Origin of the sequence: Phytoactinopolyspora mesophila (genome assembly GCF_010122465.1) — a bacterium.
Lineage (GTDB): Bacteria > Actinomycetota > Actinomycetes > Jiangellales > Jiangellaceae > Phytoactinopolyspora > Phytoactinopolyspora mesophila.
Genome location: NZ_WLZY01000007.1, coordinates 273,948 through 330,259 on the forward strand (window position 1 = coordinate 273,948; position 56,312 = coordinate 330,259).

Sequence of the window (56,312 nt, forward strand, 5' to 3'; positions counted from 1 at the left end):
TCCTCGCGCTCCTACTCGGCCCGGAGATCCTGGGACGCATCGCCGGGGCATTCGGTTATGACGGCTGGGGCGACGGTGGGATGTTCGGCAGCCAGATCCTGGAGGTCTGGAGCACGCTGCCGGGTCTGCTGATCAGCGTCGTTTTCGCCACACTGTTCCTCGGCGAGCGGATCCCCAACCCGAAGGACGCGGCCAAGCTCGTCGGCCCCCAGATGTCCTTCGGCGTCGCGCTGGGCGCCGGTCAATACGTCATCGGCCTACTGCTCGCTATTCTGCTGCTTGCTCCGTTGTTCGACATCGACCCGATGGCCGGGGCGCTGATCGAGATCTCGTTCGAGGGCGGGCACGGGACCGCAGCGGGCATGCGCGACGCCATGGCCGCCAACGGTTTCCCCGAGGGCGCCGACCTCGCCCTCGGGCTGGCTACCGTAGGTGTCGTATCCGGCATCGTCATCGGTGTCGGCGTGATCAACTGGGCCGTCCGTCGCGGCCATACCGTCTTCTTGAAGGGCGATGCGCAGACCTCCGTCGAGGAGCAACGCGGGCTCTACCTCAAAGACGAGCAGCACCCGGCCGCCACCATGACCGTACGTCCGTCCTCGGTCGAGCCGCTGGCGATCCACTTCTCGATCGTCGCCGTCGCCATCCTGATCGGCCACGTCATGCTCAGCGCGTTGCGCGGTATCGAAGAAGCGCTCTGGAAAGACGACGTCGAGCTCTTCGCCCACGTGCCGTTGTTTCCGCTGGCGATGCTGGGCGGGGTCGTCGTCCAGCTCGCCATCGACCGGCTCGACCGTACCGGCATCGTCGACCGGCTGATGATGTTGCGCATCCAGGGACTCGCGCTGGATCTACTCATCATCAGCGCCCTCGCGACGCTGTCCATTCAGGCGATCGCGGACCAGCTCGGGCCGTTCCTCCTGCTGGCGGGTGTGGGGATCGCGTGGAACGTCCTGGCGCTGGTGTACATCGCCCGCCGGATCATCCCGCGCTACTGGTTCGAGCGCGGCATAGGAGACTTCGGCCAGTCGATGGGCGTGACCGCCACCGGCCTGATCCTGATGCGAGTAGCCGACCCCGAGGCGAAGAGTCCCGCCTTCGAAGCCTTCGGATACAAACAACTCCTGTTCGAGCCGTTCTTCGGCGGGGGTTTGATCACCGCCGCATCCATCCCGCTGATCTCGCAGTTCGGGCCCGAACCGTTCCTCCTGGCGATGGCGGCGTTGCTGGTCTTCGCGCTGGCCACTGGGCTGCTGTACTTCGGCAAACAACGTGCCGAACCAAGTGGGAAGCCCTAGCAACGAAGCCGCTGAAAACTCACTCGACGCGGACTTCGCGGGCAGCCCACAGCACCTGCCGGCAGTTCACGACAGGGCGCAAAAGCAATAGGTCTGGCAGCCAGGCTGCCAGACCTATGTCATGTCAGAGCGGGTTCGCGGACCGACGACTCGTCGAGGACCAAGCTCTCGTGCTCGAGGGCCGCTTGGGCGAGATCGTCGTTCACCGCCTGGAGCCGGCCGACCTCGGCTTCGAGGTCATCGACCCGGCGACGGAGCCTCTGTACCTCGGTGATGAGCCGCGGATCCGGGCCCCCCACATGTCCGAACAGCGCCTTTGCCATCGCTGGTGCCCTCCACAGGCTAAATGCTCAAGAATGATGGATACGGTCACAGGGCCGGCCCGCACGCTCCGAATCACTTCACGGCAGGCACATGGCTCCGCAACAACATATACAAGCATCTCATCCTGTCCGGCACTGGTCAAGCCAGCACTAGACACTAGGGGACTCAACTTTGCAGCAAAACAGCCTAAACGGGGGCATCTTGCGCCGTGTGATTGGGGACACGGAGCTCACCAATGAGCTCGCCGGGGCCGGGGCTGACACCGCGGGCAGGTGTAGGAGGAGCGATTCATGAAAGGATCACGACGGATCGGTGTGCCGCAACGCCGGCACGGACGGTCAGCCCTGCCGTACGCCTGCAATGATCGGTCGAAGAAACCACTCTCACCGTTGACGTTGACGTATAGCTGGTCGAATGAGGTTCCGCCTTCCGCCAACGCAGCGGCCATCACCTCGCGCACAGCTTCAATCAGCCGCGACGTCTCCGGCGCGCGCAACGTCTCTGTCGGCCGGGCATAATGCAGCCGAGCCCGCCACAAGGCCTCGTCGGCGTAGATGTTCCCAACGCCGGAGATCAACGACTGGTCGAGCAGCGCGCGCTTCACACCGGTGCGCCGCCGGCGCAGCGCGGCGGCGAACGCGGGCACATCGAACTCCGGATCCATCGGATCACGGGCGATATGCGCGATCTCGACCGGCAGTCCACTCCGATCCACCGGCTGAACCGCCAGGCCACCGAAAGTACGCTGGTCGACGAAGCGTAGTTGCGGCCCGGCATCGTCGAAGACGAACCTGACCCGCAGATGGGCGCCGTCAGGCACCGACTCCTGCTGCAAGATGAGCTGCCCACTCATGCCGAGATGACCGAGGATCGCGCGGTCGGCAGGGTCGTCGTCCAACGGCAGCCACAAGTATTTCCCACGCCGCCGCACCGCCATGATCCGAGTGCCGGCCAGCACCGACTCGAAGTCGGACGCGCCGGCCGGATGGCGGCGCACCGCCCGCGGATGAAGAACCTCGACACGCTGGATGCGCCGTCCCGCGACGTGGCGTTCCAGACCTCGGCGGACTACCTCGACCTCGGGAAGCTCCGGCACGGTCGGCCTTCAGGAAACGTCGGATTCGGCCTCGAGCACGGATCCGGAATGCGCGGCGGCGTTGTCATCCGCGGCTTCATCCCCGGAGCGCGAATTCAGCGCACTCCACGCCAGCTCCGCGGCGTTGGCCTCGGCTTCCTTCTTGCTTCGGCCCTGACCGCTGCCATGGACCACGCCGCCGAGAAGAACCTCGGCGGTGAACGTCTTCTGGTGGTCGGGGCCTTCCTCGCTCACGTGATACTCGGGCACCCCGAGCGAATGCCGTGACGTGTACTCCTGCAACGACGTCTTCCAGTCGAGCCCGGCACCCAAGGTGGCCGAGACGTCGATGAGATCGTCGACCAGGCGATGAACCAGCGCCGTAGCGTCAGCCATTCCCCGATCGACGTAGACCGCCCCGATGAGCGCCTCGACGGTGTCGGCGAGGATGGAGGCTTTGTCCCGCCCACCGGTGGTCTCCTCACCACGGCCCAGCCGGAGGAAATCGCCGAGGCGTAGGGCACGGCCGACGCCAGCCAACGCGCGCATGTTGACTACAGCCGCGCGTAGCTTCGCCAGCTGCCCTTCCGACAGATCAGGGTGCCGGTGATACAGCGAATCGGTCACCACCAGGCCAAGAACTGCATCGCCGAGAAACTCGAGCCGTTCGTTGGTGGGCAACCCGCCGTGCTCGTACGCATACGAACGATGCGTCAATGCCTGTTCGAGGAGCTTCGCATCAACGGAAAGTCCAAGCAGTGCCTCGAGCTCAGCGTTCACCTTCGGCTCGGCCGTCATCGCGGGATCCGATCAGGCGTCGCCAACCTGCCGCCCGTTGTACTCCTTGTACAGCGCAGTGCCCTGCGAGTCTTCAACGACGTGCGCACGGTGCGACACCACCCAGGTGGTGCGTCCGTTGACGGTACGACGCTGGATCTGCGGCAGCTTGGCCTTCCACTGCGAACGGCGGTGGCGGGTGTTGCTCCTGGACATCTTGCGCTTGGGGACGGCCACGGCTACTTCTCCTCAGTCGGGCCGGCCCCGCTGGAGCCGGACTCGTTCGTGTCATCAGTGAGCAGCTCGGCCAGAGCCGCCCACCGTGGATCGGTTTTCTCGTGCGTGTGGGACGGATCATCCGCAAGCCGCGCCCCGCACTCGGAGCACAAACCCGGGCAATCCTCCCGGCAGACCGGCGCCGACGGCAGCGCTAAGACAATCGCGTCGCGTACCGGCTGCTCGAGGTCGATCTTGTCCTCGACAACGAACAGATCGTCCTCTCCGGCCTCCTGGCCAGGCTCATTCTCGGGGTAAGCGTACAGCTCCTGAATGTCGACGACCACTTCACCACCGACGGCATCCAGGCACCGTACACACTCACCACTGAACGACGTACGTGCCGTTCCCGAAGCGAGCACGCCCTCCATGACCGCCTCGAGCCGTACCTTCAGCTCGACGTCGGTCCCTTCGGGTGCCTCGACCACACCGCCGAGTCCGAGGTCTGCCGGCGCCGGCACATCACGCGAGACCCTACGCATTGAACCGGGGCGTCGCCCCAGCTCATGGATGTCGAGCACGAAGGGTGCTCGAGAATCGAGGGCGCTCAGGACAGTCAACTCTCGTGCGATGCGGGCAGGCGAACCATGGCCTCGGCGAGAGGCCTCATCTAGATTACAAGACCAGCGAGGATGCGCAAAACCAGTTCTGGCCCAGGACGGCAGGTCCGGCTGGAACAACCCGCCGAGGAGCTGCTCAGGGATCGCTGCGGCCGCGTTCGATCTCATCCTCGTCCGAGGTGCCTTCCGGCGGCGCGGTATCACCCGGGGCGCTATGCGCGTCGTCCGCCGAGCCACCGTCCGGGCCAGCACCGTCCTCGATCCATGTGCTGTCCGCCGCGCCGGCGCCGGCGCCTGCCACCGAATCGTCGTCGGACCAGATGCCCGTCTCCGCCTCGGCTGCGCTGGCAGCCCAGGGGTTTGCCTCAGCACCGCTCGCGGCCCAGGTGTCTGCCGCCGTGGGGTCCCCGGCCCCGGCCGGCGCGCCGCTTCCGTAGCCGGCCCGGGCCTCACCCAGCGCGTCCGTCGCACCGCCATCTGCTTGGGCTCCGGCTTCGACGGGCCGTCCACCCGGAGTCCCGCTCGGCGCATCCGGCAGCGGGTCCACGGCGTCACGTAGCAGTTCGGAGGCTCCGACGGACGCGCCCAGCGGCGAGCCGTCCTCGGTGGCCAGTTCATCGAACGGCCCGCTGCGGCGCAGCTGATCCCTGCCGTCGCGGACAGTGGCCACGATGCGCTCGGCGACGAGTTCGACATGCGCGAGCTTCGCATCGACGTGGTCGTCCAGCGCGACGCGCATCGCCTCGATCTCCTGCCGCGTCTGCTCCAGCGTCCGGCCCCGCTCACGGCGAGCCTCGACCAGCACCGTGTGGTCGCCGACCAGCCGTGCCTGCTCGGCCCGGGCATCAGTGATCATCCTTGATGCGTTGTTCCGGGCCTCCTCGAGAAGTTCTTCACGCTGTTCGATAACCGTGTCGGCGGCCGAGAGACTGTTGGGCAGCATGTCGCGTACCTGCTTGACCAGCGAGAGCACCTCGGTCTTGTTGAGAATGGCCGACGACGACATCGGCATCGTCCGGGCCGACTCGACCAATTCGATCAGCTCATCGAGCTTCTTGTGAATCTCCACAGCTTTCTTCCCCTGTTGTTGCCGTCAGCGCCGTCCCGAGGTCCGGGACCACACTCACCACAAATCACGCGCCTCGCGACGATTCCCCACCGAAACGCTCACGCAGCCGGTCGAGTACCACCTTGGGCACCAGCCCGCTGACGTCTCCCCCATACGAGGCAACTTCTTTGACCAGGCTCGACGACAGATACGAGTACTCAGGATTGGTGGCGACGAAGAACGTCTCCAGCCCCGTGAGCCGATGGTTCATCTGTGCCATCGACAGCTCGTAGTCGAAGTCGGTCATGGCCCGTAGGCCCTTGAGCACCACCGGGATGCCGTTCTGCTGAGCGAAGTCCACCAGAAGACCCTGGAAGCCCAGGATCCGCACGTTGCCCATATGAGCGCAGACCTCCCCCAGGATGCGGAGCCGCTCTTCATGCTCGAACAGGCCCTTTTTCGAGGCATTGACCAGGACAGCCACGACTACCTCGTCGAAGAGCCCGGCCGCCCGTTCGATGACGTCCAAGTGCCCGTTGGTCACGGGGTCGAACGATCCCGGGCAGACGCATCGGCGCAACTTGCCTCCTAGAGGTTCCACCCGCGTCACGGCGCGGTTGACTCCGTCTCAGCCCGGTACGTCCGTACCAGCTGAGCGACCGTACCAAAGCACAGTCTCTCCATATGCCCGATCCCGCAACCCATTCACCCCATCCGGCCAGCGGATCGGCCCGCTCTTGCGGTCACGTTCGACGACCAGGACGGCGCCGGCCTCCAGCCAGACGTCGGCCAGCAACGTCAGCGCGTCATGCAGGTCGTCCGTAGCCAGGGCGTACGGCGGATCGGCCAGCACGACGTCATACCGAGAACCTGGGGTCGCCGGTTGTTTCTCCAGCTCAACAGGGTCAGGCGTCCGAACCGGGCGGGCGCCCGGGTCCTCCGGCTCAGGTCCCTCCGGCAGTTCGCCCGCCGGACCCGGAAGGTCCCGCACCCGGCTCGACAAGAACCTCTCGACGCGGTCGCGAACCACCGTCGCTCCGGGGATACCGACGGCTGCCAGGTTCGCCTCAATGGTCCGGACCGCCCTCGCCTCGGACTCGACCAGCGTGACGCACGTCGCACCCCGCGAGAGCGCTTCCAGCCCGAGCGCGCCGCTGCCGGCATACAGATCGAGCACCCGCAGGCCGTGGAAACCACCCAGCATCGACTCCAGCGCCGAGAACATCGCCTCGCGCACCCGGTCGGACGTGGGCCGGGTCATTTCTCCGGACGGAACACGTAGCCGCCGCCCGCGGGCCGCACCCGCGACTATCCTCGTCACCCGCCCCTCCTCCTTCCCATGATCATGAGCTGTTCGCCGGGTGGTCGCCCGGCGAACAGCTCATGATCATGGCCTTGGCAACTCATGCCTTGTCGATGTAGTCCTCGTCCTGCGCGGCGAGCACCGTGTCGATCGCGGCGGCCAGCTCCGGGTGCTCCCGCAGCTCAGGGTCGGCCGAGATCACCCCGACGGCGGCGTCGCGGGCGTCGCGGATGACATCCTCGTCGCGGATCACCTTCAGGAACTTCAAACTGGACCGGCGCCCGGACTGGGCAGCGCCGAGCACATCGCCCTCTCGCCGCTGCTCCAGATCCACCCGGGCCAGCTCGAATCCGTTACGGGTCCCGGCCACCGCTTCGAGCCGTTCGCGAGCTGGCGTCTCCGGCAGCGCGTCGGTCACGAGCAGGCAGACACCGGGTATACCGCCTCGCCCGATCCGGCCTCGTAGCTGGTGCAGCTGAGAGACGCCGAACCGGTCCGCGTCCATGATCACCATCATCGACGCGTTCGACACGTCCACGCCGACCTCGACGACGGTGGTGGCGAGCAGCACCGGCGCTTTGCCCGTGGCGAAGCGCCGCATCGCGGCGTCCTTGGCCTCCGGGGGCATCCGGCCATGCAAGATCTCGGTCTCGACGTCGGCCAGCGGCCCGGAACGCAATGTCTCGGCCAGCTCCAGCACCGCGACCGGCCGGCGCCGGTCCGGCTCCACACCGTCGAGGTCGCCGCTGGAGAGGTCCGCACCATCGCTGTCGGCGACGGCCATCATGACGGCGTCGTCGTGCTCGTCACCGATCCTCGGGCAAACGATATATACGCCGTGACCGGCGGCCGCCTCCTCGCGGGCGCGCTGCCACGCCCGGTCCAGGAAGTGCGGCTTCTCCTGCATCGGCACCACGTGCGTCGTGACCTCGGCCCGCCCGGCCGGCACCTCTGACAGGGTGGAGATCTCCAGATCACCGAAGACGGTCATCGCCACCGTGCGCGGGATGGGGGTCGCGGTCATAACGAGCACGTGTGGTCGGGTGCCGTTGCGGCTCTTCGCCGCAAGCGCTGCCCGTTGTTCCACGCCGAAACGGTGCTGCTCGTCGACGACCACGAGGCCAAGGTCGAAGAATTGGACCTGTTCCTCGAGCAGAGCATGGGTGCCGACGACGATGCCGGCGTCGCCGACCCCGATGTCCAGTAGTGCTTCCTTGCGCGCTTTGGTCCCCATGGAACCGGTGACCAGAGCGACCCTGGTGCCGATGTCGAGGCCGCCGAGCATCCCGCGCTGGGCGAGCGGCCCGAGCAGTTCCATCAACGACCGGTGATGCTGCTGGGCCAGCACTTCGGTCGGCGCCAGCAAGGCCGCCTGGCCGCCCGCATCCACGACCGACAGCATGGCGCGCAGCGCGACGACGGTCTTACCCGCGCCGACCTCTCCCTGGAGCAAGCGGTGCATCGGGTGGTCTTCGGCAAGGTCCGCCGCGATCGCCTCGCCGATCTGCCGCTGGCCGTCGGTGAGGTCGAACGGCAACTGCGCGTCGAGTGCTTCGAGAACGCCGCCCGGTGTGGCACGTCGCGGCTGCGCCGGCAGCGCCGCCGTGGACGCGCGTCTCCTGGCCAGCTCGGCCTGGAGCACGAAAGCCTCCTCGAACCGCAGCCTCGCCCGGGCCTGCCGGACCTGCTGCATGTCCGCGGGACGGTGGACCGCGCGTAGAGCCTCGGCCAGGCCGGGCAGACCGCGCTTCTCCCGGACGGCTGCCGGCAGCGGATCGGGCACGTCGTCGAGCTGGTCGACGACGATGCGCAAACACTGTTCGATCCGCCACGAGGCCATCCGCCTCGTGGACGGGTAGACGGGGATGATCTCGTCGGCGAACTCCTGGGCGGCCTCACGCAGATCACCCGCGCCCTCGGGAGCCATCTGATAGTCCGGATGGGCGAACTGCCGCTGTCCGCGGAAGGTCCCCACCTTGCCGGCGAACATGCCCACCCGGCCGGGACGGAGGTCCTTCAGCCTCCAGTCCTGGTTGAAGAAGACGAGCTGCACGTCGCTGGTGCCATCGGTGACGACGACCTCCAGGCGTTTGCTGGGCCGCCGCTGCCCTTGGCCACGTTGCCGGAACTCGCGTACCTGCGCGGTCTTGACCATGGCCAGCACCGTGACGTGGTCGTCCTCACGCAGGGACGCGAGCTCGGTGAGTTCGCCCCGCTCGATGTAGCGGCGCGGATAGTGGCGAAGCAAATCGCCGACGGTGCGCAGTTCGAGCTCTTTCGACAGCACAGCCGCTGTCTTGTCGCCCAGCGTGGCCCGCAGATCCTCGTCGAGGTCAGTCATCACTGCGCTCCGCTCCCCAGAGGTCACCGGCCGCGGCGCGCGTGCCCGCCCGGAGACCCGATGTCAGCCACACCTATTCCACCCCCAGCAGCAGTGGATAACGCGGTTGGCCACCTTCGTAGACGACCGTATCGACTTCCGGATGACTGTGCCGGACCGACACCTCGACGCCGGCCGCCAGTGACACATCGGCACCAGCCCCAGTCACGACCGTCACCAGCTCCCCTCCAGCCGACAGCATGCGCCTGACCACCTCTTGGGCCACCTCCAGCAAGTCGGACCCGATCACCGCGAAATCGCCTTCGACGACGCCGAGTACGTCGCCGGGCCGGCAGATCCCCGCCATTGTCACGGCCTCGCGCGAGGCAACCGTCACGGCGCCGTGACGGGCGTGACCCGCGGCTGTGGTCATCGCGACGACATCGGCGTCGAACGAACGCCCGGGCTCGTGTACGGCCACCGCGGCAAGCCCTTGGACCTGGGCGATCGTTGGTATGACCGCCACCCGCCGGTGCTGCGCGCGCAGTTCGGCGGCCGCAGCTTCGGCCACTGGTACCGCATCGCGCTCGTTCGGCAGGATGATCACCTCGCCGGCGGAGTCGTCACCAACCGCTGCCAGCATCTCCGTGGTCGACGGACGATGCCCGGCCGGTGTCGAGGCGACAACCGCGCCGGCCGAAGCGAACAGCTCGGCCAGCCCCGGTCCCGCCGCGAACGCGACGACGACCCTGCCGTCGCCGGGCGCGGGGGTGGCCGCGACGGTCCGGCCCTGCGCCGCGAGATGAGTGACGCTGATGCGATGCGGACGTCCGGCCTGGAGGCCCGCCTCGATCACCGCTCCGGCGTCGTCGGCATGCACATGGACGTTCCACTCGTCCCCGCCTCCGACCACCACGAGGGAGTCGCCGAGTTCGGACAACGTCTGCCGCAGCCCCGGAATGGCCTCGCTGGGCGCCCGCAGCAGGAACATCACCTCGTACGCCGGGGCCGCGGCGCCGGCCGGTGTGGCAGCGGCGGCAGAGTCCGGGCAAGGTCGAGACGCCGGCCCGGCCGGAATCGGGACGTGATGGTCGCCGACGCGCCGGGGCGCCGGAAGCGGCCGGCGTCCCGTCAGCACGGTGTCGAAGGCGTCAAGTAGCACGGTCAAACCACGGCCCCCGGCGTCGACCACACCGGCGTCGCGCAACACGTCGAGTTGCCGCGGTGTGGCGGCCAGCGCACGGCGAGCCGCCCGGGCCGCCGCCAGAGCCACCTCAGCGAGCCCGTACGGCTGTTCGGCCAGCCGGGCCTGGGCGGCTGCTCCGGCGGCCCGGGCCACCGTCAGGATGGTGCCCTCGACCGGCTTGTAGACGGCGGCGTAGGCGGCCGACGCAGCATGGTCGAGCGCCGCAGCCAGCCCCGACCCGTCGGCGAGCGTCGCGCCTTCACGGCCGAGCACGTCGGCCACACCACGCAGCATCTGCGCCAAGATGATCCCCGAGTTCCCTCTGGCGCCCAGCAGAGCGCCCCGGGCCATCGCGTCGGCGACCTCGTGAACCGCCGCCTCGGATGGGCAACGCTCCACCGCCGCGGCGGCGGCTTCCATCGTCAGATACAGATTGGTGCCGGTATCGCTGTCCGGCACCGGATAGACGTTCAACGCGTCGATCTCTTCACGGGCCTCGGCAAGGCCGTCCAAACCCGCACGGCACCAGCGGCGGACGATGTCAGCGTCCGGGATCTGCTGCACCTCACACCTCCCATCCGCCATCACGAACCCTTGTCGGTGGAGCGTATCGCTGACCGGACGCACCCACGGCCGGCACCGGCTTGGCTTAGAGGCCGCCTCTAAGGTGTTGTGCGCCGCCTCCGGGCCGGTTTGGGTCTTGGGCGCTCAACCGGTACTCTAGAGCGGTTGCCTCGGTCGCGGCGGTTACGCCGGAACGCAGGCACATCATTGGACCAGACAATTCATTCTCCGGAGGAGTTACCCGTGGCTGCCAACTGCGACGTCTGCGGCAAAGGCCCGGGCTTCGGCAACAAGATCTCGCACTCGCACCGCCGGACCCCGCGTCGTTGGAACCCCAATATCCAATCCGTGCGGACCGTCGTAGGCGGCACTCCGAAGCGGATCAACGCCTGCACCTCGTGCATCAAGGCCGGCAAGGTCGTCCGCTCGGCCTGATTCTTCACGCTGTGGCCGGGTAGCTCATGCTGCCCGGCCATTTCGGCGTTGCAGGCGTCTCGAGAGAGCCCTCTAAGCGTTCCAGCAGATGGAGTCTCTCCTCGCCCGCGGACTCGCTCGTGCCTCGCTCGCCAGCCGATGGTCGCGCTCGCCGGCTCCCTCGTGCCTCGTCCGACGGCTCGCCGCTCAACATGCCCGCCACACCATGGAGAGACTCCATCTGCTGGAACGCTTAGAGGGCGAGTTTGAAACCGGTGTGCGACGCCTCGAACCCCAGCCTCTCGTAGAAGCGGTGCGCGTCGGACCGGCTGGCGTCCGAAGTCAACTGGACCAGCGCGGCACCACGCCGGCGAGCTTCGTCGATCGCCCAGCTGATCAGCTGGCGGCCGAGACCCGAACCACGGGCGGACGAATGCACCCGCACCGCTTCCAGCTGTGCCCGGGTGGCCCCTTGGCGTGACAACCCGGAAATGAAGGTCAGCTGGAAGGTACCGACGACCTCGCCGTCTCGTTCGGCAACCGCCAGGAACTGATGCGGATCGGCGTCGATCGTCTCGAACGCCGCCACATACCGCTCGAGCTCTTCCGGAGCCTCCCGGGCCGCGCCGAGGGGATCGTCGGCGAGCATCGCCACTATCTTCGCGACGTCGTCTCCACGAGCCGCCCGGACCCTCAAGGCACCGACGCCGGTATCCACATTCGTCACCAGACGACCCTATCCCGCCCACCTGGTCATGGCCCGGCCGGACGGCCGCGATCCGGCGTCGTGTGACAATGCTCGGGTGCCCTCAAGCTCGCCCGAAGCCCAGGAGACCAGAGCGCTCATGCGCAACATCGCCGTCTTCAGCGGAAGTGCCCATCCGGAGCTCGCCGAGGAGATCTGCACCCATCTCGACGCGCCGTTGCATCCGGTCAGCATCCAGCGCTTCGCCAACGACTGCCTGCAGGTACAGCTTCAGGCCAACTGCCGTGAGCACGACGTCTTCCTGATCCAGCCCATCGTTCCGCCCGTGCAAGAAAACCTGGTGGAGCTGTTCCTCATGCTCGACGCCGCCCGTGGCGCGTCGGCGGCCCGGATCACCGTCGTGATGCCGCACTACGCCTACGCACGTTCGGACAAGAAGGACGCGCCGCGCATCTCGATCGGTGGCCGCCTGATGGCCGATCTGATGGCCACCGCCGGGGCCAGCCGGGTGCTGGCCATGACGCTGCACTCGCCCCAGGTCCACGGCTTCTTCAGCACGCCCGTGGACCAGTTGCACGCGCTGCGCGAGCTGGCCGGGCACTTCCGTGCCAACAACGACCTCTCCAACTCCGTGGTCGTCTCACCGGATCTCGGCAACGCCAAACCCGCCTCGGCTTTCGCCCAGATCCTCGGCGTACCGGTGGCGGCCGGCGCCAAGCAGCGTTTCGCCGACGACCACGTCAGCATCAGCGCGATCATCGGTGACGTCGCCGGCCGCGACATCATCGTCCTGGACGACGAGATAGCCAAAGGCAGCACGGTCATCGAGCTGATCCAGCGGCTGCGCGAGCACGGTGTGCAGTCCATCCGGATCGCATGCACTCACGGGCTGTTCACCGGCAAGGCGCTCGAACGAATCGGCGAGTTCGACGACGTCCGGGAGATCGTCTGCACCAATACCGTTCCGATACCCGAGGCCGAGCGGCACCCGAAGCTGAAGGTGCTATCGGTGGCGCCACAGCTGGCCGAGGCGATCAGACGTATCCACAAGGGTGAATCGGTGAGTGTCCTCTTCCACGACATCTAGGCTCGCCCCACCCCTGTCCACCCTTCTCACCCTTCCACCACCTCACGACCGGGCGGGTCAGGAGAAATGGACATGGCCGGCATCGCCCTCATACGGCGCTCCATCGACCCGCACACCTTCACCGTCATACACCCGGCCGATCACCCGCCACCGTTCCGGAAGCGGCACCTGGGCCGGGAACGTGGCCAGCATCGCGTTGTCGTCGCCGCCGGTGAGCACCCACGTCATCGGGTCTGCCCCCAGTGCGCTGCCGACCTCGCGCATCGCCTCGGTGATCTCCAGCCGCTCGCGCTCGATGTCGATGCGCACATGGCTCGATTCGGCGAGGTGCCCCGCGTCGGCCAGCAAGCCATCGCTGACGTCACACATGGCGGTAGCACCGAGCGTCGCGGCTTCGGGCCCCGCGTCGTACGGCACCTCTGGACAGCGATGAGCGTCGACCAGCGCGCGTGGTGACCGGAATCCCCGGCTGAGTACCCGCAAGCCGGCCTCGGCCCAGCCCAGCCGCCCGCACACCGCGAGTACATCGCCGGCACGAGCGCCAGAACGCAACACCGGCTCCAGGCCGTCGAGCTCGCCGAGGGCGGTGATCGCGAGCACCACCGTCTCCGAGCTCACCATGTCGCCACCGATCACCGAGGCTCCTACCCGGGCACATTCGTCCCGCATTCCATCCGCCAACTCCAAGGTCCACGCCACGTCGAGGTCGCCCGGAGCGCCTAGGCCGACCGTGATGGCCGTAGCGCGCGCCCCCATGGCCGCGATGTCGGACAGATTCTGGGCGGCCGCCTTGCGGCCGATGTCTCGCGCGGACGACCAGTCGCGCCGGAAATGTCGGCCCTCGACCAACATGTCAGTTGTCACGACGACGCGTCCGCTGCCCACTGCGATGATCGCCGCGTCGTCACCCGGACCGACGACAACCCCGTCTCCCTGCGGAAACCGGGCTGTCACCGCGTCGATCAGACCGAATTCGCCCACATCGGAAACGCTGTCGGGCACACTGACTCCTCATTGGTCGCGGACAGGCGGTAGGTTGGCGCTCGGACCATCTTTCCCTAGAGCTGGAGGCCAACCCGTGGTGGTACAGGCATACATCCTGATACAGACCGAGGTCGGCAAGGCGGCCGACGTCGCCCGGCAGATCGCCGAGATCGACGGCGTCACCCTCGCCGAAGACGTCACCGGGCCCTACGACGTCATCGTGCGCGCCGAAGCCGACAACGTCGACGACCTCGGAAAGCTGGTTGTCGCCCGCGTTCAGGCCATCGACGGCATCACCCGAACCCTGACGTGCCCCGTCGTACATCTCTGATTCTCGCCCTGCTCGCTCTCACCGTGTCGGGGTGCGGATTCGGCGCGGTCTCCATCGAGCCGCACACCGCAGAAGCTGGCAGCGAAGAGACCTGCACGGCGTTGCTGAAGGACCTACCTGAGGTTGTCAGTGACGCTGTTCGCCGTGACGTCGCCCCCGAGGCAGCTCTGGCCACCGCGTGGGGTCAGCCGCCGATAGTGCTGCGTTGCGGCGTCTCCATGCCTTCTGCTTACCGGCCGGACACACAGCTCATAGACGTCGGAGGGGTCGGCTGGTTCGCCGAAGAAGGCGACGGCGGGGTCTTTTTCACCGCCACCGACCGGGAAGTCTTGGTTGAAGTAGCCGTGCCGGACGACTACGCGCCGGCAGGGTTCGTCCTGGACGACATCTCCCCCACCGTCGCGTCCCACATCCCCGAGCGCGGCCTGCGCTGAACGGGAGCGGGCCGGCTCAGCGTAGGCCCAGCGGCCGTTTGAGCGCGGTGGTGATCATCCGGTCCACCAACGCGCCGTAGTCCAGTCCCGACTTCTCCCACAGCATCGGGAACATCGATGTAGGCGTGAAGCCGGGCATCGTGTTGACCTCATTGACGACGACGCTCCCATCCGGGCGCAAGAAGAAGTCGACCCGGGCCAGGCTCTCACACGACAACGCCTTGAACGCCGCCACAGCCATCCGGCGCATCCGCTCGGAGACCCCGGCCGGGACGTCTGCGGGGATGTCGAGCTGGACGTCGTCCTCGGGCAGGTACTTCGCCTGGAAGTCGTAGAACTCATGCGAGTCGTCGAACCTGATCTCGCCCAGCACACTCGCGTCGGGCTCGGCGCCGGAGACGCCCTCGAGTACGCCGCATTCGATCTCGCGGCCGACGATCGCCTCCTCGATGATCACCTTCGGGTCGTGCTCACGGGCTGCCAGCACGGCGGCGTCCAGATCACCCGGCTCGGCCACTTTGGCCACACCCATGCTGGAGCCAGCGCGGGCGGGTTTGACGAAGACCGGCCAGCCGAGCTCGTTGACCTCGGCACTCACTCGCTCCCGTTGCGGCTCCCAGTCCCCCGGCTCGACCAGCACATGCCTGGCTACCGGCAGCCCGGCGCCGCGCAGCAGGATCTTCATGACGTGTTTGTCCATGCCGGCGGCCGAGGCAAGAACTCCGGATCCGACATAGCGCACGCCCGCCATCTCGAGCATGCCCTGGATGGTGCCGTCCTCGCCGTAAGGCCCATGCAGGAGCGGAAAGACGAGGTCGACGGCGCCCAGCTCACGAGGCACCTCTCCGGGCGACTGCTCGATCAGGCCGGAGCCCGCCGGCAGCAGCACGGTGCCGCCTTCGTCGCTGACCTCCGGCAGCCGGCCGTCGGTGATGGCCAGCTGGTCAGGTTTACCGCTGGACAGCACCCAACGGCCTTCGAGCGTAATGCCGACGGGCACGACGTCGTAGCGCTCCGGATCCATCACGGAGAGCACGCCGCCCGCGGTGACGCAGGAGATCGTGTGCTCCGAGCTGCGGCCTCCGAAGACAACAGCGACCCGGATGCGGGGTAGCGGTGTGGGGTTCATCGTCGCACGACCCTATCTCAGTACTCGGTGTGACGTTTTCACGGCCATTGTGCCGGTGTCACGGCTGCGCCCGCGTGGATAGCGCCGTCAGTGTCCATGACGTTCAGGCTTGGCCGAACGGGACAGCAGCGAGCGCAACATGTCCTGCGGCGTGATCTCGCCTTGGACCATTCTGGTGACGTGCTCGACGATCGGCATGTCGACCCCTGACCGGCCGGCGAGATCCAGGATCGATTCACACGACTTGACCCCTTCGGCCACCTGGCGCGACTGTGCGGCCGCTTCGTCCACGCTCATTCCCTCCCCCAGCCGCTCGCCGAAGGTGCGGTTACGCGACAGTGGTGAGGTGCACGTCGCCACCAGGTCACCCAGACCGGCCAGGCCGGAGAACGTGTACGGGTCGGCGCCCAGAGCTTGCCCCAGCCGGGCGGTCTCGGCCAGCCCCCGGGTGATGACGCTGGCCCGGGCGTTGTCACCGAATCCCAGTCCGACGGCGATCCCGACGGCCAGCGCGATCACGTTCTTCACCGCGCCGCCCAGCTCCGTCCCTACGACGTCGGTGTTCGTGTAGGGCCGGAAATGCGTGGTGTGGCACATACTCTGGACCCGGCGGGCCAGCTCATCGGTGTTCGCTGCGACAACGCTGGCGGCCGGTTGCCGCTGCGCGATCTCGCGGGCAAGATTCGGCCCGGAGACAACGGCGATCCGGTCCACGCCCGCGCCGGTGACCTCGGCGATCACCTCGCTCATCCGGTCGGCGGTGCCGATCTCGATGCCTTTCATCAAGCTGACCAGAATCGCATCCGCCGGCAGCGTCGACGTCCACTGCGTCAGGTTGGCCCGTAGGCTCTGAGACGGCACGGCCAGCACCACGAGGTCCGCCCCGGCCGCCGCCTCGCCCGGGTCGGTGGTCGCCCGTAGCGTGGGCGGCAGCTCGATCCCGTCGAGATAGTCGGCGTTCACGTGGTCCCGGGTGATCGCCTCACACAACTCTGGGCGCCGGGCCCACAACACCACGTCGGCGCCCGCATCGGCCAGCACCATCGCAAACGCCGTACCCCACGATCCCGCGCCGAAGACCGCCGCTCTGGGATGACCGCTGGCCGAGGTCATCGATCCTCCTTCTCGCCCGGCGCCTCGTCACTCGCTTCGTCAGGCGTGGTGGCCGCGGATTCCGGCGCCTCATCGCTCTTGCTCACCTCAGCCGCGCCGGAGCCGCCATTGACCGTCTCCGCGCGTTCGGGCTGCATCTCAAAGCGCTTCTCCGGGGCGGTCTCGCCACGAACGATCTCCAGCTCGGCGACGACGGCAGCCATGATCCGGTCCGTGGCTTCACGCATCACCGCCGTGGTGACCGGCACGCCGCGCAAGTCGGCCAGGTCCACCGGCGCGCCGGCGCGAATGTTGATCACCTTGCGCGGAAAGAGCCGCACACGTTTCTTGTACGGCGGCAGCATCTCGTGCGCACCCCATTGGGCAACCGGGATCACATCACAGCCGGTCTCCAGAGCTACCCGCGCAGCGCCGGTCTTACCGCCCATGGGCCACATCTGCGGATCACGCGTGATGGTGCCCTCCGGATAGATGACGATGCACTCCCCCGTTTTGACCGCCTGGACGGCATCGCGGTACGCGACCGCGGCGTCTCCAGTGCGCCGGTAGACCGGAATCTGGCCGCACCGGGCGATGATCTTCCCGGCCACCGGGATACGGAACAGGCTCTCCTTGGCGAGGAACCGGGTGGCACGCCCGTTGTCCCAGAGGAAGTGGGCAAACGTGAGAGGGTCCGCGTGTGAGATGTGATTGGCCGCGATCACCACACCTGTTCCCACCGGTGGGATATGTTCGCCGCCGGACCAGCGCTGACGCGTGATGGCAAGTAGCGTCGGCTTGACGATGCCCGCCACGACACGATAGGCCACCCCCAATCGTTGCTTTGGTCCGCCCACAAGCTCCTCCTTCTCGAATCTGCCGTCACTCGTCGAGTGTGAACCCGCGGGGGACAGTCTGGTGCCCAATGATGTGCGCGTCGAGTCCGGAATGGGAGCATAGTCTGGCGTGTTGTGGAAACGTCGCCTGGCTCATCCGGCCCGCTCGTCGTCATCCAGGTGGTTGGGAAGGATATCGGTGCACGAACCATCGAACGGCGGCCTGCCTCGAGCCGGCGAAGACACCGCACAGGACCCCGCGGTCACACCCGTCATGTGGTCCATCGTCATCCCCGTCAAACGGCCAGAGTTCGCGAAGACCCGCCTCACCGACGCCGTGGGAGAACTGCGCCCATACGTGGCTCGCGCATTCGCCACCGACACCGTTGCCGCTGCTCTGATCTGTCGCTCGGTCGCTGAGGTGGTCGTGGTCACCGATGACGACGAAATCCGTGCCGAGGTGGAGCTACTCGGCGCCGACGTCGTCACCGACGCACCCGGCTCCGGACTCAACCCAGCGTTGCGGCATGGCGCCGAGACCGTCCGCGCCCGCCGGCCACGAGCCGCTGTCGCCTCGTTGTCCGCGGACCTGCCGGCTCTGCGGCCGGGCGAGCTTGAACGTGTGTTGACCGAAGCGGCGAAACACCGGTCGTCGTTCCTCGCCGATGCGGGCGGGATCGGCACGACACTGTACGCCTGCGCCGGTGACGTCCCGTTCGAGCCCAGGTTCGGCGGCCGGTCACGCGCCGCGCACCGCGCTTCAGGCGCGGTAGAACTCGACGTCGGCGACGTGCCGTCTGTGCGGCGCGACATCGACACCGCCGTGGACCTATGTGACGCCATGCGTATCGGGCTGGGACCGCGCACCGAGTCGGTAATACTGCAGCTGGACTCCGTCATCTGACGCGGCCGCAGCCCATCCTGCAGGACGCTGCGTTACGTCCTGCGGCGCGAGCGTCAGGCACCACACCCCGCAGGACACAGCACTACGTCCTGCGGCGCGAGCGTCAGGCACCACACCCCGCAGGACACAGCACTACGTCCTGCGGATCACGTCCGCTCGTCACCAGGACTTGCGGAGGCTTGGCCCTGCGCTGGCGAAGCAGGCGGCGTCTCCGCCGGGGTGGTCTTCTTGGCAGCGCTCTTCTTGGCGGGCGACTTCTTGGCCGGTGCTTTCTTCGCGGCGCTCTTCTTCGCCGTGGTCTTCTTGGCCGGCGACGTCTTCGCAGCGCTCTTCTTTGCCGGAGCCGCGGCCTCGGACGCCGAATCGGCAGCCGGGGTCTTCTTAGCCGCACTCTTCTTCGCGGGTGACTTCTTGGCCGTACTCTTCTTCGCCGGCGGCTTCTCGGCGGCAGCCTTCTTGGCCGGCGACTTCTTCGCGGGCGACTTCTTCGCCGTGCTCTTCTTCGCCGTGCTCTTCTTCGCAGGAGGTGGTGCGTCCGACGCCGACTCGGTAGGCGCTACCTCGTCCTCGCCCCGAACCACGCCTGCGGCCGCTCTGGCCGCCGACGACGCCGCGCGCGAGGCTACCTCCGCTGCGTGGGCCGCCTGTGCTGGCACCTGAGCCAGCGACTCAAGTGCCCGGTTTCGCGCCTTCTTCACGCCGGCGACGACGTCCCTGAGCTCCTTGTTCGGGTCGAATTGCAGAACAGACCTCTTGGCCTTCTCGCCCTTTTCTTCGGTCTGCTCTTTGGACTGCCTGAACACGCCGAAACCTTTGATGGCGACCTTCTCACCGGCTTCCAGCGACCGCGTGATCCCGTCGACCACGGAGTCGAGGGCATGCTGGGCGGCTTCGCGATTGCCCTCGAAACTCTCGGCAATTCGATCGATCAGCTTCTTCTTCCCCACCGTGGCTCCTCACTCGTGACAACACGCGCGCGGTTTTAGTTCACGCTCGCCCCTCACCCAAGACCATACGCATTTCGCGACGAATAAACATCAACATCTACGTACATGTCTTGTCATCTGTGCCGTCAGGCTCCAGATGCAGCAGGAACCGCCGAGTCAGGCGAGGGTGCGGGGCTTGTGCGACGGCCGGCTGGCTTCGAAGTCGTCGATGGCGTCGGTGTGCCGCAGTGTCAGCGCGATGTCGTCGAGGCCTTCCATCAGGCGCCAGCGCGTGTAGTCGTCGACCTCCATGGGCGCGACGATCCCGTCACAGGTCACCTGCCGCTGCTCGAGGTCGACGGTCACCTCAGCGCCCGGGTTGTTCTCCAGGACCTTCCAGATCTGCTCGATGTCGTCCTGCGACAGCTCACCGGTCACCAGGCCCTGTTTGCCGGAGTTGCCGCGGAAGATGTCGGCGAACCTCGACGACAGGACGGCTTTGATGCCGTAGTCCTTCAGCGCCCACACGGCGTGCTCACGTGAGGAGCCGGTACCGAAGTCGGCGCCGGCCACCAGGACGGAGCCGGAGCGGTAGGCGGGCTGATTGAGAACGAAGGACTCGTCGCCACGCCAGGCGGCGAAAAGCGCGTCCTCGAACCCGGTCCGGGTGACCCGCTTGAGGTACACAGCCGGGATGATCTGGTCGGTGTCGACGTTGCTGTAACGCAGCGGTATTCCGACGCCGGTGTGCCGGATGAACTTCTCCATGAATCCTCTATTCGTCAGATCTCCCCATGATCATGAACACTAGGCGACCACATCGGTCGAGAAGTGTTCATGATCATGGGATCAAGGCGGGGTCAGAGATCGGCAGGGGACGACAACGTGCCGCGCACGCTGGTCGCCGCTGCCACCAGCGGGCTGACGAGGTGAGTACGTCCGCCCTTGCCTTGGCGGCCCTCGAAGTTCCGGTTCGACGTGGACGCGCTGCGTTCACCGGGTGCTAGCTGATCCGGGTTCATCCCCAGGCACATCGAGCAACCGGCGTGGCGCCACTCGGCACCGAACTCCGAGAACACTTTGTCCAGGCCCTCGGTTTCGGCCTGCATCCGCACCCGGTGCGAACCGGGCACGACGAGCACCCGCACGCCGTCGGCCTTCCGGCGACCCTTCACGACGGCGGCCGCCGCCCGCAGGTCCTCGATGCGACCGTTGGTGCACGAACCGATGAAGACGGTGTCGACCGCGATGTCGCGCAACGGCGTGCCCGGCCGCAGGTCCATGTACTCGAGTGCCCGCTGCGCCGCGGCGCGAGCCGATTCGTCGGCGAAGTCGTCCGGGTTCGGAACCGATCCGGACAACGGCAGCCCCTGCCCAGGGTTCGTGCCCCACGTCACGAACGGCTCCAGCTCGCTCGCGTCGATGGTGACCTCGGCGTCGAACACGGCGTCGTCGTCGGTCCGCAGGCTCTTCCAGTATTCGAGCGCGGCGTCCCATTCCTTGCCGGCGGGCGCGTTGGGTCGGCCCTTGATGTACTCGAACGTCGTCTCGTCCGGAGCGATCATGCCGGCCCGGGCGCCCGCCTCGATGGACATGTTGCAGATGGTCATCCGCGACTCCATCGACAGCGACCGGATCGCCTCGCCCCGGTATTCCAGCACGTACCCCTGACCCCCACCGGTCCCGATCTTGGCGATGACCGCCAGGATGATGTCCTTCGCGGTAGTGCCCGTCCGCAGCTCACCCTCGACGTTGATAGCCATGGTCTTGAACGGCCGCAGCGGCAGGGTCTGGGTGGCCAGCACGTGCTCAACTTCCGAGGTGCCGATGCCGAAGGCCAGCGCACCGAAGGCGCCGTGCGTGGAGGTATGAGAGTCGCCGCAGACGACGGTCAGGCCTGGCTGAGTGAGGCCGAGCTGCGGGCCGACGACGTGGACGATTCCCTGCTCGGTATCGCCCAGCGGGTGCAGCCGTACCCCGAACTCTTCACAGTTGCGGCGCAATGTCTCGATCTGGGTCCGGCTGGTGAGGTCCGCGATGGGCTTGTCGATGTCGATCGTCGGGGTGTTGTGGTCCTCCGTAGCGATCGTGAGGTCGGGCCGTCTGACCGGCCGGCCGGCGAGCCGCAGACCTTCGAAGGCTTGCGGACTGGTGACCTCGTGCACGAGGTGAAGATCAATATAGAGAAGGTCAGGCTCGCCCTCAGCACGGCGCACGACGTGCGCGTCCCAAACTTTTTCGGCCAGGGTGTTCCCCATTGCCCTCTCCTCGTGTCCATGATTTGGTGATATGTGACTGCGACATGTCCAGCGGCGGCGGAACTTGCATCTCGCATTCTGAGATGGCAATATCGAGTCATGGACAACTCTAGCGGAGTTGGCGTCCTTGACAAGGCCGCCCTTGTGTTATCGGCGCTCGAAGCCGGTCCCGCGACGCTTGCCAACCTCGTCGCTTCCACCGGCCTCGCCCGTCCCACGGCACATCGCCTGGCGGTAGCGCTGGAGCATCACCGCCTTGTCTCTCGCGACCTACACGGCCGCTTCGTGCTCGGCCCTCGTCTCGGTGAGCTGGCCACAGCAGCCGGCGAAGACCGCCTGCTGGCCGCGGCCGGCCCGGTGCTGGCGCGACTGCGCGAAGCAACCGGGGAGAGCACGCAGCTCTTCCGCAGACAAGGCGACCAGCGCATTTGTGTAGCCGGAGCGGAACGCCCCACCGGCCTTCGCGACACCATTCCGGTCGGAGCCACCGTCACCATGCTGGCCGGCTCGGCCGCGCAGGTCCTGCTCGCATGGGAAGAGCCGGAGCGGATGCACCGTGGCCTGCAAGGGGCTCGTTTCACCGCCACCATGCTCGCGGCCGTACGCCGCCGAGGCTGGGCACAAAGCGTCGGCGAACGCGAACCGGGAGTGGCATCGGTATCCGCACCGGTCCGGTCGTCCAGCGGACGAGTTGTCGCCGCGGTCTCGGTGTCCGGACCGATCGAACGGCTGACCCGCCAGCCGGGCCGCGTGCACGCCCCCGCCGTACTCGCTGCCGCCGAGCATCTCAGCGGCGTCCTGAAGAACGCCGAAGAAGGCTGACCAGCCCGGATACCTACGTCACTTCCGGATTCGGGAACTTTCCGCGCGGATTGCGATGATTCTGGAGGGGCACCCGGAGTCCTACCGGCATCACCCGCACATGCGGACGAGATTCACCGGAAGGACCACCGACTATGACCACCAACCACAAACTCGACGTCCCCGGCGCGCGGCTGCACTACGAGGTACGCGGTGCCGGCCCGTTGCTGCTGGTTATGGGATCCCCGATGGACGCCGGGGCGTTCGCGTCGCTGGCCGATACGCTCGCGACCGACCACACCGTCGTCACCCACGATCCACGGGGCATCTCGAACAGCACACTCGACGACCCTGAACAGGACTCCACACCCGACCTACGGGCCGACGACGTCGCCGCCATGCTGGACGCCCTCCACGCGGAGTCCGCCGACGTATTCGGCACCAGTGGTGGCGCCGTCACCGGACTCGCCCTCGTCGCACGGCATCCCGACCGGGTGCGGACGCTCGTCGCCCACGAGCCTCCCCTCCTGGAACTGCTCCCAGACGCTGCCGAGCGCCGGGCCCACGTCGACGACATCATCGAGACGTTCCACCGCGACGGGCTCGAAGCCGCATGGATGAAGTTCATGGAGGGCGCCGGCTTCGAGAACGACGACGAGGGCGCTCCCGCAGCCGCGCCGGAGGAACCGTCGTTGCAGGACCTCGCCAACAGCGCTCGCTTCTTCGCCCACGAGCTGCGCGACACGACCCGATACGTGCCCGACATCAGCGCCCTGAAGAGCAGCACGACCCGGATCGTCGTCGGGATCGGCGTCGCGTCGGGAAACCTCTCGACGTATCCGACGTCCGTCGCGCTCGCTGAGTTGCTCGGTGTTCAGCCGGTGGATTTCCCCGGCGACCACGGTGGCTTCCTCGAGCAGCCGGCGGAGTTCGCCGAAGCACTGCGCAAGGCCCTGACAGGTTGAGCGTCGCCTGTCACATCTCTTTCCGCGCCCCCAGCCGCGCCGGCCACCACGCCAGCTGAAGATGGGAACGTGTTCCGCCCGAACACGTTCCCATGTTCGGGCAACTCAGACTCGCTGCCAGGTGTCGGAAGCGATCTGGCATGGGCCGCCGCGATGCAGCGTCATCCGGCTCTCGGCAAGGTCGAGACTGACCGTCGCGAGCGTCACCGATCTGTTCGGCAACGGTTCGTCGGCGCCGGCGTGTGCGCACACCGGCGCCTCGCCGGCGGCGGAGTGACCGAGCATTGCCTGGGCTCGCTCCATCAGATCCGGCGACGCGAGCTGGCCGGCGCGGTCCTGGAGGAGCCGCAACCGGTGGTACGTGTTCGGACGCTCCGGCCCGAGGCGTTCGCCGTCGCTGAAGGCTGGATCGAGGAAGTGGTTGGTGTGGGCGTAGAAGCCACCGGAGTCGGGCGGCGTCACGCCCACGCCGGCCGGGGAGAGCTCCAGCCCGGCGACATCAGCACGCCCATCGCGATATGTCACCACCGTCACGATCGACGACGCGGAGAGCCGGGCCGACTTGGCAATATCCAGCGCATGCTCCACCTCTCCGGCCTCGTCCAGAATGCGTCGGGCCACGGCATGCACCGGCACACCGACAACCGGGTGATCCGAGGCGTGCCAGAGGATGTTGAAGTGCACCCCGAGACCGGCGCTGTTCACCCCGATCTTGCCTAACACGCCGAACTCGGTGAATCCACGGACCACGTGCCCTGGTTCCGGCTCGTAGACCCAGACCACGGGAACCTCGCGCAAGGTCTCGTTCCAGTCCCACGTTTGAATGGTGCGTGGTGCGGCCCCGTCACCGGGCAGGACGACCACCGTGGAGCACTCGGTCGGTCCAGCCGCCCGGGCCGCGGCCAGGATCTCGGTGCGCGCGTTGAGCGCCGCGATCTGCCACGTGTCCAGGCCGGCGCCCGACGCAAGGCCACGCACCTCCTCGGCCAGCCCAGGTGCCCACGCCCCAAGCTCCTCCAAGGCGCGCTTTCCCGCGTCCTGAACCTGCTCCGGGGTAACGCCGAGCACACGGAACAACTTCGCGTATCCGGTGTAAGCCGCCTCGATCCGCGGCCGCCACGCCGCGCCGAACGCCCGGCCACGCGCGGCCGGGCCGGTCGGGACGGACGTGAACACCGGGATACTTGCCACAACTGTCTCCTTCGTCACCGCATGTGTCGTCCGCTAGCCGCACTACCCCCATCTTCCCTGACATCCACGCACCGCCGAACTACCACGACGGTTGCCCCTGCGCACGCGAGCCATTAGTTTGTGATTTTCATTCTCATTAGACTTCGAGGTAGTCCCGTGCGGGAGCTTCTGCGCATCGCGTGGCCACTGGCGCTCAGCGGCTTCGTCACCGTGTTCGTCGCCGGCAACGACACCGTGCTGCTAGGCCTGGTCAACGCCGATGCGATCGCGGCAGCGGCCGCGCCCATCGGCATGTATCTCGTTGTCACCGTGTTCCTGACAGCTTTCAGCATCCCCGCTCAGATCCTGGCCGCACGCCATCAAGGCGCCGGCGACTCCGTCGAAGCAGCCCGCAGCGCGGCGCGCACCGGCACCCTCGCCGTCTGTCTCGCGGTGCCGATCTCCCTCATGCTGATAGCCGCCGGACCATGGCTGGTTTCACTGATCACGGCCGACAACGTGGACACCGAGCTAGCCGGGTGGTACGTGCGGATCCTGGCGGCCGGAGTGCCGCTTTTCGCCCTCACCGCCATGGTGCGCGGCTTCGCGGTGGGCATCGGGCGTTCCAGAATCGTCCTGCTCATCAGCTCGAGCATTGCCGCCGTCGACATCGGCACCTCGATTCTGCTTCTCGCGCTCGGTGCCGGTGCACTCGGCATCGCGGCGGGCACCACCATCGGCGTGGCCACCGGCGCCGGTATCGCCTTGGCGTGGCTGCGTCGCACCGGCCGCGGAGACACGCCGGTTCCCCACCTGCGCGAGATCCTGAGCCGCCCCACCTACGCGCACCGGGAGGCATGGACCATCGGCTGGCCGGAAGGGCTGATGGGTGCGTTCAGCATGGGTTCGCTACTTGTCGTCACCGTGCTGATCGCGCCTTCGGGCCCACTTGCACTGGCCACGGTGCGGGCATTGGACGTGATGGTCACGTTCGCCTGGGTGGTCGTGTTCTCCGCGGGCTCAGCCGGTACCACTCTCCTGGCACAGCGGATCGGAGCGGGCGACGTCGACGGGCTTCGGCAGGTGGTCCGCCGCACCCTCACACTCGCCGGCGCCTTCGCCGTCACGTGTGCCGTCGTCATGCCCCTGGTCAGCCCGGCGCTGCTCCGAGTCGCGATCGACGATGCACGGGTGGCCGAGAACGCCGCTCCGTACGTATGGATCGCGTGGGCACAAGTGTTGTGGATGGCCTGCACGGTCACCACCAACGCGATCGTCCGCGCCCACGGCGACACCAAGACGCCGCTCAAGGCCAGCTTGATCGGCGAGTATGCGGTCTTTCTACCACTCGGATGGCTCTTGTGCCGGGTGAACGATCTGGCCATCACCGGCGTTTTCATCGCCCACCACGTCTACTGGGCAACGTTCCTGGCCATCGGCGCCAATTACGCGGTCCGGCATCTGCGCCGCACGACAGCCAGCACGGCGAGCCCGGCCGAAGAGACCGGGCCGCACAGCGGCGACACCACTCCGCCTGGGAACAACATGGGTGCCGGCACCGGTTAACCTCGATATGCCTTTACAAGGAGAATACGAACCGAGCACATCCGATTGGGCCCGCGAGCAAGCCGAATTGTATGAACGCAGCGGCGGACGCCAGGGCACATCGCTGAAGGGACGCCCCGTCGTGGTCCTGACATCCGTCGGCGCCAAGACCGGCAAACTCCGCAAGACGGCGCTGATGCGGGTGGAACACGAGGGTGAGTACGCGGTCGTCGCCTCGCTGGGTGGCGCACCGAAACACCCCGTGTGGTACTACAACCTGCTCGCGAACCCGCAGGTCGAACTGCAGGACGGCCTCGAAAAACGAGACTATCGGGCGCGCGAGGTCTTCGGGGAAGAGCGTGAGCTCTGGTGGAAACGGGCCGTCGAGGTGTGGCCCGACTACGCGGAGTATGAGAAGAAGACGACGCGCACCATCCCCGTCTTCGTGCTCACCCCGATCGACTGACGCCCCGGCCGCCAAGGCGCCTCCCCCACGGACACAACACACCCGCCCTAAATGATCATGTTTGGTGGGTTTCCCCGTGCATCAACAGGCCTACAGGCATGGTGACGCACGAGGAAACCCACCAAACATGATCATTTAGGTGGAGCGCGAGTCGCGGGATTTCGCAGCGCTCCTGCTCAGCCAGCTGCCGCCGGCGAGCGCGGCCCCCACCACCACGGCAGCGATCCGGAGCACGGTGAGCGCGTCCCCGTCCGCCACGTGGGTGAGCAGCCCGAAGTCATCCCTCACCAGACCGCCGATCCCGTTCACCAGCAAGACGATGCCGATGATTTCCAGTGTTGCCCGCATGTACTTCCCCTTCGCATCGGTACCCGGCACGGCCACACCGCCGCCCGAGAAGGTCTAGAACAGTTCTCCTAGCGCGTTGAGCAGGAGCAGCGCGCCCAAGATCCCCGCGATCCACGCGAGCGTCTCCCCGGACTCATCGCGCAGCCGCTCCCGCCAGCGGCGCATCCGGGGCGCCACCCTGTCGCCCGCGAGGCGATGGGCGAAGTAGATGATCAGCGGAGGTGTCACCATGATCACGTTGTATCCGGCAACCAGCGGGACCCACTGAGCTATCGACAGGTCAGCGGCGGTCATGATGCCTATCGCGGCCATGTAGGGCAGAACCATGCCCACTTCCAGCAGCCCCGCTCCCAGCCCGAGACCCACCATCACCGGAATCCGGATCTCCTTCGGCTCACTCCGAACGCGGCGCCGGCGTGAGCGGTAACGGCGAGGCAAGAGGGCATACCCGAGCAGCGCGGCGCCGACGCCGGCCTGCACCCACATGGCCGCCCGGCTCTCCGTGACGTCGCCGATGTTCTCGAGCACGGCGTCCAGCCCGAACATCAGCCCGACACCCACGGCGAAGTAGAACAGAGCGACGGTGGCCAGGAAGACGAGCAGCGGACCCGCGACCCGGCGGCGGCCGCTCAACAGAACAAACAGGCTCACCCCGAGCACCGCGGGGCTCATCGTGTCGAGAATCGCGAGCCCGAATACCGGGAGCACTACATCAGGTCCCACAACCGCTCCCCAACCGCCCGGAGGTACTCACGAAGACCTCACTCCCCCCGCTCACCAGGCCCTGCCCTCGCCTCGTTCGAAACACGAAACCAATCTCGCCGGTATCGATGTCCTCGACGTCGGCCAGAAGAGTGATCCTCGAGTTGGGCGGCAGCGGCCTATCTACATCGTTCGATTGACGCCGCTCGCGGGCCTGGTCTGGTGAAATGGATTCCGTGGTGGTCGACGACGCGGCCCCGGCGACGCCAGCCGGAACCTCTCCGCGGCGAGCGCAGTGGCGTCAGCTGGCCGGCCTGCTCACGTTCGGCATAGCCGGAGCAACGACCCGGCGCGGCATCGCCAAGGGCGCGCTGGCGCTGTTCTGCACCGGCGTTGTGTTGTGGTCTTTGGGGCTCACCGGACTCTGGACCGTCGCGGATCCGCTCGGGCTGCGGGCCGCGCCCCGTTGGATACACCTTGTGACGCTGGCTACTGCCGCGCTGGCCGTGATGTTGGTGCGCACCCGTCCGGCAGCCGCTTTGAGCATCGCGGGCATCGCCGCTGTTGCCGACTTCGTCCTCGGCGGCAGCCTCGGGGTGTTCCTGGTGATCTGGGAGCTGCTGTTCTCCGTCGGCATGCACGGCACTGCTCGAATCCGCAAGGTGGTCAACAGCGTCGTCGGCGTCGTCGTAGCCTTGGCCGTCGGCGGAGTATCGATATCGGAACTGGACGCGCAGATCGGCGTCATCATCGGACTCCAGCTCATGGCCCTCCTCATCCTCCCGCTCTGGTGGTCGGCGACGGTGCGGCAGAAGGTCGAGCTGGCTGATCTGGAAGCCCGGCGTGCGGCCGATCTGGAACGAATCGGAGAGTTGCGCCGCGCCGAGGCAGTTCAGTCGGAGCGCAGCGCGATCGCCCGTGATCTACATGACGTCATCGCGTCGCGGCTATCGACGATCGCCATCCAGTCGGCCGCGGCGCTGGCCGCGCCGGCTCACGACCAAAGCGTCTCGCTGCGCGCCGTACGAGGTCAGGCCTTGGAAGCACTGCAGGAAATGCGCTCCATGATCGTCGTCTTGCGTTCCGAATCGCACTGCCCGGGCCACGACCACCCCGCGGCGCTCAGCGGCGGACTGGACCACATCGGCGATTTGATCGACGCCGCCCGCGCGACGGGCATGTGTATCCGGCTCGTTCTGCCCACACACTTGGACGACCTCGCTGCGTCGGTGCCCGTGACGATCTCGCAAGCCTGCTCGAGGATCGTGCAGGAAGCGTTGGCGAACGCAGCCAAACACGCACCTGAGTCGGACGTGAGTGTGGCGCTGCACGGCGATCGCAGCGAGCTGCGTGTCGTGGTTGAGAACTCGTTGACCACCGCCTCGCCCGTCGACCACCCGTCCCTGTCCGGCGGGGTCGGCTTGGCCACCATGCGAGAACGGGCTGAGGCAGTCGGTGGGCGATTCACCGCGGCACCGGACCAGACGGCTTCCGTCTGGCGGGTGGAGGCCAGTTTGCCGGTGCCGGGCGGCTTGGAGGAACCAGGGCGTTACTCATGACCGAGCCACGTGCGCAGAGCACCGCGAAGCACGACGAGCCGCGCACCGGCACGAGCTCGTCCTCAATCAGGGTACTGCTCGCCGACGACCACGAACCGATCCGCACAGCACTGCGTTTCGTGCTCGACGCCGCCGACGACATCATCGTGGTCGGCGAGGCGGTGGACGGCCACGGCGCGCTCGTGAACGCCCGCGCGTTACGGCCGGACGTGGTGCTCATGGATGTGCAGATGCCGCGTGTGGATGGCATCCACGCCACCCGCGAGATCATCCGTGAGCAACTGGCCGACGTCCTGGTGCTCACCACATTCGACATCGACCAGTACGTCTTCGGCGCCCTGCGCGCCGGTGCGGCCGGGTTCTTGTTGAAGACGGCCGAGCCGGCCGAGATCTTGGCCGCGGTCCGCCGGGTTGCCGCTGGCGACGGCGTCGTCGCGCCTGAAGTAACCCGGCGAGTACTTGCCCGCTTCGCAGCATCCCCGGACCCGGACGACGAGGCAACGGATCCGGCCACGCGCTCGTGGCTGGCGACGCTGACTCCTCGCGAACGTGATGTCCTCATCGCGATCGGCACCGGGCAGTCCAACCAGGAGATCGCCGCCGGGCTCGTCATCACCGAAGCCACGGCGAAGACGCACGTTTCACGCATCCTGACCAAGCTCGGCTGCACCAGCCGCGTTCAGGCGGCGATCTTGGCCCGGGAAGCGGGCTTGGTGTAGCAACCCGGTCGGGGACCGCCACGCAGGTGAGCCTTCCACGGCACGGTCCGGGACTCAAGACGCCAGTAGCGACCGCGAGCCGCACCGGCGACGACCCATTGCTCTCGCCAAGCCTTGCCTATAGGCTCCATTCAGATCCTATAGGGAGGAGCCTGTCGTCGTCCCTGTCACGATTCGGCCCATTCGAGCTGGCCACCTTCTCTGCCCGAGTTCTCGTCGTCGCGGGTGTGCCGGCTGAAGCCTCCGTCAGCCTGTGGTTTGCCAGCCATCCTGGGCTTCGCCTAGGCATTCTTCCAAGGGGTTCGTTTGTCCAAGCTCATCTCCATTGACACCCATGACGTACGGTTCCCCACCTCTCGTACACTCGACGGCTCGGATGCGGTCAACGTCGATCCGGATTACTCCGCCGCGTATGTCACCATCTCGACCGATACCGGTGAGACCGGCCATTCGCTCGTGTTCACCGGTGGCCGCGGCAACGAGATCGTGACGCGGGCGATGCAGAGCTACGGCGCCGTGTTACACGGACGCGACGCGGACGAACTCCTGAACGACCTCGGAGCGGCGTCGCGGCTACTGGTGCACGATTCTCAGCTGCGCTGGCTCGGGCCGGAAAAGGGGGTTGCCCACATGGCCTGCGGCGGCTTGGTCAACGCCCTGTGGGATCTGCGCGCCCGGCGGGCCGCTAAACCGCTCTGGCTTCTCCTTGCCGAAATGCCTCCCGAAGACATCGTCCGCACGGTGGACTTCACTCATATCCGCAACGTGCTCACCCCGGAGGAGGCCGTTGAGATCCTGTACCGCGCTGAGCCAGGCAAAGCGGCGCGGATCGACGAGCTGCGCCAGCACGGCTATCCCGCCTACACCACCGCACCGGGCTGGCTCGGCTACAGCGACGAGAAGCTGGTACGTCTGTGCAGGGAAGCCGTTGCCGAAGGCTTCAGGATGATCAAACTCAAGGTCGGCGGCGAGCTCGCCGCCGACCGCCGGCGCATGAAGCTGGCTCGTGACGTGGTCGGGCCAGACGTCAAGATCGGCATCGACGCCAACCAGCGCTGGGAGGTCGACGAAGCGATCACCTGGGTGAACACACTTGGCGACTTCGATCCCTGGTGGATCGAAGAACCGACTAGCACCGACGACATCCTGGGGCATCGCCAAATCCGCCGTGGCGTCTCCCCCATCAGGGTGGCGACGGGTGAGGCCGTCGCGAACCGCATCGTGTTCAAGCAATTGCTACAAGCCGAGGCGATCGACGTGATGCAGATCGACGCCACCCGAGTCGCCGGCGTCAACGAGAACATCGCCAACCTCCTGCTCGCCGCGAAGTTCGGCGTCCCGGTCTGCCCCCACGCAGGCGGTGTCGGTCTCTGCGAGCTCGTGCAACATTTCTCCTTCTTCGACTACGCGGCGGTGAGTGGCGTCATCGGTGACCGGATGATCGAGTACGTCGGGCATCTGCATGAGCATTTCGTCGCGCCGGCCGTCGTGCGTGATGGCCGGTATCGAGCGCCAGGCACGGCGGGTATCGGCGCCGAGATGCTGCCGGAGTCACTCAACACGTGGAGCTATCCCGACGGTCCGGGGTGGCGTGAACTCGATGACCAGACGACGCAGAGCACAAAGGATCGAGACTGATGAACATGACAGGTGGAACGGCTGTGACCGCCACGGACCCGTCGGCGCTGCTGCCGGACGACACCAGCACAGCCTTGCTCGTGGGCCGGGTTTGGGATCCCGAGAGCGGCGGGCCGCGGCCGGTCCGGGTCGCCGGAGAGGAGGTCTTCGACCTCTTCGACGCCGCTCCGACCGTATCGGAGTTGTTGGAGACGACCGGGCAGGAACAGATCCGGGCAACCGGCGGTTCCGCGCGCTGGCGCCTGTCCGACTTGGTCGGCGCTTCGCTGAGCCGGGACTCCGAGCGAGCACACCTGCTGGCACCGATCGACCTGCAGGTGGTGAAAGCGTGTGGAGTGACCTTTGCCGACAGCATGGTCGAGCGAGTGATCGAGGAGCGTTGCGCCGGTGATCCAGCGCGAGCGGCCGAGTTGCGCGAGCGCGTCGGCCAAACCCTGCCTGCGGAGATCGCAACGGTGCAACCAGGGTCGACCGCGGCTTCGGCGCTGAAGAAGGTGCTGGTCGAGGAAGGACTGTGGTCGCAGTACCTGGAGGTCGGCCTCGGGCCGGACCCGGAGGTCTTCACCAAAGCGCCCGTGCTCTCCTCGGTCGGCTACGGCGCCCAGGTCGGCATCCCCGAGTTCTCGACGTGGAACAATCCCGAACCTGAACTCGTCCTCGTCGTCGACTCACAGGGCCGGGCGCGGGGAGCCACGCTCGGCAACGATGTGAACCTGCGCGATGTCGAGGGTCGCAGCGCACTGCTTCTGGGCATGGCCAAGGACAACAACGCCTCAAGCGCCGTCGGTCCCCTCATCCGGCTCTTCGACGACTCGTTCACCATGGACACGGTGCGCCAGGAACGGATCATGCTGCGGGTCGAAGGCGCCGACGACGGCTACGTGCTCGAAGGCGAAAACAGCGTCGGACGGCTCAGCCGCTCGTTCGAACAGCTGATCAGCGCTACGTACGGCACACACCACCAGTACCCGGACGGCTTCGCTCTCTACACGGGCACGTTGTTCGCGCCGGTTCAGGACCGGGACACGCCAGGCATGGGGTTCACGCACAAACACGGCGACCGTGTCTCGATTCGAAGCACGCACCTCGGCACACTCATCAACGACGTCGCCCCCACCAGCTCACTGCCCCGCTGGCAATTCGGGATCCGCGCCCTCGTCAACTACATTCACGGTCATGGCCAGCGTCGTTGACGCCGGCCAGGAGGCTACGCGGCCATCCACGGCACCAGCACGCCGGTTGTCGAGCGACGACGTCTACAACCGGCTCCGCGCGTTGATCTTGGAGAACGCGATCGCTCCGGGCGAGCGGGTCAATATCGATGCGCTGGCCCGTCAGCTCGGAGTGTCGCAGACACCGGTCCGCGAGGCGGTCCGGCGTCTGGAAGGCGACCAGCTACTCAACAAGGTGCCCGGCAAGGGTTACCAGACCACGCCGTTGCTGGATCTCGACCGGCTGCGCCAGCTCTTCGAATTCCGGCTGGTGGTGGACCTGTGGGCGGTACGTGCGGTGGCGGTGAACCGGCTGGGGAACCCGGGCCCGCAACTGCGCGAGGAGATCGATCGGTTCACCCGCGCCATCGTCGGCGTCGGGGACATCCGGCACCTACTTCTCGAACATGACACCAGGTTTCACGGGCTTGTCCTGGGTGCACTCGGAAACGACGTCGCCAAGACCGCCTACGACCAGACACATTGCCATTTTCATGCCTTCCGCCTGTACTCGGCAGACACCTCCGGCGCGGTCACGGTCGATGAGCATGCGCGCGTCGCCCGGGCAATCGAAGCTTGTGACGCCGACGAGGCGGAAGCAGCCATGCACCACCACCTCACGAACGCCTTCTACCGCTTCTCCGAGGCCTTCGGCAGCAGCCGTGACGTCCAGCTGCGACACCCGGAACCGGCTCGAATCTTCTGACGCGCCGGCCGCCGCTTCCACGCGAGACGGCCCGATCACGTCAGTCCTGGGACAGAGCGTCAAGCGCTACCTCGGTCGCGTCGGCGATCAGGGAGTTGCCGGACTCCGCGCCATCGGTCTCGCGCGTGGACATCACCGCGAGGACGATCGGTTCGCGCTCCGGAGGCCACCGGACCGCGATCGCGTTACGAGTACCGTAACCGCCGGCGCCGGTGCGGTCCCCGATGGTCCAGCCTTCCGGAGTTCCCGCCCTGATCAGTTCCTCGCCCGTGGTGTTTGTCGCTGTGGCGCACGACAGCGTCGGCCAGCTCGATCCGTGGCTGTCTCCGGAGTCTCGTCGGGGACTGCCGGATTCGCGGCTTCCGCAGGCGGGGGATCGTTGGCGAGTCGGCGGCAGGGTCGTCGACGGTGGATGAGCACGCGAGCGTCAGGACGAGTGCGAACACAGCCAACGTGGCCAGGGCGATGGTCTGCTTGAACGGGAACTGCACGGTCATAGCAAGCAGTCTCGCTTGGGCACGGTGCAATCAGGAAGCCGAAGTGGACAGTTCGGTGCCGAGCGCCGCGTGATGTCGGACATCACGATCGACACGCGCTTCATGACGGGAATCTGCTCAATGTAATGAGGTTTAAGGTTCTAAACCATGTTACATTGAGGACGAACAAATGAGGTGAGATGATGCGACGCGCTCACTCCTACTCGCCGTCGGCCGTTCAGACCGCACGAGTACTCGGCCTTGAAATCGCGCGGGCACGCCGCGCGCAGCGCATGAGTCAGGTGGAACTTGCTGAACGCGCCGGCATCTCCGAGAACACCCTGCGAAGCGTCGAGCGTGGTGCACCGACCGTCGCCGTCGGCATCGTGTTCGAAGTGGCCAGGCTGGTGGGCCTGGACCTGCTGGGAGTACAACCAAGCGATCTATCTGACATTGAGGCCAGGAGCCGGGAAAGGTTGGCGTTGCTACCAGCCAGGGTCCGGCCCCGGCCCGGTGAAGAGATCGATGATGACTTCTAAAGCGCCCGACGGCCGGACGGATTCGGCCGGCCGTGCCTTCGTCTGGGTCTGGCTGCCCGACACGACCGAACCGGTTGTCGCCGGGCAACTCCGCCCGGACGGGGAGCGTCTGGTCTTCAACTACGGCCAGAGCTACCTGGAACGCCCGGACGCCTTCCCGCTGTACCTACCGGAGCTCCCACTTCGTCGCGGCGTGATCAGACCGCCAAACGGAATGCGGGCGGCTGGTTGTGTCCGCGATGCGGCACCGGACGGGTGGGGGCAACGGGTGATTCTCGCGCGACGTCAGGGCACCCTCGCTCGTGGCAGTGACACCGCTGACCTTCCGCTGCTGACCTATCTATTGGAATCGGGATCGGACCGCGTCGGAGCTTTGGACTTCCAGAACAGCCCGTCTGAATACAAGGCACGCCGGAACGACGCCACGCTGGAGGAAGTCCAACAGGCAACCGAGAAGTTCCTGGCCGGGGAGAAATTCTCACCGGACCTCGAAGAGGCGCTCATGCGCGGAACATCGATCGGTGGCGCCCGTCCCAAGGTGGCGCTGTGCGACCAGCTGGAAAACGGACAGCGACGCGAGATGATCGCAAAGCTCTCGGTAGCCTCGGACCCTTATCCAGTAGTCAAAGCCGAAGCGGTCGCTATGGACTTGGCTCGCCGTGTCGGCCTGGATGTGGCAACCACAAACCTGACCGAATCCCTGGGGCGCGACATCCTGCTTGTCGATCGGTTCGACCGCCCTCAGCTGTCCACCGATCAGACGACAGGGTGGGCAGGCTCACCCGGGGAACGGCGGATGATGGTCTCCGCGCTGACCATACTCGGCCTCGACGAGATGACCGGACGCTGGGCCACCTACCACGAGTTCGCCGATGCGATCCGGCACCGATTCACCGACCCGGACCGCACCCTGCGGGAGCTGTTCTCCCGCATCGTGTTCAACATCTGTGTGAGCAACACCGACGACCACGCTCGCAACCACGCGGCGTTCTGGGACGGCGATCGCCTTTCCCTCACCCCCGCATACGACCTATGTCCGCAATTGCGGTCCGGCGATTCCGCCGCTCAGGCCATGGCCATCGACCGGAATGGACGCCGCGAATCCCGCTTCGCCGTCTGCCTGGACGCCGCCCCGATCTATCATCTTTCCCGAACGGAAGCGCAGCGGATAATCGATCACCACGTCACCGTCATCACCGAGCAATGGGACGACGCGGCGGAGTCAGCTCGACTGACCGGTGCAGAGAAGCAGCAGATGTGGCGGCGCCAGATTCTCAACCCGTCCGTGCACTACATGTGATCTGATCTCGACCCGGCGCTCAGCAGTCACGGGACACTCGGCAGATGATCGCCGTGTGACTCCACGAGGGCCACCGAGGCAGTGAGGCGCCAGGCTTCGAACGTGAGCTCGGCCAGCTCGTCGAACTCGATGCCCTCCAGGTACACCACGACCCAACCGAACTGGCCAGCCGTGAACTGGATCTCGAAGACATCGGGACGCTCGGCGACGAGAGCGAGCTGCTCGGCCAGCGTCTGTTTCAGGCCGACCGTCTGGGTTGCCTCCCACAGATAACCGAAGGTGTTGCCGCCGACCTTGAACGCGGTGTAGTTGGGCGACACACTCTGCTGGGTTTCGGGCAGCTGCTCGATGATCTGAAGGAACGCGGCGCTGGACACGGGCATGAACATATAGAACCAGACGCCGCCGACAACCATGGTGTCGACGCATGGCACGTTGAATGCTCGTTCGAAACCGGTATCTGATGCCGGTCCAACGTGTACTCAACGTGCCATGCCACTCAGGCTGGCACGTTCAGGCGCCAACGGCCACAGCCGCATCCTCGGGATCCGGAACACGGCGCAGGCTCTTCAGGCCGATCACACACCCGGCGGTGACGACCGCGCCGGCGACGATAGCCAGCAGGTACAGTGCCGGCTGGCCGATCAGGCCGATGACCCAGATGCCTCCGTGCGGCGCACGTAGCGTGTTACCGATGCCCATCACCATCGCACCGGTGACGGCCGAGCCGGCCATGATGGACGGGATCACCCGCAACGGGTCGGCGGCGGCGAACGGGATGGCTCCCTCGGTGATGAACGACGCCCCCAGCAGCCATGCGGCACGGCCGTTTTCCCGCTCGGCGCGACTGAACAACCGCTTGCGGACGACGGTGGCCAAGGCCAGGCCCAGCGGTGGTGTCATCCCGGCGGCCATCACCGCCGCCATGATGATCAGGTTGGTGCTGTCCGCCGCCGTGGCAGCACCGGCCAGCCCTGTGGTGGCGAACGTGTAGGCCACCTTGTTGACCGGTCCGCCCATGTCGAAGGCCATCATCAGACCCAGAAGCGCTCCGAGCAGAACCATGTTGGCGCCGGTCAGGCCGGTCAGCCAGTTCTCGAGGCCCGACGCGGCCGCGGACAGCGGAGCGCCCAGCAAGACCAGCATGACCAGGCCGGTCACCGCGGTGGCCACCAGCGGGATCACCACCACCGGCATCACACCGCGCAGCGCCTTGCCGACGGGTATCCGGCTGATCCACAAGGCGGTGAACCCGCCGACGAATCCGGCCGCGATGCCTCCCAGGAAGCCCGCGTCCACGGCCAGCGCGAGCGCGCCGCCCACAACACCGGGCGCCAGCCCGGGCCGGTCGGCAATGGCGAAGGCGATGAAGCCTGCCAGTATGGGGACGAGAAACCCGAATGCCGCCGCGCCGACATGAAAGAAGAGCGCAGCCCAGCTGGTGGAAGAGAAGACATTGAAGTCTTCGACGACGCTGCTCAGCTCCACGTCGACGATTTCGTATCCACCGATCATGAAGCCCAGCGCGATCAAGATCCCACCAGCGGCGACAAACGGGATCATGTAGCTGACACCCGTCATCAGCCACTGGCGGATCCGGGTGCCTACGCCCGCCCCGGGCGTCACCTTGGTGGCCAGGGCTGCCGGCTCGGCCTCTGGTGCTACAGGCGACGTGCCCGGCGCGCCTGCCTCCGCCATCACAGCGGCAGACTCACGTGCCACCTGTTCGGCTTCGCTGATGACGTCGGCAGCGGCCGAGATGGCGCGTTTGACGCCGACATCGACCAGGGGCTTGCCGTCAAACCGGCCGCGGTCGCGGACTTCCACGTCCGCGGCGAAGATCACCGCGTCGGCGGCGGCGATGGTCTCCGCGGGCAGCGGCGACAGACCGGCGGAGCCTTGGGTCTCGACGGTGATCTCGTGCCCGGCGGCCCGTGCGGCCTGTTCGAGGGCCTCCGCGGCCATGTAGGTGTGCGCGATGCCCGTCGGGCACGAGCTGACGGCGACGAATTTCACGACGGCACCACCTCTCGGTTGACGATGCCGGCCACGGTGGCCGCATCGGGCGCGGACAACAACGCGTCCTTGAATTCCTGGTTCATCAGCTTCCGGGCCAGCGCGGCCAGCATCTTCAGGTGTTCGGTGTCTCCGCCCTCCGGGGCGGCGATCAGGAAGATCAGCCGCGCCGGGCCGTCGTCGGCGCCGAAGTCGACGCCGTCAGCCGAACGTCCGAAGCCGAGCGTCGGCACGACTACATGTGCGCTCTTGGCATGCGGGATCCCGATTCCACCGGGTAACCCGGTGGGCATCTGCTCCTCACGGGTTCGCACGTCGGCGAGGAAGCCGTCGAGGTCGGTGACCCTGCCTCCCGTGAACAGCCGCTCCGCCAGCTGCCGGGTCACGGCATGCCGGTCACCGGCGCCCAGATGGAGTTCGACGAAATCCTCGGTGATCAGGTCGGTCATAGTGGCCTCCTCGGCCTCATTCGGAAACTGGATACGAAGGATCGGGATCGGTGTCCACACGCACCTGAACACCCGCGATGTCTTCGGCGGCCGGCATCCGGCTGCCAGGCAGCGTGACGGCCGCGGTCCCCCAGGCGACGGCCGTCTCCAGGGCAGCCGCGCCGGAGCCGTCAACCGAGCCGGTCACCGCACAGAGATATCCGGCCAGCAGCGCGTCGCCCGCACCGACGGTGCTGCGTGCAGCCGCGGCCAGGCCGGCACTCGCGTGGACCGGCGGACGTCCGGCACGCACCAGCACCGCGCCGTACCGGCCCAGGCTGACGACGACGGTCCGGGCCGGTCCCGGCGCGCCGTCACCACCACGTGAGGGCGGGGGCACTGCCCGATCCCCGAGCGCTAGCAGCCGCCGGGCAGCGTCCACTACGTCACCGAGCGTCCGCAACTGCCGGCCGTCGATCTCGCTCAGCTCGTGGACGTTGGGCTTCATCAGGTCCGCGCCGGCCCGCGCCGCGTGTAGCAGCGCTGGTCCCGACGTGTCGATCGCCACCGGGACGCCATGCCGATGGCCCAGCTCCACCAGGCGGGCATGGAAGTCCGGGCTGATCCCGCCCGGCAGGCTCCCACAGCCCACCAGCCACGCGGGCGACCGCGCGAGTGTCGCCGCGACACCGGCGAGCAACCCCGTGCGCTCGCCGGCAGTGAGAACCGGACCGGGCTCGTTGAACTTGGTGGTGGTGCCGTCGGGCTCGGTGATGGTGATGTTCGCGCGGATCGGCCCGGTGATCGGCACCGCCTCCACCTCGACACCGCATTCCTCCAGCAGCTCGATGAGCAGACGCCCTTCCGCACCGCCGAACGGAACCGTGGCCACCGCCTTGGCGCCGTTGACGGTGAGCGCGCGGGCGACGTTGACGCCCTTGCCGCCGGGATCGATCTGGGTGGAGCGTCCATGGTGGACGCGGCCCCGCTCCACCCGGCGCACGCCGATGGAGCGGTCGACGCTTGGGTTAGGAGTGACGGTGACGATCATGGCCTACGCCCGGATCACTCGGGGTCCGGCCGCTTCGATCTCGGCCGCGGTCTCGTCGTCGAGGCCGGCGTCAGTGATGATCGTGTCGACGTCATGGATAGGTGCCACGTGCGCGAAATGGTCCGTGCCGATCTTGGTGTGGTCGGCCAGCACGACGGTGCGCCGGGAGGACTGAACCATCGCGTGCTTGGTGGCCGCCTCGGTCTGGTCGGCGGTGGTGAGCCCGCGTTTCACGGACAGTCCGTTGGTGCCCAGGAACGCGACGTCGGCGAACACCTCCGCAAGCGCCCGGACCGGCCACTCTCCCACTCCGGCCAGGGTCACCCCCCGGACCCGCCCTCCCACCAGGTAGAGGGTGAGGTTCGGCCGGTTGGCCACGATATTGGCGATGGACAGCGAGTTCGTCACCACGCGCAGCTCGCGGTCGAACGGCAGCTGCTCGGCCAGCCGGGCCGTCGTGGTCCCCGCGTCCAGCACGATGGCGCCGTCCTCAGGGAGCTCGGCCACTGCGGCCTTCGCGATACGTTCTTTCTCCGCGACCAGGCGATCCTCGCGTGCCGCGACGGCCGGCTCGAAGCCCAGCCGCTCCACCGGAACCGCGCCGCCGTGCACCCGCCGGAGCACACCGTGCCGCTCCAGCAGAGTGAGATCACGCCGGACCGTCTCCGCCGTCACATCAAGCTCGGTGGCCAGTGCCGCGACCTCGACCCGGCCGTGCGCCCGGGCGCGGTCGAGGATGAGCTGCTGTCGCTCCGCTGCGTACACCGGACCTCCAAACGCAGATGATCGGAATGATTCAGAAACATTCAGATGTTGTTTTGCATCTGTTTTACGCCCGCGTGACGGCCACGTCAAGAGATTTCCCACACGAACCCACAGAACCGGGCTAGGAACCCGCGCGAATAGGGACGCCGGATAGTGAGCGGGGTCGGGCGCCTGGAGGGCAAGGCGGAGGAAGGAGTCGCACTGGGTTTGTGCGTCGACTGACTTTCAACGTAGCCCTCCAGGATGTCCGGGCTCGCGAGCCCGGCGACTCCCTATTCGCGCGGGTTCTAAGTTCAACGCTCGTGGCCGCCGCGTCGCACCCGCTTGGGCAGCTCACTCACCAGCAACAGCAAGCTCACGATCACCGATCGTCGGCAGCCGGGTTTCAAAGGCTCATCCTCCGGCCGGCCCCGCCGGAGGAACTGGGTAGGCCACCAACTCAGCGCGAGTGCCGGTTAGGCTCCTCGCAGACACGACACGTCAGGAGCGGCAGGCGGATGGCGAAACGACCGACGGTGTACGACGTCGCCGCCGAGGCGGGCGTCTCGATCGCGACGGTCTCGTTCGCCTTCACTCAGCCACACCGGGTCAAGTCGTCGACGCTCGACGCCGTCCTCGACGCGGCCGACCGCTTGGGCTACATCCCGAGCGCCAGCGCTCGTGGTCTCGCCAAGGGCCGCACCGGCGCCCTGGGCCTGTACGCCTACGACTACCTCGTCGACGCCAGCTTCGACGTTCGCGGCGACAACGCCCCATCGAGCGGCGACGACGGCCGTCTCTTCCCGCTGTACGTCGACGAGGTACAGCGCGGCGTGCAGTTGGAATGCTGGGATCGGGGACTGGCACTCATGATCGGAGGAGCCCGGACCACCGACCACGTGCGGCGAGTCACCGATATCGCCGGCCGCGTCGACGGCTTGATCTGCTTCGCCGGAGCCGTAGACCTCGCTGTGCTCGAGTCGCTTTCGGAGCGCATTCCCGTTGTAGAACTGGGTAGTGCGGTCAGATCCGCGCAGTTGCGGACGGTCATGGTGGACAACCGGACGGCGATGCGCGAACTCGCCCTCCATTTGACCCGGCACCACGGGCTACGCAGGATCGAGTACTTCGGCGGCGCCGGTACCGCAGAGTTCACACAGCGCTGGGACGGCTTCGTGGAGGCGATGCACGACGCCGGCGAGACGCACCGGGCAGCTTGGCCGAGCAGGCCTGGCTACGCGGCAACCACCCGCGAGTCGCTCGACGAAGTGCTGTCCGCGGGCCAACACCCGGAAGCCATCGTCTGCTCGACGGACCAGGAGGCGCTGGTTGTCCTCGACCGCCTCCACGAGCTGGGCATTCGCGTGCCGCAAGACATCGCCGTGACCGGCTTCGACGGCATACTCGCCACGCAGACCGCCTCGCCCGCGCTGACCACGGCGCGCCAGCCGATGGAGGAGATCGGCCGCGTTGCGGTCCGTGAACTCCTGGACGCCCTCGACGGCAGGCAGGCTGACCACGGCGAACCTCTGCCGACCCAGGTGGTCATCCGGCGCAGCTGCGGCTGCGGCCCCACGGACTGACCGACAACTCATTCCGTTCGCCGTACCTCTTGTGCATCTGCAATCTATGCGCTTAGATTTTGCGAACATCCATGACGGTGACGCGCAGATCCGGGGGCGACGCAGCCCCCGAGATAGGAACGGCCATGATCCGACGTACCTCTAAGAGGCCCTGGCAGACGGGGCCGGTCCTCCTCATCGCCGGCGCGCTGATACTCGCCGCCTGCGGTCGCAGCGAGGAGACCACAGGCGCCTCCGACGCCGCCAGCTTGGACGACGCCCCCGCGAGCGGTTCGCTGACCATCTGGGCGCAGGGAACCGAGGGCGAGGCACTCCCCGAGCTGGTCGAGCAGTTCGAGGCGGAGAACCCCGACGTGAAGATCGACGTCACGGCGGTGCCGTGGGACTCGGCGCAGAACAAGTACCAGACCGCGATCGCGGGTGGGAACACCCCGGACATCGGCATGCTCGGCGTCGACTGGATTCCGACGTTCGTCGACGCACTCGAGCCGACACCGGAGGATATAGATCTCGACGGCATGTTCCCAGGGGCGGTCGAGTCGACCCAGTTCGACGGCACGACCTACACGGTGCCGTGGTACGTCGAGACTCGGGTCGTCTTTTACCGGACCGACCTCATGCGCGAGGCCGGATTCGACGAGTTCCCCGACGATTGGGAGGGTTTCAAGGCCCTCGCCGCGGCCTACCAGGACAACGGAGCGCGCTACGGCGTCGGGCTGCCGTCCGGCGGGTGGAATGCCTTCTTGGGCGGTATGCCGTTCGCCTGGTCCAACGGCGCGGAGCTGATGACCGACGACGGCAGCGAATGGACGATCGACACCCCCGAGATTCTCGAGGCTGTCGAGTACCTCAAGACCTTCTTCGACGAGGGCATCGCCACCAAGAACCCGGACTCGACGTCGGGACCCGCCGCCGACCTGGTCTCCGGTGACGTTCCGATGATGATCAGCGGCCCATGGGACGTCGGCCAGATCATGGCCGCCGGAGGTGAGGGCTTCGAGGACCAGTTCGCCGTCGCCCGGATCCCTGGTGTCACGAGCAGCACCTCCCTCATCGCGGGTGCCAATCTCGCTGTGTTCGAGGGGTCGGAGAACGTCGAATCGGCGTGGAAACTGATCCGCTGGCTCTCTGAGCCCGAGGTACAGCAGGAATGGTTCGAGCTCACCGGCGACCTGCCCTCGCAGATCGAGGCGTGGGATACACCTGCACTGAGCGAGAACCCGCTCGTCGCGGTCTTCGGGGAGCAGCTCGATGACGTCCGCAGCCTGCCGATGGCCACGACGTGGCCGGAACTCTCTGCCGCCGCCGACACCGCGGTCGAGCAGATCTACCGGGGCGGCAAGGACGCCGCGCTCGCTTTGGAGGAGTTGCAGGCGAGCGCCGACTCCCTCGGAACCGGTCGATGACGCTGCTGCGCCAGCCTCGCGTCACGGGCGCCGGCAGGATCGCCGGCGCCCGTCGTCGCGGAAGTACCGCACGACGCCGGGCGACTGTCGTCGCATATCTCTTCGCCCTGCCGTTCATCGCGAGTTTCGCGGTGTTCATGGTCTTCCCGGTGCTCGCCTCGCTCGGAATGTCGTTCACCGACTTCACCAATCGCGACATCCAGAATCCGACGAGTGTCAACCCGGTCGGCTTCCAGCAATTCTCCGCGTTGCTCTCGAATCCGCAGTTTCTGCGGTCAGTACTGAACACGGTCTACTTCGTCGGCGTCGGTATCCCGCTCACCATGGTGATCGCGCTCGCGCTCGCGGTCGCTTTGAACTCGGGGATCAACCGGTTCCGCACCGCATTCCGAGTCGGGTTCTTCGCTCCAGTCGTCACCAGCATCGTCGCCGTCGCGGTCGTCTGGAGGTTCATCCTGCAGCCGGACGGCCTGCTCAACGAGGCGCTGGCGGCTGTGGGGATCACCGGCCCGAACTGGCTCGGCGATCCGGCGTGGGCAATGCCGGCGATGATCATGATGGCGGTCTGGCGCAGCGTCGGGACCCTCATGGTGATCTTCATCGCCGGCCTGCAGAACATCCCGCAGGAGGTTCTCGAGGCCGCCGAGATCGACGGCGCCGGACGGGCGCAGCGGTTCTTCCGCGTCACACTGCCACTCATGCGCCCGACGCTCCTGCTCGGCGCGGTGCTGTTATCGGTCGGGTTCCTGCAGTTCTTCGAGGAGCCGTTCGTGATGACCCGAGGCGGACCACTCGACGCAACCTTGTCGATCAGCTACTTCACGTACAACCAGTTCGGCTTCGGCAATTTCGGGCTCGCCTCTGCCGCCAGCTACCTGCTCTTCGTTGCGATCGCACTGCTCAGCCTCGTGCAGTTCCGACTCTTCCGCTCCAAGGACTGACCATGACCGCACCACCGCTCGCGACCCGGCGGCGCCAAGACCGGGTGCCGTTCGTACGGGCCGTCACGTACGCCGCCCTCATCCTCGCCGTCGTGGTGACACTCATCCCGTTCGCCTGGATGTTTCTCGGCGCTTTCAAGACCGACGGGGAGCTGATCCGACGGCCGATCACCTGGTGGCCCGACCAACCCACGATGGAGAACTTCGTCACCTGGTTCACCCGGCTTGACTTCGGCCAGTTCTTTCTCAACAGCTCGATCGTGGCCGTCGCCACCGTGCTGGGCAACCTGATGTTCTGCTCGATGGTCGGGTACGCACTCGCCAAGATCGATTTCGCGGGCAAACGTGTCTTGTTCACGCTGGTGCTGATCACCCTCATGATCCCGGGCGTGGTGACGTTCATCCCGCTGTTCGTCGTCGTCAGCAAGCTCGGAATGATCAGCACGTACCCCGCGCTGATCCTGCCGTTCCTCGCCAGCCCGCTCGGCGTGTTCCTCATGCGCCAGTTCATGCTCGGCATCCCGGACGCGCTGCTGGAAGCGGCCCGCATCGACGGCGCCGGCGAACTCCGCATCTTCCTGCGGGTGGTGATGCCGCTGTGCGGCCCGGCGCTGGCGACGCTTGCGATCCTCACCTTCCTGGGATCGTGGAACAACTTCCTCTGGCCGCTCGTCGCGGCGCAGAGTGAGGACATGTACACACTGCCGGTCGCTTTGTCGCTCTACTCGGTCGGGCAGAACGCGACGAACTACGGCGTTCTCCTCGCCGGATCGGTCTTGGTGATCACCCCGATCCTCCTCTTCTTCGTCGCGCTCCAGCGCTATTTCATCCAAGGCATCGCAACAGTAGGGGTCAAGTGACAATGACAGATACAGTCCTCCCAGCCCAGGCTGCCGCCATGGCGCAACGTCCGATCATCGCCGGCTTCCATCCGGATCCGAGTGTTTGCCGCGTCGGCGGCGACTACTACCTGGTGACATCGTCGTTCGAGTATTTCCCCGGCGTGCCCATCTTCCACAGCACCGACCTGCGACGCTGGCGACAGATCGGCAATGTGCTGGACCGTGCCCCGCAATTCCAGCCGGGCCACCCCAGCAGCGGCGGGATCTTCGCGCCGACGCTGCGGGCGCACGACGGACGGCTGTGGATGGTGACCACCGACGTCTCCGGCCAGGGCGGCCAACTGATCGTCACCACCGACGATCCCTCCGGGCCGTGGTCGGACCCGGTGCGCGTCGCGGCTGCCCGCGGCGTCGACCCGGACATCGCCTGGGATGAGACCGGGCACGCGATGATGACCTGGTGCTCCTCCGCGCCGGAGCTCCGCGGCATCGTCCAGGCGCACGTGGACCCGGCCTCCGGGGAGTTGCTGGAAGAACCCAGGAAGATCTGGTCCGGCACCGGCCTGGCGTTCCCGGAGGCGCCCCACCTGTACCGGATCGGCGGCTGGTGGTACCTCATGATCGCCGAGGGCGGCACCGAGCGAGGCCACTGTGTCTCGATTGCCCGGTCGCGTACGTCCACCGGGCCGTTCGAGCCGGCGCCGGGAAATCCGATCCTCACGCACCGCAGCACCGCTGACCCCGTGCAGAACACCGGCCATGCCGACCTCGTCCAAGGACCCGACGGTGAGTGGGCCATGGTCTACCTCGCCGTACGCCCGCGTGGCATGACACCGATGTTCCACGTCAACGGCCGCGAGACCTTCCTGGCCGGAGTGAGCTGGCACGACGGCTGGCCACAGGTCGACGAACACCGCTACCCCGTCGCCGAAGCCGACCACGACATCGACGACGATCTCCGCGCCGGCCCATTGCACCCCCGGTGGATCTCACCCGATGCCGAGCCCGGCAAGCTCGTGTCGGTCGACGGCGACGACGTGCTACTGCGCGGCCGGGACGGGCCCGGGCTGCTGGCGACCCGGGTCCGCGACGAGCACTGGACCACACGGGCCGACATCGACCCGCGTGACGCGGTGGCCCGCCTGGTACTGCGCATCGACGACCACCATTGGTACGCCGTCGAGGCCGACGCCGCCGAGGTCCGTGCCACGGCACGGATCGGGCCGCTGGAGAGCATCGTTGGTCAACAGGTCCGGGCGGCGCCGGGCCCACTCACCCTCGTGATCCGCAGTGTGTCCGCAACCCAGCAAGGTCCAGACGACATCGAGCTCGGTGTCGAGGAGCGACCCGGCCAGATCACCACCTTGGCGAGGCTTGACGGCCGCTACCTGTCCACCGAAGTCGCCGGCGGGTTCACCGGACGGGTGATCGGGGTGGAATCACGGCGCGGCGATTCGCGGCTCCTGCGGTTCCGGTACACGTCGGCCCCCGGCACCTGACGCCTAGGCGATCTTCAGGGCAACCTCAAGCGCGCCACATGATCCGCATCCGATAGAACCCCGCGCGAGTAGGGGGCGGCGACTCCGTATTCGCGCGGGTTCTAAGCCGAACGCGACTGGTAGCAGATTCGCAACTCACATGCGGTCCGGGAGCCCGAAGAGCGCGGCGTGCTGCGCGCCCACGAACGACGTCACCTCGGTAATGCTGGCGCCTCGCAAGCTCAGCACGTTGACCGACCAGCTCAGGTGTGCACCGGCGGCGTCGTCCCAGAGGTAGCACGCCACCGCCGGCTGCCCGTTGGCGCTGGTGGGAAGGTGGCGCCAAGAACCGCAGCCGGTCAGCGGCACACGGACGGCGAAGTCCATCACAGCTTCGAGGCCGCGATACCAGTGGGCCATCGGCGGCATCGACCAGGTGACGTCCTCGGTGAGCAGGGCTACCAGCGCGTCAGCGTCCCCGCGCTCCAACGCGGAGGCAAACCCGGCCACGATTTCCCGCATTCGGGCGTCGCCGATCTCACCCAGAGTCTGCTGCTGGCTGGCCGGCGGCACCTTCTCGGCAATGATCTTTCGTGCCCGCTGCAAGGCGCTGTTCACCGAGACGACGGTGGTATCCATGACCGCGGCGATCTCGGCAGCGGAGAATCCGAGTACCTCGAAGAGCACCAGGGCCGCACGCTGGTTGCCCGGAAGGTGCTGCAACGCGGCCACGAAGGCGAGCTCGACCGCCTCGCGCTGATCGTAGGCCGCGGCTGGTCCGGCCGGCCCAGCCGCGAGGCCGGCGTCAGGATAGGGCCCCAGCCAGGAGATGTCCGTCAGCGGGACGTCCCCGACCACCGCCCGTTCGCTTGCCGGGCTGAGGTCGACGGGCAACGCTCGTCTGCCGCGAGACTCCACCGTGTCCAGGCAGGTCCGCGTCGCTATCGTGTAGAGCCACGAGCGTAGCGAGCTGCGGCCCTCGAACTTCTCAAAGCCACGCCACGCCCTGATCAGCGCATCCTGTAGGGCGTCGTCGGCGTCGTGTGCCGATCCGAGCATCCGATAACAGTGGGCGTGCAGCTCACGGCGCATCGGCGCCACGAGACGACTGAAAGCCTCGTCATCTCCTTCGCGCGCCCGAGATAGCTCGGCGGCATCCACGCCGCCGCCCGGATCTATTCCAGCAACGTCCCTCATGAGCCAGAAGTCTATTGCCGAGCACTGACACGGTGCCGGGAAGCGCACTGGTCCGCTTCCCGGGGGGCTTCAAGTGCAACCACCGCCGCCAGAAACGGCTTCCGGTCCGAGGTAACCTCGCATTGACCGGCCGGCATCGTCGCCGGCCTCGTTGATTGCGCCCTTCAGCACCGGACATCGCCGTTCCGGCGGGCTTTCCCTCGCTCCGATCACATGAGGTGTTTTCGTGCCCGAGCTCCACCACAGCCTGCATGACGTCTACGGCGAGGTACTGCGCCGTAATCCCGGTGAACACGAGTTTCACCAGGCTATTCGGGAAGTCTTGACCAGCCTCGAGTCCGTGGTGTCCAAGCATCCCGAATACGCCGACAGCGCGGTGATCCGCCGCCTGTGCGAGCCGGAGCGACAGATCATCTTCAGGGTGCCGTGGGTGGATGACTCCGGTGCGGTACAGATCAATCGCGGATTCCGTGTCCAGTTCAACTCCGCGCTGGGCCCGTTCAAGGGTGGGCTGCGATTCCACCCCAGCGTCAATGTCGGGGTGGTGAAGTTCCTCAGCTTCGAGCAGACCTTCAAGAACGCCCTGACCGGTATGCCCATCGGCGGTGGCAAGGGCGGCTCGGACTTCGACCCCAAGGGCCGCTCAGAGGCCGAGGTCATGCGTTTCTGCCAGTCCTTCATGACCGAACTCTTCCGGCATATCGGCGAGCACACCGATGTGCCCGCCGGCGACATCGGCGTCGGAGCACGCGAGATCGGCTTTCTCTTCGGCCAGTACAAGCGCATGTCGAACCGCTACGAGTCCGGCGTCCTCACCGGAAAGGGACTCAATTGGGGCGGCGCTCGAGTCCGCCGGGAAGCCACCGGCTATGGCACGGTCTTCTTCATCAACGAGATGCTCAAAACCCGCGGCCAGACGCTCGACGGACAGCGCGTCGTGGTATCCGGCTCCGGCAATGTCGCGATCTACGCGATCGAGAAGGTCCAGGAGCTCGGCGGCACGGTGGTCGCGTGCTCGGACTCCGGTGGTTATGTGGTCGACGACAAAGGGATCGATGTCGCGCTGCTGAAAGAGATCAAAGAAGTGCGGCGAGAGAGGATCTCCGAATACGCCACCGCGCGCGGCAACCACGTTCACGCCTCCTCCGAGGGGTCGATCTGGAACGTGCCCTGCGACATTGCCATTCCCTCGGCGACCCAGAACGAGCTCACCGCCGGAGACGCCATCACGTTGACGAAGAACGGATGCCGGCTCGTAGGTGAGGGCGCGAACATGCCGGCCACCCCGGAAGCCATCGGCATATTCACCGCCGCCGGTGTGGCCTTCGCGCCGGGCAAAGCCGCCAACGCGGGCGGTGTGGCCACCAGCGCCCTCGAGATGCAACAGAACGCCTCCCGCGACTCGTGGAGCTTCGAGTACACCGAGGAGCGGCTGTCGGTCATCATGCGCAAGATCCACGAACGGTGCGCGGCCACCGCTGACGAATACGGCTCCCCCGGCAATTACATCGCCGGAGCGAACATCGCGGGATTCGTGCAGGTCGCAGACGCCATGCTGGCCCTCGGTGTGATCTGACGACGACGAACACTCCGGCCGCAGCGGGGCAGCACCAAGGGCTGCCGATCAACCGGTGCTTGCGTCCAGGAGCCGGCGGCCAAGCCCTTGAGCTGCTGCCCGGATCTCAGCTGAGCCGACGATCCGGTAGGGGACGTCGAGCAGCGCAAGCTGCTCGACGTACCATCGCGGGTTGCTCGTGGTGGCGACCAGACGTGTGGTGTGAGCACCGGCCGCCTCGCGACAGCCAAGGCTGCGCGGCAGCCATCGCGCAACCGACTCCGGCGGTGCGTCGATGACCACTTCGACGTCGTACTCCCAGCCGACGGCCAGGTGCTCCTCGAGTGTCTCGACCGGATCCAGCTCGGCAGGCGGAGTGAACGACACATCGAGTTCGGCCACGTCGATGACGCGGTCGACCCGGTATGTGCGCACCGCCTCTTTATCGCACGACCAGCACAGCAGGTACCACCGTCCATGGCGGACGACCACGGCCCATGGGTCCACCTCACTGACCCATTGCGAGCCGGCCTCGGAACGGTAGCCGAGCCGCACCCGCCGCCGCTTCGAACAGGCCAGCACGAGAGCGGTGGTCGTTTCTGGATCGGGCCTGGCAGCCGCGCGGTCAGGGACAGGCGCCGCCGTCCTCCGGACCGCCTCGGCCTGAGCCGCCACCGACTCAGGAAGCGCACGCACGATTTTGCCCATCGCGCTACCGACGAGATCGGTGGGGTCGCTGGCGTCGTGGTGGCCGTCGAGCACCGCCATGACCAGACTCAGTGCCTCGGCAGCACTGAACATCAGCGGTGGCAGCCGCAGGCCCCGGCCGACCCGGTATCCGCCGTACGGGCCGCGGACCGCTTCGATCGGAATGCCGGCCTCGCGAAGGATGCCGGTGTACCGCCGGGCGGCACGTTCGGAGACACCGAGCTTGTCCGCCAGCCGGTCCGCGGTGATTCCGGGGCTGCCTTGAATCAGTTCGAGGGCCAGCAGTGCCCGCGCCGTGGGACTCGTCTCGGTCCGCATGGCATACCACCAATCCGTGAATCCGGAAGCCCATCGTCCGGAACCGAGCTTAGCCCGAGGGGCGGGCTCAGCCTCCGTCGCGTATACCCGGCGTCACCATGCCCAGGACGTGCTCCAATCGCGACTCCGGCGTCCAGAGGACGGCCTTCCATCCCTCGCGCTCGGCCGCGGACACGTTCTCCTGGGTGTCGTCGACCAGGCAGTGTTCTGCCGGACGCAACCCCGTTCGTGACTCAACGACGCGGTAAAAGCCCTCTTCGGTCTTGACGTGCCCGACGTCAGCGGCGTAATGCATCGAAGCGAAGTAGCGACGCAGGCCGAGGGTATCCCACAGATATCGCGCCCGGTGGTGTTCCTGGACCGTGGCCAGGTGAACATCGAGGCCCCTCGCCCTCGCCTCGCCGAGGTCGTTCAGCAACCGCTCGTCCAGGTGTGCGTCACGCGCGAACCAGTAATCGACGAGCTCCCGGGACGAGATGCCGCCCAGCGCCGGGACCACCACGTCAAGTCGATCGAAGAGATCGGCCCGACCCAAGACGACGTCACCGAAATGCACAGCGAAGAAACGCCGACCGAGCGCGGCAGGGTCAATGCCGAGGTCAGCCTCGAGGTCCGCGTCCCACGAACGACCGCCGGGTCGCCGGATGACCACGCCGTCAACGTCAAACATCAGCGCCCGTACGTCCACGGCAACGCACACTATCTCAGGCGCGCCGAGTTGCTCTCCCGCTCCAACCGACTCACCGCTGGCCAGCCGCCCCATCTCGTCTGGTATTCGCAGACGTCGTCAGCCGCCCCGCCCAGCCGATGTTCTCAACCAGGTAACGCGGGTCGGTGCCGGCCGCGTCTCTGATCGCCGCGGCGACGTCTGCCAGGCGTTGCTCCGACCACGTCCCGCCGGTGATCTCGATCCGGACGGCGAGTCGTTGGCCGTCCTGCAGGAGCTGCGCCACGGAGCCGAGTTCGGTATCGGTCCGCTCGATAGTTGTGTCGACGTCGTCAGCGGCCGCCACCGCAAGGTGCGCCCAACGCACGAGCGAAAGTTCGCGATGGCGCACGTCAGTGATCCGCTCCCCTTCGGCCGTGGTCACCGTCACGCCCTTGGGGCCGGACTCTCTGGCAGTGCGCCCCTGGGTGTTGCCGGAGTACACCACCCACGGGGCGGTACGCACCACCTCACGCGGATGCACGTGCCCGAGCGCCCAGTACTGGTAATCACGCTGAAGCAGGGCGTCCAGGGTGGTGGGCGCGCACGGCTGCCCGGGACGGCTGTTGTCGAGGCTGGTGTGCTGGATGCCGACGTTCAGCAGTCCAGGAATGCCGGCCGGAAACGTCGCGGTGAGATCCTCAGCCACGACGGCAGCCGGTAGACCACGCCCGTGGACGGCCAGTCCCAGCTCCTCAAGCACCACCGTGTGCGCGTGGCCGGAATCGAACCACCAGACATTCGGCGGCAATGGGTCCGGTGAACCAGCCAGATCCCTCCTGAAGCCGCATGCGGCGTCGTGATTGCCGTCGATGACGAAAACGACGATCCCCGCGTCGTGCAGGTCCGTCATCGCTTCCCGGAAGGACCGCGCCGTGTGATCGTCATACCAGTCGCGGTCGGTGATGTCGCCCGCAAGAACAACAACGTCGGCAGATTCCCCGACCGCGGCGGTGACCAGGTCCGGCAGCGCCTGGCGAGTCGGCGCATGCCAGTCCTCATTCGGGTAGTGCCGCTGAAGCCCATAGAGCGGGCTGTTGAGGTGCAGATCGGCGGCATGAACGAGAACCGTCACAGCCCGAGACTACTGAAGCCATCGAATCCACATGTCATGATCAACGTCCACTGCCTCGCCAGCCAGCCGGTATCGTGGCTGAAGCAGTGGCCGACGACTACCCGCGCACCCGCCGGCGAGGGTCACGGACCACGGGGGAGGAAGATTCGCCATGTACGGCCCTGGAGTGCGGCTCGCCGAGCGCTATCTCCTGGACGAGCTCATCGGCAGCGGTGGCATGGGCGAGGTCTGGCGAGCGACGGACCAGGTGCTGGGACGGACCGTCGCGGTCAAGGTCATGCGCTCGCAACTGGTTGCCCAGCCCGGCTTCGCGCAGCGGTTTCTCGCCGAAGCTCGCGCCATGGCCACCATCAAGCACTCTGCGGTGGTGGATGTCTACGACTACCAAGGCGACTCCTCCACAGCCATCCTGGTGATGGAACTCGTCGAGGGGGAACCTCTGTCGCGCCGGTTGCACCGGATGGGCCGGCTGACGCCAGATTTCACCACCGCCCTGGTGGCGCAGACCGCCGAAGCTCTGCAGGCCGCCCACGACACCGGCATCGTGCACCGTGACGTCAAACCGGCCAATCTGCTCATCACGAAAGACGACCGGGTGGTTCTCACCGACTTCGGCATCGCCCGATCCGGAACGTCCGCACAGCTGACCGCCACCGGCGAGGTGGTCGGCACGCCGTCGTACCTCGCGCCGGAACAGGTGCTCGGCCATCCGGCCACTCCTCGATCGGATATGTATGCGTTGGGCGTGGTCGCCTACGAGTGCCTCACCGGAAGACTGCCGTTCGCCGGCGACAACTCATTCGCTGTCGCCACCCAGCGCCTGCACGAGCCCCCGGCTCCGTTGGACGCCGACGTCCCACCCGGAGTGGCCGCTCTTGTCCGGCGCATGCTGGCCACCGAACCGGATCAGCGGTGGCCGTCAGCGCGCGAACTCGCCGTGACCGCGCGGAACGTCGCGGCCGCGCCCCATGACGCCCAGACCGTCGTCGCGCACCCCGACGACCTCGCCACGCAGGTACAAGCGTTTAACCCACCGCCGCCGCCTGCGCAGCAAACCGCCCCGACGGTCGCACAGCCACCCCCGCGGCCTGTACCCGCGACCCACGTACTACGTCCCACGCCGGTCCAGCCGGAGCCGGCTCGGCGGCCGGCGCCCGCTCGGCGCGAGGCCGCTCCAGCGCGGCGCGCTGAGCAGCCTGCCCCGTCCAGGCCGCGCCGCCGCCGCATTCCGCTCATCGCCGGAGCCTTGCTCGCCCTGGCGGGCTTGTGTCTCGCGGTGTACGTCGGACAGCTGTGGAACCTGCACGCGGATGTCGTCGCGGTCGTCGAGAACTGGCTCACCGGTACGTTCGAATGGCTCAGCGGCATCGTGCCGATCATCGCCTGGGCAGTGGTCGCGGTCTACGGCTTCCTCACGGCGATGCTGCTGATCCTCGCCATTCCCGTCGCGCTCGGTAGCCGGGCAGCCCGGCGACTGTCACTCACCTTCGGTTTCGTCACGCTGCTCGTCGCGGCGCCCCTGGGTGTGGCCGGTGCCTTCCTGGTCGGCAGGCTCGATCCCGAGGCGGATGTCCTGCGCGAGTTGCTCGCCACCATCCCGGCGTCATACCCGGGCTACACGATCGCGGCCGGGCTCACGGCGATGGTCTCCATACTCACGGCCCTGATCCTGCTCATGTCCCGGTCCGCTCCTTGATCATTGTGCTCGTTTAGGCGCTATGGCACCTAAACGAGCACAATGATCAAGAACCTGCGGAGTGCACGTGCGGGTGCGCCACATCGTGGGTACGCAACCGGCCGCACATGCCCCACCGTGAGGTCTCACTCGGCGGGGATTCGAGCACCGCGGAGGCCCGCAGATGTTCACCATCACCGCGTTCGAGCGCGTCGAGCACCTCGGCGGTCTTGCGCGTCTCCCGCGCCACTGACGCCTCCCAGGTTTCGCGCCATCCGGGCGCCGCCTCACGGACCAGTGCCACCGCGTGGTCGTAGAACTCCTCGAGCGGAGTTGTGTCGCCGCTGCTGACGCGTTCCGCGATGTGCAGGAAGCCCTCGACCGCCAGTTCCCTGCGACGCGTGACGGCGTCCGCCATGACCTCCTCGGGCTCACCCACCGGCAACGTCGCGGCGGCGCGGTACCGCGCCACTTCGCTGACCACGTCCGGCGGGAATGTCATGACGGCGTCGCCCGCTTCCGGGAGGCCGGAGTTCTGCATGACGACGATCACCTCGAGCTCACCCCGGTTGATCGCCCGGTGAATGGTCCCGGGGGTGAACCATACTGTCGAGCCAGGTCCTAACTCGGTCTCCCGGAAACCGGACATGTCGACGGTCTGCAATGCCCCGGAGCCGCCGACGACGACGTACCCCTCAGCGGATGCGGTGTGCATATGCGGTGTGCCGCCCGCGAGCCCGTCCTGACAGGCATCCGGATAGACCGACAGGCGGCTCACCGACGTTGCGCCTGGAAAGGCTGGCAGCGCAGTCATGCCACCACCCCCGAGTGCTCGGCCGGGTCCGGCGTGGACACCGCTGACGTGTTCCGCGCCGCCGCCAGAGCATCACGGCCCGTGGCAGCGAGCTGGGCCGTACCTTCAGCATCTCGGTCACCGGTGGCCACCACTACGGCGTAGCGGAACCTGATGGTGTCGCCGTCATCCACGCGGGTCTCCTCGTCGAAGAACGGTGCTGGGCAGAGGCAGGCGAACTCTTCGGTGCGGGTAAACCAGAGCGGCGGATGTTGCGGATTCGCGGCGTCGTCCACCATGACCAGCGTCGACCACTCACCGGTCTCGTCATGCTGACCGCGGAAGCCCAGCCACTCCGCGCGAGTTCCGCGCAGATCATTGCCGCTTCCCGCAGTGGTGGCCGACTGCACGATGCCGCCCGTGAACGATCGAGGCCCTCGCCAGAACAGCCCTCCGTACCCGGCGTTCGGACGGCCCTTGGTGGTCGGTGAGCCGATATCGAGTGGGGCTCCGGAGACGTTGTTCATGGTCGTGTCGAAGATCAGTACCCATGTGCCCTCGTCCACAACCTCCACCGTCAGCACACGGTGCTCGTCGATAACCGGCTCGCCATTCTGCGCCCGCCAATCGAGCCGGTGCCCGATCTGTGCCCGCTGGCCGGCCGCCGCCAAGGCCGTCATCTCCCGGTGCACGGCGCTGCCGTTGTTGTCCATCTGCACGTAGAAACTGCCGTGCACGTAGGTGGGACCACCCCAGAAGTTGTGCTCCCCCACGTGCGGGAGCGACCACGCGATGCCCTTGTGCCACACGTGGTCATGCGGCCGGAACAGACTGACGACGTCTCCGGCCAGCGTGCGGATCGGGTGCAGATACGGCTTCGGTGACTCCAGCACGGGTGTGTCCGGCCGGTAGGTGTAGGTGAACAACTCGACGTCGCCGGCAGTGACGCTCACCGCCCGGTCGAGCGCGTGGTCGATCCGCAGAGTGGGACTCATGCGATGCTCACCTCCGCCCACGGTGCTCCCGTTCCGTCCATACGCTGGTAGAACGGGCTGTCCGGACCGATTTGGCCACGTTGGATACGTTCCCCGGTGAACGCCGACGCATACAGGGCAGCGATGAACTCCATGGTCAGCCGCGTATCGTCCAGCGTCACGGGCGGTGGTTGGCCGGCGTCCAGCGCGTCGAGCACCGCCCGCAACTGCTCGTCGTGTCCGCTCGGCACCTCGCTCTTCTCGGCCGTCCATCGCTCGGCGATGTCGTCGTGCCCGGGCGCGGCGGTGATCCGCCAGTCGGCATCGGTATAGCCGTAGAGATGTTCCAGCTCCACTGTCGCGTGCTCGAAGTCGAACCGGAGCGCCGACACCTCCCGTGGTGACACCACCGAGTTCACCACCGACGCCACGGCGCCGTTGTCGAAGGTCACCAGCGCCATCGAGATGTCCTCGGTCTGCGTGGGGCGAGCGCTGCGGCTTGCCACCGCCGTCACCTCACGCCATGGACCCAGGACCGAAAGCAGCAGATCGAATTGATGAATGCCATGGCCCATCGTGGGCCCGCCACCTTCGTTCTCCCACGACCCGCGCCACGGCGCCGCGAAATAGGCTTCGTCGCGGAACCACTGAGTGGCGCAGGTGGCCAGCAGCGGGCGGCCCAGTTCCGCCTTACCGGCCATCCTCCGCAATCGGATCGCGCCCGGTCCGAACCGATGCTGGAAGACGGTGGCCACCCGCGCCGACGAGCGCCGCTCGGCGGCGACGATGTCGTCCATCTCCGCCAGCGACAGCGCCGGCGGCTTCTCGAGCAGCACCGTCACGTG

Annotated in this window: 58 protein-coding genes and 1 pseudogene (2 of these 59 cut by a window edge); 24 read left to right on the plus strand and 35 right to left on the minus strand. The window is 67.0% G+C overall.

The window, feature by feature from the left end; translation table 11 throughout:
* Positions 1-1,298, plus strand: the 3' portion of a protein-coding gene (locus tag F7O44_RS20200; protein WP_162452084.1) for a sodium/glutamate symporter. Its footprint begins 127 nt before the window's first position; 1,298 of the gene's 1,425 nt are visible here — the last part of the coding sequence; the start codon falls outside the window, past its left edge; it ends in the stop codon at positions 1,296-1,298.
* Between the two features lie 119 nt (positions 1,299-1,417).
* On the opposite strand, the gene F7O44_RS20205 is transcribed toward F7O44_RS20200, so the two are convergent.
* From F7O44_RS20205 to F7O44_RS20250, 10 genes are all read right to left on the minus strand, one after another.
* A complete protein-coding gene (locus F7O44_RS20205) occupies positions 1,418-1,621 on the minus strand; it encodes a hypothetical protein (protein ID WP_162452085.1) in 204 nt (67 codons plus the stop codon).
* A gap of 230 nt (positions 1,622-1,851) precedes the next feature.
* Positions 1,852-2,718, minus strand: a complete 867-nt coding sequence (gene mutM, locus F7O44_RS20210; protein WP_162452086.1) for a bifunctional DNA-formamidopyrimidine glycosylase/DNA-(apurinic or apyrimidinic site) lyase — start codon at positions 2,716-2,718, stop codon at positions 1,852-1,854.
* 9 nt (positions 2,719-2,727) lie between these two features.
* Positions 2,728-3,495 (minus strand): ribonuclease III, encoded by a 768-nt coding sequence (rnc, locus tag F7O44_RS20215; protein WP_162452087.1) that lies wholly within the window; start codon positions 3,493-3,495, stop codon positions 2,728-2,730.
* A gap of 12 nt (positions 3,496-3,507) precedes the next feature.
* The gene (gene rpmF / locus F7O44_RS20220) at positions 3,508-3,711 is read right to left on the minus strand and encodes a 50S ribosomal protein L32 (protein WP_162452088.1); all 204 of its coding nucleotides are present in this window, start codon (positions 3,709-3,711) and stop codon (positions 3,508-3,510) included.
* A gap of 2 nt (positions 3,712-3,713) precedes the next feature.
* Positions 3,714-4,232, minus strand: a complete 519-nt coding sequence (locus tag F7O44_RS20225) for a YceD family protein (protein WP_162452229.1) — start codon at positions 4,230-4,232, stop codon at positions 3,714-3,716.
* A gap of 214 nt (positions 4,233-4,446) precedes the next feature.
* Positions 4,447-5,379: a F0F1 ATP synthase subunit B family protein gene (locus F7O44_RS20230; RefSeq protein WP_162452089.1), complete on the minus strand. Its 933-nt coding sequence runs from the start codon at positions 5,377-5,379 to the stop codon at positions 4,447-4,449.
* Positions 5,380-5,443: 64 nt separating this feature from the next.
* Entirely contained in the window at positions 5,444-5,938 is a 495-nt protein-coding gene (coaD, locus tag F7O44_RS20235) for a pantetheine-phosphate adenylyltransferase (protein ID WP_162452230.1), read from the minus strand.
* Between the two features lie 48 nt (positions 5,939-5,986).
* On the minus strand, positions 5,987-6,679 hold the full coding sequence (locus tag F7O44_RS31990) for an RsmD family RNA methyltransferase (RefSeq protein WP_162452090.1): 693 nt from the start codon (positions 6,677-6,679) through the stop codon (positions 5,987-5,989).
* Positions 6,680-6,761: 82 nt separating this feature from the next.
* Complete coding sequence (gene recG / locus F7O44_RS20245; RefSeq protein WP_162452091.1) at positions 6,762-9,002, minus strand: ATP-dependent DNA helicase RecG; 2,241 nt, start codon at positions 9,000-9,002, stop codon at positions 6,762-6,764.
* Between the two features lie 73 nt (positions 9,003-9,075).
* A complete protein-coding gene (locus F7O44_RS20250) occupies positions 9,076-10,731 on the minus strand; it encodes a DAK2 domain-containing protein (protein ID WP_222851531.1) in 1,656 nt (551 codons plus the stop codon).
* A gap of 243 nt (positions 10,732-10,974) precedes the next feature.
* Here F7O44_RS20250 and rpmB point away from each other — a divergent pair, with 243 nt between their 5' ends.
* A complete protein-coding gene (gene rpmB, locus F7O44_RS20255; RefSeq protein ID WP_162452093.1) occupies positions 10,975-11,166 on the plus strand; it encodes a 50S ribosomal protein L28 in 192 nt (63 codons plus the stop codon).
* A 232-nt stretch (positions 11,167-11,398) separates the two neighbouring features.
* Here the strand turns inward: rpmB and F7O44_RS20260 are convergent, their stop codons facing one another.
* Positions 11,399-11,794 (minus strand): GNAT family N-acetyltransferase, encoded by a 396-nt coding sequence (locus F7O44_RS20260; RefSeq protein WP_162452231.1) that lies wholly within the window; start codon positions 11,792-11,794, stop codon positions 11,399-11,401.
* 196 nt (positions 11,795-11,990) lie between these two features.
* Here F7O44_RS20260 and F7O44_RS20265 point away from each other — a divergent pair, with 196 nt between their 5' ends.
* Positions 11,991-12,938: a ribose-phosphate diphosphokinase gene (locus F7O44_RS20265; RefSeq protein ID WP_162452232.1), complete on the plus strand. Its 948-nt coding sequence runs from the start codon at positions 11,991-11,993 to the stop codon at positions 12,936-12,938.
* 57 nt (positions 12,939-12,995) lie between these two features.
* Here F7O44_RS20265 and F7O44_RS20270 read toward each other — a convergent pair whose 3' ends face one another.
* Positions 12,996-13,940 (minus strand): thiamine-phosphate kinase, encoded by a 945-nt coding sequence (locus F7O44_RS20270; RefSeq protein WP_162452094.1) that lies wholly within the window; start codon positions 13,938-13,940, stop codon positions 12,996-12,998.
* Positions 13,941-14,019: 79 nt separating this feature from the next.
* Between F7O44_RS20270 and F7O44_RS20275 the strand changes: the two genes are divergently transcribed.
* Positions 14,020-14,253: an Lrp/AsnC ligand binding domain-containing protein gene (locus F7O44_RS20275; RefSeq protein WP_162452233.1), complete on the plus strand. Its 234-nt coding sequence runs from the start codon at positions 14,020-14,022 to the stop codon at positions 14,251-14,253.
* On the plus strand, positions 14,232-14,687 hold the full coding sequence (locus F7O44_RS20280; protein ID WP_162452095.1) for a DUF3515 family protein: 456 nt from the start codon (positions 14,232-14,234) through the stop codon (positions 14,685-14,687). Before F7O44_RS20275 ends, F7O44_RS20280 begins: the two co-directional genes overlap by 22 nt.
* A gap of 16 nt (positions 14,688-14,703) precedes the next feature.
* Here the strand turns inward: F7O44_RS20280 and F7O44_RS20285 are convergent, their stop codons facing one another.
* The 3 genes from F7O44_RS20285 to F7O44_RS20295 all read right to left on the minus strand — a co-directional run bounded on the left by F7O44_RS20285 (position 14,704) and on the right by F7O44_RS20295 (position 17,738).
* Positions 14,704-15,816: a D-alanine--D-alanine ligase family protein gene (locus F7O44_RS20285; RefSeq protein ID WP_162452096.1), complete on the minus strand. Its 1,113-nt coding sequence runs from the start codon at positions 15,814-15,816 to the stop codon at positions 14,704-14,706.
* A gap of 87 nt (positions 15,817-15,903) precedes the next feature.
* Positions 15,904-16,929 carry an NAD(P)H-dependent glycerol-3-phosphate dehydrogenase gene (locus tag F7O44_RS20290; protein ID WP_162452097.1) on the minus strand — a complete coding sequence of 342 codons (1,026 nt, stop codon included), beginning with the start codon at positions 16,927-16,929 and terminating at the stop codon, positions 15,904-15,906.
* The gene (locus F7O44_RS20295) at positions 16,926-17,738 is read right to left on the minus strand and encodes a lysophospholipid acyltransferase family protein (protein WP_222851534.1); all 813 of its coding nucleotides are present in this window, start codon (positions 17,736-17,738) and stop codon (positions 16,926-16,928) included. Before F7O44_RS20295 ends, F7O44_RS20290 begins: the two co-directional genes overlap by 4 nt.
* 280 nt (positions 17,739-18,018) lie before the next feature.
* Here F7O44_RS20295 and cofC point away from each other — a divergent pair, with 280 nt between their 5' ends.
* Positions 18,019-18,648, plus strand: a complete 630-nt coding sequence (gene cofC / locus F7O44_RS20300; RefSeq protein WP_162452234.1) for a 2-phospho-L-lactate guanylyltransferase — start codon at positions 18,019-18,021, stop codon at positions 18,646-18,648.
* 146 nt (positions 18,649-18,794) lie between these two features.
* On the opposite strand, the gene F7O44_RS20305 is transcribed toward cofC, so the two are convergent.
* The 3 genes from F7O44_RS20305 to leuC form a co-directional block, all read right to left on the minus strand.
* The gene (locus tag F7O44_RS20305) at positions 18,795-19,595 is read right to left on the minus strand and encodes an HU family DNA-binding protein (RefSeq protein WP_162452099.1); all 801 of its coding nucleotides are present in this window, start codon (positions 19,593-19,595) and stop codon (positions 18,795-18,797) included.
* Between the two features lie 156 nt (positions 19,596-19,751).
* The gene (gene leuD, locus F7O44_RS20310) at positions 19,752-20,342 is read right to left on the minus strand and encodes a 3-isopropylmalate dehydratase small subunit (RefSeq protein WP_162452100.1); all 591 of its coding nucleotides are present in this window, start codon (positions 20,340-20,342) and stop codon (positions 19,752-19,754) included.
* Between the two features lie 92 nt (positions 20,343-20,434).
* Entirely contained in the window at positions 20,435-21,832 is a 1,398-nt protein-coding gene (gene leuC / locus F7O44_RS20315; protein WP_162452101.1) for a 3-isopropylmalate dehydratase large subunit, read from the minus strand.
* A gap of 99 nt (positions 21,833-21,931) precedes the next feature.
* Here leuC and F7O44_RS20320 point away from each other — a divergent pair, with 99 nt between their 5' ends.
* Positions 21,932-22,654 (plus strand): IclR family transcriptional regulator, encoded by a 723-nt coding sequence (locus F7O44_RS20320; RefSeq protein WP_162452102.1) that lies wholly within the window; start codon positions 21,932-21,934, stop codon positions 22,652-22,654.
* A gap of 134 nt (positions 22,655-22,788) precedes the next feature.
* Positions 22,789-23,598: an alpha/beta fold hydrolase gene (locus F7O44_RS20325; protein ID WP_162452103.1), complete on the plus strand. Its 810-nt coding sequence runs from the start codon at positions 22,789-22,791 to the stop codon at positions 23,596-23,598.
* Positions 23,599-23,703: 105 nt separating this feature from the next.
* On the opposite strand, the gene F7O44_RS20330 is transcribed toward F7O44_RS20325, so the two are convergent.
* Positions 23,704-24,789, minus strand: a complete 1,086-nt coding sequence (locus tag F7O44_RS20330) for a C45 family autoproteolytic acyltransferase/hydrolase (protein WP_222851536.1) — start codon at positions 24,787-24,789, stop codon at positions 23,704-23,706.
* A 156-nt stretch (positions 24,790-24,945) separates the two neighbouring features.
* On the opposite strand from F7O44_RS20330, the gene F7O44_RS20335 reads away from it, so the two are divergent.
* Both F7O44_RS20335 and F7O44_RS20340 read left to right on the plus strand, forming a co-directional pair.
* Positions 24,946-26,334: an MATE family efflux transporter gene (locus F7O44_RS20335; RefSeq protein ID WP_162452104.1), complete on the plus strand. Its 1,389-nt coding sequence runs from the start codon at positions 24,946-24,948 to the stop codon at positions 26,332-26,334.
* A 7-nt stretch (positions 26,335-26,341) separates the two neighbouring features.
* Positions 26,342-26,779, plus strand: a complete 438-nt coding sequence (locus F7O44_RS20340; RefSeq protein ID WP_162452105.1) for a nitroreductase family deazaflavin-dependent oxidoreductase — start codon at positions 26,342-26,344, stop codon at positions 26,777-26,779.
* 135 nt (positions 26,780-26,914) lie between these two features.
* Here F7O44_RS20340 and F7O44_RS20345 read toward each other — a convergent pair whose 3' ends face one another.
* A complete protein-coding gene (locus tag F7O44_RS20345) occupies positions 26,915-27,157 on the minus strand; it encodes a hypothetical protein (RefSeq protein WP_162452106.1) in 243 nt (80 codons plus the stop codon).
* Between the two features lie 24 nt (positions 27,158-27,181).
* On the minus strand, positions 27,182-27,850 hold the full coding sequence (locus F7O44_RS20350; RefSeq protein WP_162452107.1) for a GAP family protein: 669 nt from the start codon (positions 27,848-27,850) through the stop codon (positions 27,182-27,184).
* 206 nt (positions 27,851-28,056) lie between these two features.
* On the opposite strand from F7O44_RS20350, the gene F7O44_RS20355 reads away from it, so the two are divergent.
* The 5 genes from F7O44_RS20355 (at position 28,057) to F7O44_RS20375 (ending at position 33,662) form a co-directional block, all read left to right on the plus strand.
* Positions 28,057-29,388, plus strand: a complete 1,332-nt coding sequence (locus F7O44_RS20355) for a sensor histidine kinase (protein WP_162452108.1) — start codon at positions 28,057-28,059, stop codon at positions 29,386-29,388.
* On the plus strand, positions 29,385-30,107 hold the full coding sequence (locus tag F7O44_RS20360) for a response regulator (protein ID WP_162452109.1): 723 nt from the start codon (positions 29,385-29,387) through the stop codon (positions 30,105-30,107). Before F7O44_RS20355 ends, F7O44_RS20360 begins: the two co-directional genes overlap by 4 nt.
* 306 nt (positions 30,108-30,413) lie before the next feature.
* Positions 30,414-31,745 (plus strand): enolase C-terminal domain-like protein, encoded by a 1,332-nt coding sequence (locus F7O44_RS20365; protein WP_162452110.1) that lies wholly within the window; start codon positions 30,414-30,416, stop codon positions 31,743-31,745.
* Entirely contained in the window at positions 31,745-32,938 is a 1,194-nt protein-coding gene (locus F7O44_RS20370) for a fumarylacetoacetate hydrolase family protein (RefSeq protein WP_222851537.1), read from the plus strand. Before F7O44_RS20365 ends, F7O44_RS20370 begins: the two co-directional genes overlap by 1 nt.
* Positions 32,922-33,662 (plus strand): GntR family transcriptional regulator, encoded by a 741-nt coding sequence (locus tag F7O44_RS20375; protein WP_162452111.1) that lies wholly within the window; start codon positions 32,922-32,924, stop codon positions 33,660-33,662. Before F7O44_RS20370 ends, F7O44_RS20375 begins: the two co-directional genes overlap by 17 nt.
* Positions 33,663-33,702: 40 nt before the next feature.
* Here the strand turns inward: F7O44_RS20375 and F7O44_RS31995 are convergent.
* Together F7O44_RS31995 and F7O44_RS30520 are read right to left on the minus strand one after the other, a co-directional pair.
* A pseudogene (locus F7O44_RS31995) lies at positions 33,703-33,939 on the minus strand (serine hydrolase); the annotation flags it as partial.
* Positions 33,848-34,159: a hypothetical protein gene (locus tag F7O44_RS30520; RefSeq protein WP_246221254.1), complete on the minus strand. Its 312-nt coding sequence runs from the start codon at positions 34,157-34,159 to the stop codon at positions 33,848-33,850. The pseudogene F7O44_RS31995 and the gene F7O44_RS30520, both read right to left, overlap by 92 nt.
* 182 nt (positions 34,160-34,341) lie before the next feature.
* Here F7O44_RS30520 and F7O44_RS20385 point away from each other — a divergent pair, with 182 nt between their 5' ends.
* The gene (locus F7O44_RS20385) at positions 34,342-34,677 is read left to right on the plus strand and encodes a helix-turn-helix transcriptional regulator (protein WP_162452112.1); all 336 of its coding nucleotides are present in this window, start codon (positions 34,342-34,344) and stop codon (positions 34,675-34,677) included.
* Positions 34,667-35,977 (plus strand): type II toxin-antitoxin system HipA family toxin, encoded by a 1,311-nt coding sequence (locus F7O44_RS20390; protein ID WP_162452113.1) that lies wholly within the window; start codon positions 34,667-34,669, stop codon positions 35,975-35,977. Before F7O44_RS20385 ends, F7O44_RS20390 begins: the two co-directional genes overlap by 11 nt.
* Positions 35,978-36,003: 26 nt before the next feature.
* Here the strand turns inward: F7O44_RS20390 and F7O44_RS20395 are convergent, their stop codons facing one another.
* The 5 genes from F7O44_RS20395 to F7O44_RS20415 form a co-directional block, all read right to left on the minus strand.
* Positions 36,004-36,360, minus strand: coding sequence for an MmcQ/YjbR family DNA-binding protein (locus F7O44_RS20395; protein WP_162452238.1), 357 nt, complete (start codon positions 36,358-36,360; stop codon positions 36,004-36,006).
* 130 nt (positions 36,361-36,490) lie between these two features.
* Complete coding sequence (locus F7O44_RS20400) at positions 36,491-37,993, minus strand: fructose-specific PTS transporter subunit EIIC (protein WP_162452114.1); 1,503 nt, start codon at positions 37,991-37,993, stop codon at positions 36,491-36,493.
* Complete coding sequence (locus F7O44_RS20405; RefSeq protein ID WP_162452115.1) at positions 37,990-38,442, minus strand: PTS sugar transporter subunit IIA; 453 nt, start codon at positions 38,440-38,442, stop codon at positions 37,990-37,992. Before F7O44_RS20405 ends, F7O44_RS20400 begins: the two co-directional genes overlap by 4 nt.
* A gap of 16 nt (positions 38,443-38,458) precedes the next feature.
* A complete protein-coding gene (locus F7O44_RS20410; protein ID WP_162452116.1) occupies positions 38,459-39,472 on the minus strand; it encodes a 1-phosphofructokinase family hexose kinase in 1,014 nt (337 codons plus the stop codon).
* Between the two features lie 3 nt (positions 39,473-39,475).
* On the minus strand, positions 39,476-40,237 hold the full coding sequence (locus F7O44_RS20415) for a DeoR family transcriptional regulator (protein WP_162452117.1): 762 nt from the start codon (positions 40,235-40,237) through the stop codon (positions 39,476-39,478).
* A gap of 497 nt (positions 40,238-40,734) precedes the next feature.
* On the opposite strand from F7O44_RS20415, the gene F7O44_RS20420 reads away from it, so the two are divergent.
* The 5 genes from F7O44_RS20420 to F7O44_RS20440 all read left to right on the plus strand — a co-directional run bounded on the left by F7O44_RS20420 (position 40,735) and on the right by F7O44_RS20440 (position 46,487).
* Positions 40,735-41,799, plus strand: a complete 1,065-nt coding sequence (locus F7O44_RS20420) for a LacI family DNA-binding transcriptional regulator (protein WP_162452118.1) — start codon at positions 40,735-40,737, stop codon at positions 41,797-41,799.
* A gap of 125 nt (positions 41,800-41,924) precedes the next feature.
* On the plus strand, positions 41,925-43,205 hold the full coding sequence (locus F7O44_RS20425; RefSeq protein WP_162452119.1) for a sugar ABC transporter substrate-binding protein: 1,281 nt from the start codon (positions 41,925-41,927) through the stop codon (positions 43,203-43,205).
* Positions 43,202-44,146, plus strand: coding sequence for a carbohydrate ABC transporter permease (locus F7O44_RS20430; protein ID WP_162452120.1), 945 nt, complete (start codon positions 43,202-43,204; stop codon positions 44,144-44,146). Before F7O44_RS20425 ends, F7O44_RS20430 begins: the two co-directional genes overlap by 4 nt.
* Positions 44,147-44,148: 2 nt before the next feature.
* Positions 44,149-45,006 (plus strand): carbohydrate ABC transporter permease, encoded by an 858-nt coding sequence (locus tag F7O44_RS20435; protein WP_162452121.1) that lies wholly within the window; start codon positions 44,149-44,151, stop codon positions 45,004-45,006.
* A gap of 38 nt (positions 45,007-45,044) precedes the next feature.
* On the plus strand, positions 45,045-46,487 hold the full coding sequence (locus F7O44_RS20440) for a glycoside hydrolase family 43 protein (RefSeq protein WP_162452122.1): 1,443 nt from the start codon (positions 45,045-45,047) through the stop codon (positions 46,485-46,487).
* A 135-nt stretch (positions 46,488-46,622) separates the two neighbouring features.
* On the opposite strand, the gene F7O44_RS20445 is transcribed toward F7O44_RS20440, so the two are convergent.
* On the minus strand, positions 46,623-47,663 hold the full coding sequence (locus F7O44_RS20445) for a sigma-70 family RNA polymerase sigma factor (protein ID WP_162452123.1): 1,041 nt from the start codon (positions 47,661-47,663) through the stop codon (positions 46,623-46,625).
* A gap of 226 nt (positions 47,664-47,889) precedes the next feature.
* Here F7O44_RS20445 and gdhA point away from each other — a divergent pair, with 226 nt between their 5' ends.
* Entirely contained in the window at positions 47,890-49,239 is a 1,350-nt protein-coding gene (gene gdhA / locus F7O44_RS20450; RefSeq protein WP_162452124.1) for an NADP-specific glutamate dehydrogenase, read from the plus strand.
* A 48-nt stretch (positions 49,240-49,287) separates the two neighbouring features.
* Here the strand turns inward: gdhA and F7O44_RS20455 are convergent, their stop codons facing one another.
* From F7O44_RS20455 to F7O44_RS20465, 3 genes are all read right to left on the minus strand, one after another.
* The gene (locus tag F7O44_RS20455; protein ID WP_162452125.1) at positions 49,288-50,244 is read right to left on the minus strand and encodes a helix-turn-helix transcriptional regulator; all 957 of its coding nucleotides are present in this window, start codon (positions 50,242-50,244) and stop codon (positions 49,288-49,290) included.
* A 67-nt stretch (positions 50,245-50,311) separates the two neighbouring features.
* Positions 50,312-50,932: an HAD family hydrolase gene (locus F7O44_RS31280; RefSeq protein ID WP_222851539.1), complete on the minus strand. Its 621-nt coding sequence runs from the start codon at positions 50,930-50,932 to the stop codon at positions 50,312-50,314.
* Between the two features lie 52 nt (positions 50,933-50,984).
* The gene (locus tag F7O44_RS20465; protein ID WP_162452126.1) at positions 50,985-52,025 is read right to left on the minus strand and encodes a metallophosphoesterase; all 1,041 of its coding nucleotides are present in this window, start codon (positions 52,023-52,025) and stop codon (positions 50,985-50,987) included.
* Positions 52,026-52,176: 151 nt separating this feature from the next.
* On the opposite strand from F7O44_RS20465, the gene F7O44_RS20470 reads away from it, so the two are divergent.
* A complete protein-coding gene (locus F7O44_RS20470) occupies positions 52,177-53,721 on the plus strand; it encodes a serine/threonine-protein kinase (protein WP_162452127.1) in 1,545 nt (514 codons plus the stop codon).
* Positions 53,722-53,767: 46 nt separating this feature from the next.
* On the opposite strand, the gene F7O44_RS20475 is transcribed toward F7O44_RS20470, so the two are convergent.
* The 3 genes in view from F7O44_RS20475 to F7O44_RS20485 are tightly spaced (each overlapping or abutting the next) and all read right to left on the minus strand, a layout consistent with a single transcriptional unit that may run on beyond the window.
* Positions 53,768-54,514, minus strand: coding sequence for a cupin domain-containing protein (locus F7O44_RS20475; protein WP_162452128.1), 747 nt, complete (start codon positions 54,512-54,514; stop codon positions 53,768-53,770).
* A complete protein-coding gene (locus tag F7O44_RS20480; protein ID WP_162452129.1) occupies positions 54,511-55,488 on the minus strand; it encodes a DUF6807 domain-containing protein in 978 nt (325 codons plus the stop codon). The genes F7O44_RS20475 and F7O44_RS20480 overlap by 4 nt, the downstream gene beginning before the upstream one ends.
* Positions 55,485-56,312 carry the 3' portion of a Gfo/Idh/MocA family protein gene (locus F7O44_RS20485; protein ID WP_162452130.1) on the minus strand. 273 nt of this gene lie beyond the right edge of the window, so the window shows 828 of its 1,101 coding nt (coding positions 274-1,101); its start codon lies off the right edge, out of view; it ends in the stop codon at positions 55,485-55,487. The genes F7O44_RS20480 and F7O44_RS20485 overlap by 4 nt, the downstream gene beginning before the upstream one ends.

Bases quoted from the DNA above. Each gene is read 5' to 3' on its own strand.
- F7O44_RS20370 (WP_222851537.1), top strand. From the start codon at position 31,745: ATGAACATGACAGGTGGAACGGCTGTGACCGCCACGGACCCGTCGGCG.
- recG (WP_162452091.1), bottom strand. From the start codon at position 9,002: ATGACTGACCTCGACGAGGATCTGCGGGCCACGCTGGGCGACAAGACA.
- F7O44_RS20375 (WP_162452111.1), top strand. From the start codon at position 32,922: ATGGCCAGCGTCGTTGACGCCGGCCAGGAGGCTACGCGGCCATCCACG.
- F7O44_RS30520 (WP_246221254.1), bottom strand. From the start codon at position 34,159: ATGACCGTGCAGTTCCCGTTCAAGCAGACCATCGCCCTGGCCACGTTG.
- F7O44_RS20435 (WP_162452121.1), top strand. From the start codon at position 44,149: ATGACCGCACCACCGCTCGCGACCCGGCGGCGCCAAGACCGGGTGCCG.
- F7O44_RS20260 (WP_162452231.1), bottom strand. From the start codon at position 11,794: ATGCTCGCCGACGATCCCCTCGGCGCGGCCCGGGAGGCTCCGGAAGAG.
- F7O44_RS20480 (WP_162452129.1), bottom strand. From the start codon at position 55,488: ATGAGTCCCACTCTGCGGATCGACCACGCGCTCGACCGGGCGGTGAGC.
- F7O44_RS20455 (WP_162452125.1), bottom strand. From the start codon at position 50,244: ATGCGGACCGAGACGAGTCCCACGGCGCGGGCACTGCTGGCCCTCGAA.
- F7O44_RS20340 (WP_162452105.1), top strand. From the start codon at position 26,342: ATGCCTTTACAAGGAGAATACGAACCGAGCACATCCGATTGGGCCCGC.
- F7O44_RS20425 (WP_162452119.1), top strand. From the start codon at position 41,925: ATGATCCGACGTACCTCTAAGAGGCCCTGGCAGACGGGGCCGGTCCTC.
- leuD (WP_162452100.1), bottom strand. From the start codon at position 20,342: ATGGAGAAGTTCATCCGGCACACCGGCGTCGGAATACCGCTGCGTTAC.
- F7O44_RS20285 (WP_162452096.1), bottom strand. From the start codon at position 15,816: ATGAACCCCACACCGCTACCCCGCATCCGGGTCGCTGTTGTCTTCGGA.
- F7O44_RS20205 (WP_162452085.1), bottom strand. From the start codon at position 1,621: ATGGCAAAGGCGCTGTTCGGACATGTGGGGGGCCCGGATCCGCGGCTC.
- F7O44_RS20470 (WP_162452127.1), top strand. From the start codon at position 52,177: ATGTACGGCCCTGGAGTGCGGCTCGCCGAGCGCTATCTCCTGGACGAG.
- F7O44_RS20355 (WP_162452108.1), top strand. From the start codon at position 28,057: ATGGATTCCGTGGTGGTCGACGACGCGGCCCCGGCGACGCCAGCCGGA.
- F7O44_RS20265 (WP_162452232.1), top strand. From the start codon at position 11,991: ATGCGCAACATCGCCGTCTTCAGCGGAAGTGCCCATCCGGAGCTCGCC.
- F7O44_RS20420 (WP_162452118.1), top strand. From the start codon at position 40,735: ATGGCGAAACGACCGACGGTGTACGACGTCGCCGCCGAGGCGGGCGTC.
- F7O44_RS20475 (WP_162452128.1), bottom strand. From the start codon at position 54,514: ATGACTGCGCTGCCAGCCTTTCCAGGCGCAACGTCGGTGAGCCGCCTG.
- leuC (WP_162452101.1), bottom strand. From the start codon at position 21,832: ATGGGGAACACCCTGGCCGAAAAAGTTTGGGACGCGCACGTCGTGCGC.
- F7O44_RS20385 (WP_162452112.1), top strand. From the start codon at position 34,342: ATGCGACGCGCTCACTCCTACTCGCCGTCGGCCGTTCAGACCGCACGA.
- F7O44_RS20390 (WP_162452113.1), top strand. From the start codon at position 34,667: ATGACTTCTAAAGCGCCCGACGGCCGGACGGATTCGGCCGGCCGTGCC.
- F7O44_RS20395 (WP_162452238.1), bottom strand. From the start codon at position 36,360: ATGCCCGTGTCCAGCGCCGCGTTCCTTCAGATCATCGAGCAGCTGCCC.
- rnc (WP_162452087.1), bottom strand. From the start codon at position 3,495: ATGACGGCCGAGCCGAAGGTGAACGCTGAGCTCGAGGCACTGCTTGGA.
- F7O44_RS20440 (WP_162452122.1), top strand. From the start codon at position 45,045: ATGGCGCAACGTCCGATCATCGCCGGCTTCCATCCGGATCCGAGTGTT.
- F7O44_RS20225 (WP_162452229.1), bottom strand. From the start codon at position 4,232: ATGCGTAGGGTCTCGCGTGATGTGCCGGCGCCGGCAGACCTCGGACTC.
- F7O44_RS20445 (WP_162452123.1), bottom strand. From the start codon at position 47,663: ATGAGGGACGTTGCTGGAATAGATCCGGGCGGCGGCGTGGATGCCGCC.
- F7O44_RS20410 (WP_162452116.1), bottom strand. From the start codon at position 39,472: ATGATCGTCACCGTCACTCCTAACCCAAGCGTCGACCGCTCCATCGGC.
- F7O44_RS20320 (WP_162452102.1), top strand. From the start codon at position 21,932: ATGGACAACTCTAGCGGAGTTGGCGTCCTTGACAAGGCCGCCCTTGTG.
- F7O44_RS20405 (WP_162452115.1), bottom strand. From the start codon at position 38,442: ATGACCGACCTGATCACCGAGGATTTCGTCGAACTCCATCTGGGCGCC.
- cofC (WP_162452234.1), top strand. From the start codon at position 18,019: ATGTGGTCCATCGTCATCCCCGTCAAACGGCCAGAGTTCGCGAAGACC.
- F7O44_RS20325 (WP_162452103.1), top strand. From the start codon at position 22,789: ATGACCACCAACCACAAACTCGACGTCCCCGGCGCGCGGCTGCACTAC.
- F7O44_RS20430 (WP_162452120.1), top strand. From the start codon at position 43,202: ATGACGCTGCTGCGCCAGCCTCGCGTCACGGGCGCCGGCAGGATCGCC.
- F7O44_RS20290 (WP_162452097.1), bottom strand. From the start codon at position 16,929: ATGACCTCGGCCAGCGGTCATCCCAGAGCGGCGGTCTTCGGCGCGGGA.
- F7O44_RS20360 (WP_162452109.1), top strand. From the start codon at position 29,385: ATGACCGAGCCACGTGCGCAGAGCACCGCGAAGCACGACGAGCCGCGC.